At 71.0% G+C, this 56,514-nt stretch carries 51 protein-coding genes (1 of these 51 only partly in view); 35 read left to right on the top strand and 16 right to left on the bottom strand.

The features are described 5' to 3' along the window. Positions 1–687, top strand: the 3' portion of a protein-coding gene (locus AB0D74_RS44190; RefSeq protein WP_362600056.1) for a phosphatase PAP2 family protein. Its footprint begins 171 nt before the window's first position; only the last 687 of its 858 coding nucleotides appear in the window; its start codon lies off the left edge, out of view; its stop codon occupies positions 685–687. 308 nt (positions 688–995) lie between these two features. On the opposite strand, the gene AB0D74_RS44185 is transcribed toward AB0D74_RS44190, so the two are convergent. Then, on the bottom strand, positions 996–2,579 hold the full coding sequence (locus tag AB0D74_RS44185; protein ID WP_362600054.1) for an amidohydrolase family protein: 1,584 nt from the start codon (positions 2,577–2,579) through the stop codon (positions 996–998). 69 nt (positions 2,580–2,648) lie between these two features. Beyond that, the gene (locus tag AB0D74_RS44180) at positions 2,649–4,100 is read right to left on the bottom strand and encodes an APC family permease (protein ID WP_362600052.1); all 1,452 of its coding nucleotides are present in this window, start codon (positions 4,098–4,100) and stop codon (positions 2,649–2,651) included. 180 nt (positions 4,101–4,280) lie between these two features. Between AB0D74_RS44180 and AB0D74_RS44175 the strand changes: the two genes are divergently transcribed. The 3 genes from AB0D74_RS44175 (at position 4,281) to AB0D74_RS44165 (ending at position 6,853) form a co-directional block, all read left to right on the top strand. Further along, positions 4,281–4,886: a TetR/AcrR family transcriptional regulator C-terminal domain-containing protein gene (locus AB0D74_RS44175; protein WP_362600050.1), complete on the top strand. Its 606-nt coding sequence runs from the start codon at positions 4,281–4,283 to the stop codon at positions 4,884–4,886. 186 nt (positions 4,887–5,072) lie between these two features. Further along, positions 5,073–5,678, top strand: coding sequence for a VanZ family protein (locus tag AB0D74_RS44170; RefSeq protein WP_362600110.1), 606 nt, complete (start codon positions 5,073–5,075; stop codon positions 5,676–5,678). Between the two features lie 41 nt (positions 5,679–5,719). Beyond that, complete coding sequence (locus AB0D74_RS44165; RefSeq protein WP_362600048.1) at positions 5,720–6,853, top strand: HAMP domain-containing sensor histidine kinase; 1,134 nt, start codon at positions 5,720–5,722, stop codon at positions 6,851–6,853. Here the strand turns inward: AB0D74_RS44165 and AB0D74_RS44160 are convergent. Then, on the bottom strand, positions 6,841–9,837 hold the full coding sequence (locus tag AB0D74_RS44160; protein ID WP_362600047.1) for a bifunctional [glutamine synthetase] adenylyltransferase/[glutamine synthetase]-adenylyl-L-tyrosine phosphorylase: 2,997 nt from the start codon (positions 9,835–9,837) through the stop codon (positions 6,841–6,843). The genes AB0D74_RS44165 and AB0D74_RS44160 overlap by 13 nt on opposite strands. Positions 9,838–9,959: 122 nt before the next feature. On the opposite strand from AB0D74_RS44160, the gene AB0D74_RS44155 reads away from it, so the two are divergent. The 7 genes from AB0D74_RS44155 (at position 9,960) to AB0D74_RS44125 (ending at position 18,089) form a co-directional block, all read left to right on the top strand. Beyond that, entirely contained in the window at positions 9,960–10,460 is a 501-nt protein-coding gene (locus tag AB0D74_RS44155; protein WP_362600045.1) for a pyridoxamine 5'-phosphate oxidase family protein, read from the top strand. Positions 10,461–10,643: 183 nt separating this feature from the next. Continuing rightward, positions 10,644–11,516, top strand: coding sequence for an alkaline phosphatase family protein (locus AB0D74_RS44150; protein WP_362600108.1), 873 nt, complete (start codon positions 10,644–10,646; stop codon positions 11,514–11,516). 1 nt (position 11,517) lies between these two features. Next, complete coding sequence (locus tag AB0D74_RS44145; RefSeq protein ID WP_362600043.1) at positions 11,518–12,882, top strand: MFS transporter; 1,365 nt, start codon at positions 11,518–11,520, stop codon at positions 12,880–12,882. After that, positions 12,879–13,898 carry a TolB-like translocation protein gene (locus tag AB0D74_RS44140; protein WP_362600041.1) on the top strand — a complete coding sequence of 340 codons (1,020 nt, stop codon included), beginning with the start codon at positions 12,879–12,881 and terminating at the stop codon, positions 13,896–13,898. The genes AB0D74_RS44145 and AB0D74_RS44140 overlap by 4 nt, the downstream gene beginning before the upstream one ends. Positions 13,899–14,045: 147 nt before the next feature. After that, on the top strand, positions 14,046–15,212 hold the full coding sequence (locus AB0D74_RS44135; protein WP_362600040.1) for a PP2C family protein-serine/threonine phosphatase: 1,167 nt from the start codon (positions 14,046–14,048) through the stop codon (positions 15,210–15,212). A 939-nt stretch (positions 15,213–16,151) separates the two neighbouring features. Further along, entirely contained in the window at positions 16,152–17,201 is a 1,050-nt protein-coding gene (locus AB0D74_RS44130) for a Shedu anti-phage system protein SduA domain-containing protein (RefSeq protein WP_362600039.1), read from the top strand. Positions 17,202–17,300: 99 nt separating this feature from the next. Continuing rightward, the gene (locus AB0D74_RS44125) at positions 17,301–18,089 is read left to right on the top strand and encodes an NUDIX domain-containing protein (RefSeq protein ID WP_362600038.1); all 789 of its coding nucleotides are present in this window, start codon (positions 17,301–17,303) and stop codon (positions 18,087–18,089) included. On the opposite strand, the gene AB0D74_RS44120 is transcribed toward AB0D74_RS44125, so the two are convergent. Next, on the bottom strand, positions 18,073–19,080 hold the full coding sequence (locus AB0D74_RS44120; protein WP_362600106.1) for an XRE family transcriptional regulator: 1,008 nt from the start codon (positions 19,078–19,080) through the stop codon (positions 18,073–18,075). The genes AB0D74_RS44125 and AB0D74_RS44120 overlap by 17 nt on opposite strands. An 802-nt stretch (positions 19,081–19,882) precedes the next feature. Between AB0D74_RS44120 and AB0D74_RS44115 the strand changes: the two genes are divergently transcribed. From AB0D74_RS44115 to AB0D74_RS44045, 15 genes are all read left to right on the top strand, one after another. Then, positions 19,883–20,152, top strand: coding sequence for a DUF6284 family protein (locus AB0D74_RS44115; RefSeq protein WP_362600036.1), 270 nt, complete (start codon positions 19,883–19,885; stop codon positions 20,150–20,152). Then, a complete protein-coding gene (locus AB0D74_RS44110; protein ID WP_362600034.1) occupies positions 20,149–20,415 on the top strand; it encodes a hypothetical protein in 267 nt (88 codons plus the stop codon). The genes AB0D74_RS44115 and AB0D74_RS44110 overlap by 4 nt, the downstream gene beginning before the upstream one ends. A 68-nt stretch (positions 20,416–20,483) precedes the next feature. Then, complete coding sequence (locus AB0D74_RS44105; protein WP_362600032.1) at positions 20,484–21,077, top strand: GGDEF domain-containing protein; 594 nt, start codon at positions 20,484–20,486, stop codon at positions 21,075–21,077. Continuing rightward, positions 21,074–21,949, top strand: coding sequence for a protein spdB (locus tag AB0D74_RS44100; RefSeq protein WP_362600030.1), 876 nt, complete (start codon positions 21,074–21,076; stop codon positions 21,947–21,949). Before AB0D74_RS44105 ends, AB0D74_RS44100 begins: the two co-directional genes overlap by 4 nt. Then, positions 21,949–22,296: an RRQRL motif-containing zinc-binding protein gene (locus tag AB0D74_RS44095; RefSeq protein ID WP_362600028.1), complete on the top strand. Its 348-nt coding sequence runs from the start codon at positions 21,949–21,951 to the stop codon at positions 22,294–22,296. The genes AB0D74_RS44100 and AB0D74_RS44095 overlap by 1 nt, the downstream gene beginning before the upstream one ends. Beyond that, on the top strand, positions 22,280–22,660 hold the full coding sequence (locus AB0D74_RS44090) for a DUF6251 family protein (protein WP_362600026.1): 381 nt from the start codon (positions 22,280–22,282) through the stop codon (positions 22,658–22,660). The genes AB0D74_RS44095 and AB0D74_RS44090 overlap by 17 nt, the downstream gene beginning before the upstream one ends. Before the next feature lie 79 nt (positions 22,661–22,739). Next, entirely contained in the window at positions 22,740–22,946 is a 207-nt protein-coding gene (locus AB0D74_RS44085; protein ID WP_362600024.1) for a DUF6257 family protein, read from the top strand. A 90-nt stretch (positions 22,947–23,036) separates the two neighbouring features. After that, positions 23,037–25,112: a cell division protein FtsK gene (locus AB0D74_RS44080; protein ID WP_362600022.1), complete on the top strand. Its 2,076-nt coding sequence runs from the start codon at positions 23,037–23,039 to the stop codon at positions 25,110–25,112. 197 nt (positions 25,113–25,309) lie between these two features. Next, positions 25,310–25,534: a hypothetical protein gene (locus AB0D74_RS44075; RefSeq protein ID WP_362600020.1), complete on the top strand. Its 225-nt coding sequence runs from the start codon at positions 25,310–25,312 to the stop codon at positions 25,532–25,534. Further along, complete coding sequence (locus AB0D74_RS44070; RefSeq protein WP_362600018.1) at positions 25,525–25,713, top strand: hypothetical protein; 189 nt, start codon at positions 25,525–25,527, stop codon at positions 25,711–25,713. The genes AB0D74_RS44075 and AB0D74_RS44070 overlap by 10 nt, the downstream gene beginning before the upstream one ends. 86 nt (positions 25,714–25,799) lie before the next feature. Continuing rightward, a complete protein-coding gene (locus tag AB0D74_RS44065; protein ID WP_362600016.1) occupies positions 25,800–26,549 on the top strand; it encodes a DNA methylase in 750 nt (249 codons plus the stop codon). Continuing rightward, entirely contained in the window at positions 26,546–27,385 is an 840-nt protein-coding gene (locus tag AB0D74_RS44060; protein WP_362600014.1) for a bifunctional DNA primase/polymerase, read from the top strand. The genes AB0D74_RS44065 and AB0D74_RS44060 overlap by 4 nt, the downstream gene beginning before the upstream one ends. Before the next feature lie 2 nt (positions 27,386–27,387). Continuing rightward, a complete protein-coding gene (locus AB0D74_RS44055) occupies positions 27,388–28,863 on the top strand; it encodes an ATP-binding protein (RefSeq protein WP_362600104.1) in 1,476 nt (491 codons plus the stop codon). A 438-nt stretch (positions 28,864–29,301) separates the two neighbouring features. Then, positions 29,302–29,559 (top strand): helix-turn-helix domain-containing protein, encoded by a 258-nt coding sequence (locus tag AB0D74_RS44050; RefSeq protein ID WP_351935319.1) that lies wholly within the window; start codon positions 29,302–29,304, stop codon positions 29,557–29,559. 80 nt (positions 29,560–29,639) lie between these two features. After that, the gene (locus AB0D74_RS44045; protein ID WP_362600012.1) at positions 29,640–30,908 is read left to right on the top strand and encodes a site-specific integrase; all 1,269 of its coding nucleotides are present in this window, start codon (positions 29,640–29,642) and stop codon (positions 30,906–30,908) included. 74 nt (positions 30,909–30,982) lie between these two features. On the opposite strand, the gene AB0D74_RS44040 is transcribed toward AB0D74_RS44045, so the two are convergent. Continuing rightward, positions 30,983–32,344, bottom strand: a complete 1,362-nt coding sequence (locus AB0D74_RS44040) for a glutamine synthetase family protein (protein WP_189260572.1) — start codon at positions 32,342–32,344, stop codon at positions 30,983–30,985. Positions 32,345–32,669: 325 nt separating this feature from the next. Here AB0D74_RS44040 and AB0D74_RS44035 point away from each other — a divergent pair, with 325 nt between their 5' ends. After that, positions 32,670–33,869: a globin domain-containing protein gene (locus tag AB0D74_RS44035; protein WP_362600010.1), complete on the top strand. Its 1,200-nt coding sequence runs from the start codon at positions 32,670–32,672 to the stop codon at positions 33,867–33,869. Between the two features lie 39 nt (positions 33,870–33,908). On the opposite strand, the gene AB0D74_RS44030 is transcribed toward AB0D74_RS44035, so the two are convergent. Beyond that, positions 33,909–34,352 (bottom strand): Rrf2 family transcriptional regulator, encoded by a 444-nt coding sequence (locus tag AB0D74_RS44030; RefSeq protein WP_362600008.1) that lies wholly within the window; start codon positions 34,350–34,352, stop codon positions 33,909–33,911. A 169-nt stretch (positions 34,353–34,521) separates the two neighbouring features. Between AB0D74_RS44030 and AB0D74_RS44025 the strand changes: the two genes are divergently transcribed. From AB0D74_RS44025 to AB0D74_RS44015, 3 genes are all read left to right on the top strand, one after another. After that, positions 34,522–35,196 carry a DUF3105 domain-containing protein gene (locus tag AB0D74_RS44025; protein WP_362600006.1) on the top strand — a complete coding sequence of 225 codons (675 nt, stop codon included), beginning with the start codon at positions 34,522–34,524 and terminating at the stop codon, positions 35,194–35,196. Position 35,197: 1 nt separating this feature from the next. Further along, positions 35,198–35,833 (top strand): DUF305 domain-containing protein, encoded by a 636-nt coding sequence (locus tag AB0D74_RS44020; RefSeq protein WP_362600004.1) that lies wholly within the window; start codon positions 35,198–35,200, stop codon positions 35,831–35,833. Between the two features lie 336 nt (positions 35,834–36,169). Then, positions 36,170–38,095 carry a S53 family peptidase gene (locus AB0D74_RS44015; RefSeq protein WP_362600102.1) on the top strand — a complete coding sequence of 642 codons (1,926 nt, stop codon included), beginning with the start codon at positions 36,170–36,172 and terminating at the stop codon, positions 38,093–38,095. A 155-nt stretch (positions 38,096–38,250) separates the two neighbouring features. Here the strand turns inward: AB0D74_RS44015 and AB0D74_RS44010 are convergent, their stop codons facing one another. From AB0D74_RS44010 to AB0D74_RS43995, 4 genes are all read right to left on the bottom strand, one after another. Continuing rightward, on the bottom strand, positions 38,251–39,474 hold the full coding sequence (locus AB0D74_RS44010) for an MFS transporter (RefSeq protein WP_362600002.1): 1,224 nt from the start codon (positions 39,472–39,474) through the stop codon (positions 38,251–38,253). A 148-nt stretch (positions 39,475–39,622) separates the two neighbouring features. After that, a complete protein-coding gene (locus AB0D74_RS44005; protein ID WP_362600000.1) occupies positions 39,623–40,675 on the bottom strand; it encodes an endonuclease/exonuclease/phosphatase family protein in 1,053 nt (350 codons plus the stop codon). A 180-nt stretch (positions 40,676–40,855) separates the two neighbouring features. Then, positions 40,856–41,479 (bottom strand): TetR/AcrR family transcriptional regulator, encoded by a 624-nt coding sequence (locus AB0D74_RS44000; protein WP_362599998.1) that lies wholly within the window; start codon positions 41,477–41,479, stop codon positions 40,856–40,858. Positions 41,480–41,627: 148 nt separating this feature from the next. After that, positions 41,628–43,226, bottom strand: coding sequence for an MFS transporter (locus AB0D74_RS43995; RefSeq protein WP_362599996.1), 1,599 nt, complete (start codon positions 43,224–43,226; stop codon positions 41,628–41,630). A 220-nt stretch (positions 43,227–43,446) separates the two neighbouring features. Between AB0D74_RS43995 and panB the strand changes: the two genes are divergently transcribed. Then, the gene (gene panB, locus AB0D74_RS43990) at positions 43,447–44,322 is read left to right on the top strand and encodes a 3-methyl-2-oxobutanoate hydroxymethyltransferase (protein WP_362599994.1); all 876 of its coding nucleotides are present in this window, start codon (positions 43,447–43,449) and stop codon (positions 44,320–44,322) included. 108 nt (positions 44,323–44,430) lie between these two features. Here panB and AB0D74_RS43985 read toward each other — a convergent pair whose 3' ends face one another. Then, positions 44,431–44,991 (bottom strand): GNAT family N-acetyltransferase, encoded by a 561-nt coding sequence (locus AB0D74_RS43985; protein ID WP_362599992.1) that lies wholly within the window; start codon positions 44,989–44,991, stop codon positions 44,431–44,433. A gap of 215 nt (positions 44,992–45,206) precedes the next feature. Here AB0D74_RS43985 and AB0D74_RS43980 point away from each other — a divergent pair, with 215 nt between their 5' ends. Together AB0D74_RS43980 and AB0D74_RS43975 are read left to right on the top strand one after the other, a co-directional pair. After that, positions 45,207–46,214, top strand: a complete 1,008-nt coding sequence (locus AB0D74_RS43980) for an ATP-binding cassette domain-containing protein (protein WP_362599990.1) — start codon at positions 45,207–45,209, stop codon at positions 46,212–46,214. After that, on the top strand, positions 46,211–47,035 hold the full coding sequence (locus AB0D74_RS43975) for an ABC transporter permease (protein ID WP_362599988.1): 825 nt from the start codon (positions 46,211–46,213) through the stop codon (positions 47,033–47,035). The genes AB0D74_RS43980 and AB0D74_RS43975 overlap by 4 nt, the downstream gene beginning before the upstream one ends. Positions 47,036–47,118: 83 nt before the next feature. Here the strand turns inward: AB0D74_RS43975 and AB0D74_RS43970 are convergent, their stop codons facing one another. Next, positions 47,119–50,397, bottom strand: a complete 3,279-nt coding sequence (locus AB0D74_RS43970; protein WP_362599986.1) for a BTAD domain-containing putative transcriptional regulator — start codon at positions 50,395–50,397, stop codon at positions 47,119–47,121. Positions 50,398–50,692: 295 nt separating this feature from the next. Between AB0D74_RS43970 and AB0D74_RS43965 the strand changes: the two genes are divergently transcribed. Continuing rightward, complete coding sequence (locus AB0D74_RS43965) at positions 50,693–51,493, top strand: site-2 protease family protein (RefSeq protein WP_362599984.1); 801 nt, start codon at positions 50,693–50,695, stop codon at positions 51,491–51,493. Between the two features lie 3 nt (positions 51,494–51,496). Here the strand turns inward: AB0D74_RS43965 and AB0D74_RS43960 are convergent, their stop codons facing one another. From AB0D74_RS43960 to AB0D74_RS43950, 3 genes are all read right to left on the bottom strand, one after another. Further along, positions 51,497–52,147 (bottom strand): biliverdin-producing heme oxygenase, encoded by a 651-nt coding sequence (locus tag AB0D74_RS43960; protein ID WP_362599982.1) that lies wholly within the window; start codon positions 52,145–52,147, stop codon positions 51,497–51,499. Positions 52,148–52,299: 152 nt separating this feature from the next. Beyond that, on the bottom strand, positions 52,300–53,157 hold the full coding sequence (gene map, locus AB0D74_RS43955) for a type I methionyl aminopeptidase (protein WP_362599980.1): 858 nt from the start codon (positions 53,155–53,157) through the stop codon (positions 52,300–52,302). A gap of 57 nt (positions 53,158–53,214) precedes the next feature. Beyond that, positions 53,215–54,516 carry a transposase gene (locus AB0D74_RS43950; RefSeq protein WP_362599978.1) on the bottom strand — a complete coding sequence of 434 codons (1,302 nt, stop codon included), beginning with the start codon at positions 54,514–54,516 and terminating at the stop codon, positions 53,215–53,217. Between the two features lie 285 nt (positions 54,517–54,801). Here AB0D74_RS43950 and AB0D74_RS43945 point away from each other — a divergent pair, with 285 nt between their 5' ends. Further along, on the top strand, positions 54,802–55,035 hold the full coding sequence (locus AB0D74_RS43945; protein ID WP_362599976.1) for a hypothetical protein: 234 nt from the start codon (positions 54,802–54,804) through the stop codon (positions 55,033–55,035). Between the two features lie 13 nt (positions 55,036–55,048). Here the strand turns inward: AB0D74_RS43945 and AB0D74_RS43940 are convergent, their stop codons facing one another. Further along, positions 55,049–56,344: an MFS transporter gene (locus AB0D74_RS43940; protein ID WP_362599974.1), complete on the bottom strand. Its 1,296-nt coding sequence runs from the start codon at positions 56,342–56,344 to the stop codon at positions 55,049–55,051. Positions 56,345–56,514: the final 170 nt, after the last annotated feature.

Raw genomic sequence — 56,514 nt, 5'->3', positions numbered from 1 at the left:
ATCCGCAACGCGGTCCCGGAGCAGAGGGCGCAGGCGCTGCGCAACGCCGACCGGATCTGGCAGGCCGAGCGCGGGCTGGGGATCGCCGTCGAGGAGTCGGTCAACCACGCCGTGAACTCGGTGAATTGGCTGATCGTCGGCATGAACTACTACTACGCGACGCTGCACTTCGTGGTGACGCTGGGCGTCCTGGTCTGGCTCTACCGCAGCCATCCCGGCCGCTACGCGGCGGCCCGCCTCGCCCTCTTCGCCACCACCGGGGTGGCCCTCCTCGGCTACTACCTGTTCCCGCTCGCCCCGCCCCGCCTGATGAACGGCGGCCGTTTCGTCGACACGGTGATGGTCCACCACACCTGGGGCTCGATGGCCTCCGGCGATCTCAAGCACATGTCCAACCAGTACGCCGCGATGCCGTCCATGCACATCGGCTGGTCCCTGTGGTGCGGCCTGACGATCTTCGCCCTCGCGTCGATCCCCTGGGTACGGCTCCTGGGCCTCCTCTACCCGACCGCCACCCTCCTCGTCATCGTCGCCACCGCCAACCACTTCTGGCTCGACGCGGTCGGCGGCGCCCTCTGCCTCACCTTCGGCTTCACAGTGGTACGCCTCTGGTACGGCGCCCTCCCCTACACCCTGCCCCGCCAGCCGACGGGAACAACCCTGCTGCGCAGCCCTGCGGGCGGCTGAGCCGGGTGCCTGCGGCCGGCTGGGCGGACTTCGCGGCGGAAAAGGGGGCCGGCAGATGATCGCCCTCCTTCTCCCCGCCGCCACCGCGCTCAGCCACGGCGGTGGAACCCGGCGGTGCCGGACCGGCCTCAGCCCGCCGCCCGCTGGACCGAACCCGCGGTTCAAGAACGGCTGCGGCTCACAACATCTGTAGGCCGAGATCCTCTGCCGGCCCGGACCGTCCGCCGGCCCCCTGTCCCCGCCGCCGCGGTGGTCAGCCACGACGGTGGGACCCGGCGGTGCCGGATCCGCCTCAGCGCGCCGACGGCTCACTTCCCCCGGTGCACCACGTGGCCCCCGGTCACCGTCAGTCGTACCGGTGCCTCGGTCAGTTCGTCCGCCGGGGCCTGGACGGGGTCCAGGGCGAAGGCTGTGAGGTCGGCGCGGTGGCCGACCGTGATGCAGCCTGCTACGGCTGCCTCACCCGCCGCCCGCGCCGCATGGCTCGTGCAGCCCTCCAGGGCCTCCAGGCCGGTGAGGCCCGGGCCCGATGCGGCGCCGCGCGGGGTGCGGGCCGTGGCGAGGACGGAGCGTACGTCGTAGTGGGCGATCGGCCAGTCCGAGCCGAGGGCGACCGTCGCGCCCGCGTCGCGGAGGTCGCGGAGGCGCCAGGCACGGTCGGCGCGGTCGGCGCCCAGTCGGCGGGACCACTCGTCGGTGCGGTCGGCGCGCGTGTACGCGGTGTGCGGCGGCTGCATCGACGCGGCCACCCCCAGCTCCGCGAACCGCGGGAGCAGCGCGTCCGGCGCCGTCTCGATGTGCTCGATCCGGTGCCTGCCCGCCGCACCGGGCCCCAGCCCCGCCACCACGTCCAGGACGTGCCGCACCGCCGCGTCCCCGATCGCGTGCGTGGCCGTGCGCACCCCGGCCGCGTGCAGGTGCCGTACGGCCGCGGCGTAGGCGTCCGGGTCGGGCCAGAACGCCGCCGTCCCCTGCCCGTGGCAGTCCGCGTGCTCCAGCCAGGCGGTGCCCCCTTCCACCGTGCCGTCCATGAAGAACTTCACCCCGTCGACCGTCCAGTGCCGGCCGCCCCGCCCCTGGGCCTCGACCAGCTCCGCCAGCCCGGCCTCGTCGACCCCCGGCATGCACCAGGGCGCGAAGCGCAGCCGCAGCGGCAGCACGGTCTCCTCGGCCACCGCCCCGACCAGCTCCGCGTCCCCGGCGTCCATGACGTGCGCCCCGGTCAGCCCGGTGGCCGCCATCGCGGCGAGCAGCTCGACCAGGCGGGCCCGGCGGGCCGCGTACGACGGGCGGGGCATCACCCCCTCGACCAGCTGCATCGCCGCGTGCTCGACGAGGTGCCCGGTGGGGCGGCCCGAGGGATCGCAGACGACCTGCGACCGCTGGGCGAAGGGCCGGGGGCCGGCGACCCCCGCCGCGGCCAGCGCCGCACCACTGGCCAGGGCCGAGTGACCGTCGTAGAGGCGGAGGAAGGCGGGCGCGCCGCCGAGGACGTCCTCCACCAGCGCGCGGTCGACCGGCCTGCCCTCGAACGCGTTGTGGTCGAGGCCGAAGCCGATCACCCAGCCGTCGATCCGGTCGGCCCCCGACAGCGCCGCCCGCAGGGCCGCCAGGTCGCGGACGCCCGACAGGTCGGCGCCGGTCGCCATGTCCAGGCCCCACACCGGGTGGCTGTGCGCGTCCACCAGGCCGGGCACCAGGTGCGCGCCGTCCAGCGCCACGACCTCGGTGCCCGGCCCCCGCCAGTCCCGTACGTCCCGCTCGTCGCCGACGGCGGCGATCACCCCGGCGCGCACGGCGACGGCGGTGGCGTGCGGCCGGGCGGGGTCGAGGGTGCGGACCTCGGCGCCGGTCAGGATCAGGTCGGGGGCGGCGGTGGCGGTGGCGGTCATGGTGCGGTGAACTCCCTTGTTCGGTAGGGCTGTTCGACGATTCGACTGTTCGATGATTCGGCTGTTCGGCTATTCGGCCGGTTCGGACGCGAAGTCCTCGTACACCGCGGGGCGTTCGCGGCGCAGCCACCACGCGAGGCCGAGGCCCGCGACGAAGACGGCCGGGGCGATGACGATCAGCAGGGTGTTGACCGTGTCCGAGGCGCCGGTGAACAGGTCGATGTGGGTGATGACGAGCCCTATCGCGGTGGCGAGGAGGACCGCGGCGACGGTCGGGGCGACCACCGTGCGCAGGGTGCCCTCCTCGTGCCGTACCCGGCGGAAGTAGCAGGGCACCGCGATCGCGGCGAGCAGCTGGAGCGCGAACAGGCCGATCATTCCGGGGGTGTTGACCCACAGCAGCAGCTGGTTGTACGGGTCGGCGCCCGCCGCCCAGAAGGCGAGCACGACCAGGGAGCCGAGGACCGTCTGGGCGACACCGGCCAGGTACGGGGAGCGGTGGCGCGGGTGGATCCTGCCCAGGGACCCGGGCAGCACGCCCTCCTCGGCGAGGGCGAGGGCGTAGCGGTTGATCGCGTTGTGGAAGGCGAGGAGCGAGGCGATGATGCTGGTCACGATGAAGACGTGCATCAGGTCGGCCGCCCAGCCGCCCACGTAGGTGGTGATGGCGGTGAAGAAGAGGCCCCCGGGGTCCTTGGCGGCGGCAGCGATGACGTCCTGGTTCCCGAAGGCCTGGATGATGATCCACACCATGAAGGCGTAGAAGAGGCCGAGGAAGGCGACGGCCACGTAGGTGGCGCGCGGGACCGTGCGGTTCGGGTCGCGGGCCTCGCGGCGGTAGATGACGGTGGACTCGAAGCCGGTGAAGGCGGCGAACGCGAAGGCGAGGACGACCGCCGTACCGGAGACGAAGACGTGGCCGGGGGCGAACGAGGCGCCGGACAGGCCGTGCGCGCCGCCCTTCACCAGCACTCCGCCGGCGAGCAGCACGAGGATGCCGGTCTCGGCCACCAGCAGTACGCCGAGCAGCTTGGCGCCGAACTCGATGGAGCGGTAGCCGCCGTAGCCGATGAGGAGGAGTCCGGCGAGGGCGATCGGCAGCCAGGGGACGTCGACGTCGAAGAGGGCCTTCGCGGTGTCCCGGCCCGCGCTGCCGAGGAGGCCGTAGACGCCGATCTCCATGCCGTTGTAGCCGACGAGGGCGAGCAGTGCGGCGCCGATGCCGACGGGGCGGCCGAGGCCGCGGGTGATGTAGGCGTAGAAGGCGCCGCCGCTCCGGACGTGCCGGCTCATGGTGGTGAAGCCGACGGCGAAGACGGCGAGGGTGATGCCGGCGATGAGGTAGCCGGCCGGGGCGCCGATGCCGCCGAGCAGGACGGCGAGCGGGGCGACGCCGGCCATCACGGTGAGCGGGGCGGCGGCGGAGATGACGAAGAAGGCGATGTCGGCGGTGCCGAGCGAGCCGGAGCGGAGGGTCGCCACGGCGGGTGGCGTGCTCTCCTCGCGAGCGGTGACGGACATGGAGGGGGAGCCCTTCGAGCGCGACGGACGGGGAGGGTTCCGGGCGTGCGGGATGACCGGCGCTACCAGGGCAGGGACTGCCCCGGACCCGTAAATCTAAAGCCTTTCGGTTTTGGCAATGTAGCCTCCTCCTGGACATCCGGGAAGACCCGTTTCACACCTTCGGGGGAGAACACACGCATGGGACGGCCGCGCACCCCGCTCCTCGACCGGGAGCGGATCACCACGACCGCGCTGCAACTCGTTGACGAGCAGGGCGACTTCAGCGTCCCGCAGATCGCGAAGCGGCTCGGCACCCAGGCCGGTTCGCTGTATCACCATGTGGACGGCCGGGACGGCATCGTCGAGCTGCTGCGCGAACGGGTCGCGACGGCGATCGACCCCGCGACCCTGGACCTGGCCCCCTGGGACACCGCCGTGGAGTCCTGGGCCCGCTCCTACCGGGCCGCGTTCGCCGCCCATCCGCGCGCGATCCCGCTCCTGATGACCTCGCCGGTGCGGGCGCCCCGGGTCCTGGAGCAGTACGAGCGCGCGGTCACGGTGCTGCTGACGGCGGGCTTCGCCCCGGCGGACGTGATGCCCCTGCTGATCGCCCTGGAGAACCTGGTGCTCGGCTCGGCGCTGGACCTGGCGGCCCCGGAGGCGATGTGGGAGCTGACCGACCGGACCCCGACCCCGCACCTGGCACAGGCCCTGGCGGCGGTGGGGGACGGCAGGGCGGACCGCGCCTTCGAGGTGGGCCTGACGGGCCTCATGAACCACGCCCGGACCCTGCTCCCCGGCTGACCCCCCGCCCCGCCCGTTGGCAGACCCCGGGTATCGCGGGCATATCGAGAACCGCATACGCCGCGGCAACCGCCCGCCGTCTTCCATGGAGCCGTGAACCGAAACCCGTCCCTCCTCGGCCCGTCCCTCCTCGGCCCGTCCCTCCTCGGCCTGGCGGTCCTCGGTCTGTCCTGCGCCGCGTTCGCCATGCGCCGGCCGCTCATGATGTCCGCTCCGAACTGCGCGGCCGGGCGGTGGCACGGCTGCTTCGACACGTTCAACGGCGTGGTGCTGATGACGCTGGTCACGCTGCCGTTGGCCGGGCTCGCGGCGTGGGCGCTGACCCGCCTCCGGCGCGCCGCCGGGGTCGCGTCGGCGGGGCGGCTGTCGCTGGCCGAGGTGGGCATGGTGCACGGGACGGTGCCGTTCGTGTGGCTGACGATGATGCCGGGCGGGGCGGCCGGTACCGCCCCGGCCCGGGTGAGCCTCGTACCGCTGCGGGACCTGGCGACCATGGGGACGCTCGGGATCGTCGGCAACCTGCTGGTCTTCGCGTCGCTGGGGTTCTTCGCCCCGGTGCGGTTCGCGGCCCTGGCGTCGGCGCCGCGGATCCTGGCGCTCGGGGCGGGCTGCTCGGCCCTGGTGGAGACCGCGCAGTACGTCCTGCGCCTGGACCGGGTGTCCTCCGTGGACGACGTCCTGGTCAACGCCGTCGGCGCCCTGCTGGCCGGGCTGGCCTCGCGCCGCTGGTGGCGTACGACGGCACCGGCGCCGTCGGACCGGCCGCACCACGCGCCGACACCGACGGGCTGAGTCACGTGCCGGTGCGCACACCTCCCTACCCTGGGGGCATCGTGACCAGACGCCCGAACCTCAGCGCCCGGCTGAAGCTCACCCTCAGCTACGCCGGATTCCTCGTCGTCGCCGGCGTTCTCCTGCTGGCCGTGATGTGGGTGTTCGTGCTGCGCTGGCTGCCGAACGAGGACGCCAGGTCCATCCAGAGGCGGTTCGGCGCCGTGATCATCCTCGGGCCCAAGCGCTCCGACCTGCTGAACGGCTTCGCGCCCGCCGCGGCCACGGCCCTGGTCTTCCTCCTCGTCTTCGGCCTGCTGGGCGGCTGGATCCTGGCCGGCCGGATGCTCGCCCCGCTCACCCGGATCGCGTCCGCGGCCCGGCTGGCCTCGGACGGCTCGCTCTCCCACCGGATCCGCATGACGGGCCCCAGGGACGAGTTCCGCGAACTCGCCGACGCGTTCGACACCATGCTGGAACGACTCGAATCCCACGTCGGCGAACAGCAGCGGTTCGCCGCGAACGCCTCCCACGAACTGCGCACCCCGCTCGCCGTCACCCGGACGCTCCTCGACGCCGCCCGCAACGACCCCACGCGGGACCGGGGCGAACTCGTCGAACGCCTGCGCACCGTCAACACACGGGCGATCGACCTCACCGAGGCCCTGCTGCTGCTCAGCCGCGCCGACGGCAGGAGCTTCGCCCGTGAGTCCGTCGACCTCTCGCTCGTCGCCGAGGAAGCCGCCGAGACGCTGCTTCCCCTCGCCGAGAAGCGCCGGATCACGCTCGACGTCACCGGCGGGCCGGCGCATGCCGTCGGCTCCGCGGCGCTGCTTCTGCGGATGGTGACGAACCTCGTCCAGAACGCCGTCGTCCACAACCTCCCGGCGGACGGCACCGTGACGGTCCACACCGAACGGCGGCGCGACGCGAGCGTGCTGCGGGTCGAGAACACGGGCCGTCCGCTGCCGCCGGAGCTGGTGCCGACCCTCGCCGAGCCCTTCCAGCGGGGCACGGAACGGGTCCGCACCGACGAGCACGCCGGGGTCGGCCTCGGGCTGGCCATCGTGCGCAGCGTCGTCCGGGCGCACGACGGCACCCTCGAACTCGCGCCCCGCACCGGCGGCGGCCTCGTCGTCACCGTGCGGCTGCCCGCGCCCGCCGAGACGGGCGGCAAGCCCCGTCAGGCCCCGTAGAAGAGCTCCTCGACGACGGCCCGGGCCCTGCGCGTGGTACGCCGGTACGCGTCGAGCATGTCCCCGGCGTGCCCGTCCCCGTACCCCAGGTACCGCCCCACGGCGGCCAGCTCCCGGCTCTCGGTGGGGAAGGTGTCGCCGGCCCGGCCGCGCACCAGCATCACGGCGTTGCGCACCCGGGTGGCCAGCACCCAGGCCTCGTCCAGTGTCTCGGCCTCCTCGGCCCCCAGCAGTCCCGCCGCCGTCGCCGCGGCCAGCGCCTGCCGGGTCCGGGTGGTGCGCAGCCCCGGCTCGGCCCAGCCGTGCCGCAGTTGCAGCAGCTGCACGGTCCACTCCACGTCGGAGAGCCCGCCCGGCCCGAGCTTGGTGTGCAGCTTCGGGTCGGCGCCGCGCGGCAGCCGCTCGGACTCCATCCGGGCCTTCAGCCGCCGGATCTCGCGCACCGCGTCCTCGCCGAGCCCCTCCGCCGGGTACCGCAGCGGGTCGATCAGCCCGATGAAGCGGCGGCCCAGCTCCTCGTCGCCCGCGACGGGTTCGGCGCGCAGCAGGGCCTGCGACTCCCAGACCAGCGACCAGCGGCGGTAGTACGCCTCGTAGGACTTGAACGTGCGCACCAGCGGCCCGGACTTGCCCTCGGGACGCAGGTCCGCGTCGATGAGCAACGGCGGGTCGGCGCTGGGGATCTGGAGCAGCCGGCGCATCTCGGCGACGACCTTGTTGGCCGCGTCGGCCGCCTCGCGTTCGGCCACGCCCTCCTGCGGCTCGTGCACGAACAGGACGTCGGCGTCGGAGCCGTAGCCCAGCTCGTGGCCGCCGAACCGGCCCATGCCGATCATGACGAACCGGGTCGGCAGGGTGTCCCCCCAGCCGTCCCGGACCACGGCGCGCAGGGTCCCGGCCAGGGTCGCCGCCGTCAGGTCGGAGACCGCGCCGCCGACCCGGTCGACCAGGGCGCCCTGGTCCGGCTCGACGGGCTTGGTGTCGGTGCCGTAGGAGTCCACGATGTCGGCGGCGGCCGTCCGGAACAGCTCGCGGCGGCGCACCCCGCGGGCGGCCCGTACCCCGTCCTCGGCGTTGTCGGCGCGGCCGGCGGCGGCGAGGATCTCCTGCTCCAGCTGGGCCCGGCCGCGCGGTTCCAGGCCGCCGCCCCCGTCGCCGTCGCCCAGCAGGGCCACCGCCTCCGGGGCACGCATCAGCAGGTCGGGGGCGAGGCGGCCGGCGGACAGCACGCGGGCGAGGTTCTCGGCGGCGGCGCCCTCGTCCCTGAGCAGCCGCAGGTACCAGGGGGTCTTGCCGAGGGCGTCGGAGACCTTGCGGAAGTTCAGCAGGCCCGCGTCCGGGTCGGCGGAGTCGGCGAACCAGCCGAGCAGGACGGGCAGCAGGGTGCGCTGGATGGCGGCCTTGCGGGTGACGCCGGAGGCGAGGGCCTCCAGGTGGCGCAGGGCGGCGGCGGGGTCGGCGTAGCCGAGGGCCTCCAGCCGTTCCCGGGCCGCCTCGGCGCTCAGCCTGGTTTCACCGGAGGCGAGTTGGGCGACGGCGTCGAGCAGCGGGCGGTAGAAGAGCTTCTCGTGCAGGCGCCGTACGACCCCGGTGTGCTGCTTCCACTCGCGGATCAGCTCGGTCACCGGGTCGGTGCGCAGGCCCAGCGAGCGGCCGAGGCGGCGCAGGTCGGCCTCGTCCTCGGGGACCAGGTGGGTGCGGCGCAGCCGGTAGAGCTGGATGCGGTGCTCCATGGAGCGCAGGAAGCGGTAGGCGTCGTCGAGCTGGACGGCGTCGGCGCGGCCCACGTAGCCGCCGGCGGCGAGGGCTTGGAGGGCGTCCAGGGTGGTGCCGGAGCGCAGCGTGGCGTCGGTGCGGCCGTGCACCAACTGGAGGAGCTGGACGGCGAACTCGACGTCCCTGAGGCCGCCGGGGCCGAGCTTCAGCTCGCGGTCGATCTCGGCGGCCGGGATGTTCGCCACCACGCGCCGGCGCATCTTCTGCACGTCGGCGACGAAGTTGTCGCGCTCGGCGGCCTTCCAGACCATGGGTTCGAGCGCGGCGACGTACTCCTGCCCGAGGTCGAGGTCGCCGGCGACCGGGCGGGCCTTGAGCAGGGCCTGGAACTCCCAGGTCTTGGCCCAGCGCTGGTAGTAGGCGAGGTGGCTGCTGAGGGTGCGCACGAGGGGGCCGTTGCGGCCCTCGGGGCGGAGGTTGGCGTCGACCGGCCAGATCGAGCCCTCCACCGTGGTCTCGGAGCAGATCCGCATCATGTGCGAGGCGAGCTTGGTGGCGGACCGCAGCGCCTTGCTCTCGTCCGCGTCGTCGGCCGCCTCGCCGACGAAGATGACGTCGACGTCGGAGACGTAGTTCAGCTCGTGGCCGCCGCACTTGCCCATGGCGATCACCGCGAGCCGGCAGGCGGCGGCGTCCTCGGGCGCGGCGGCCTCGGCGAGGGCGAGGGCGGCGCGCAGGGTGGCGGTGGCCAGGTCGGCGAGTTCGGCGGCGGTCTGGGCGACGTCCGTCGTGCCGCACACGTCGCGGGCGGCGATGGACAGCAGGCAGCGCCGGTAGGCGACGCGCAGGGCGACCGGGTCGGCGGCCCCCGCGAGCCCGCGTTCGAACTCCGCGACGCCCGGGTGCAGGTCCCGGGGCTCGTAGGTGACCAGTTCGTCCCAGTCCCGCGGGTGCCGGGCGAGGTGGTCGGCGAGGGCGGCGGAGGCGCCGAGGACGCCCAGCAGGCGGTCCCGCAGCGGCTTGGCCGCTATCAGGGTGTCGAGCAGCTCCCGGCGGGCGGTGGGTCCCGGCTGGGCCTCCAGGAGCCGTACCAGGCCGTGCAGGGCGAGGTCGGGGTCGGCGGTGCCGCCCAGGGCTTCGAGGAGCACCGGGTCGTCGCGTACGGCGGCCAGCTCGGGGCCGTCCAGCAGCCGTTCGGCGGCCGAGGCATCGGTGAAGCCGTGCCGCAGCAGTCGCGTGAAGGTACTGCTCCTGCGCCCCGGCGCCATCCGCGGACTCCTTCCGGATCAAGGTCGTCTCCGCCCGAGCCTAACCGCAGACCGGGGCACGAGCGCCGATGAGTTCCGGGCGGGATCGTGGTCCGTACCGGCAACGAACCCAGGGAGGCATCATGCGCGACCCCGAGGGCGAGCTGGACGCCCGCTACAGCAGCGAGGGCGCCTCGGCGCGCGACTGGTCCGAGGCGGAGAAGGTGCTGACGGACTCCGAGCTGTTCTGGATCTCGACGGTACGCCCGGACGGGCGCCCCCATGTCACCCCGCTGCTCGCGGTGTGGCACGACGGCGCCCTGCACTTCGGCACCGGCCCCGGCGAGCGCAAGGCGGCCAACCTCGCCGGGAACCCGCACGTCGTCCTGACGACCGGCACCAACAGCTGGACCAGCGGGTACGACGTGACGGTCGAGGGCGAGGCGGTACGCGTGACCGACGACGGCCGGCTGCGCGAGCTGGCGGCGGCCTGGGAGGCGAAGTACGGCCCGTTCTGGCACTACGAGGTGGCGGACGGCTGCTTCCGCCACGGGCCGGGACGGGCCCTGGTCTTCGCCGTGCGGCCCCGCAGGGTCCTCGGCTTCGGCAAGGGCGAGCTCTTCAGCCAGACGAAGTGGGAGTAGCCCACCGGGTCACCGGGCACCGGGCACCGGGCCCAGCAGTTCATCCGGTCTTCACCTCTCTGGCCGGACGCGGTGGGAGCGGAGATTATTGGCGTGTGCATGCTCAGTCCGCACCGCCACCCGAACCCCTCCCTTCCCCCAGTACCGGAGGTTGATGTGTCCGGCAGTTCCGCACGTCCCGGGATGCTGCGCCGCGCCCGTACGGCGGTGGCGTCCGCCACCGCCTTCACCGCCGCCGCGGTCGGCCTGTGGACCGGGCTCGGCGGCGGCTCCGCGCACGCCGCGAGTGCCGTACCGACCCCCGACCACGTGATCGTCGTGGTCTTCGAGAACCACGCCTACAGCCAGGTCATCGGCTCCTCCAGCGCCCCGTACATCAACTCGCTGAAGTCCGGCGGCGCCAACCTGACCCAGATGTACGCCGAGACCCACCCGAGCCAGCCCAACTACTTCGCCCTGTTCTCCGGCTCCACCCAGGGCATCACCAGCGACAGCTGCTACACGGCCGGCTTCTCCTCGGCGGCGAACCTCGCCTCCGAGCAGCTCGCGGCCGGCCGCACCTGGGCCAGCTACAACGAGACCCTGCCCAGCCAGGGCTCGACCACGTGCAGCAGCGGCAACTACGCGCGCAAGCACAACCCGTGGTTCGGCTTCAGCAACGTGCCGACCTCGACCGCGAAGACGTTCGCCCAGTTCCCGACCGACTACTCCACCCTCCCCCAGCTGTCCTTCGTGACCCCCAACCTGTGCAGCGACATGCACGACTGCTCGGTGGCCACCGGTGACACCTGGCTGAAGAACAACCTGGGTGCGTACGCCACCTGGGCGCAGACCCACAACAGCCTCCTCGTCGTCACCATGGACGAGGACAACCTGCTCTCCGGCAACCGCATCCCGACCGTCCTGTACGGCCAGCCGGTCACCGCGGGCTCGACCTCGTCCACCACGTACGACCACTACGACCTGCTGCGCACCCTGGAGGACAGCCAGGGCCTGAGCACCCACGCGGGCAACGCGGCGTCCTCGTCCGACATCACCGGGATCTGGGCGTCCTGACGTGTACGTAGCGGACAGCCGCGCGAGCGCTCCGGCGACGGCGTCCGTGGAAGGTACCGCCCGGCCCTCGAAGGCCGGGCGGTACCGCTCCACGATCGCGCCCACCGTCCTCGCCCTCGGCACGGTCAGCCTGGTCACCGACGTCTCCTCCGAGATGGTCACGGCGGTCCTCCCGCTGTACCTGGTGGCGGGCCTCGGCCTGTCCCCGCTGGGCTTCGGCCTCCTCGACGGCGTCTACAACGGCTTCTCGGCGGTCGTACGCCTGGTCGGCGGCCACCTGGCCGACCGCGGCGGCGGGCGCCACAAGTGGGTGGCGGGCGCCGGTTACGCCCTGTCGGCGCTCTGCAAGCCCCTGCTGCTGGTGGCGCACTCGTTGACGCCCATCGGCCTGATCCTGGCCGCCGACCGCACCGGCAAGGGCCTGCGCACGGCTCCCCGGGACGCCCTGATCTCGCTCTCCAGCACCCCCGAGACCCGGGGCCGCGCCTTCGGCGTGCACCGGGCCATGGACACGGCGGGCGCGCTGCTCGGCCCGCTCGCCGCGTTCCTCATCCTGCGGGCGACCGTGGACGGCTACGACGCGGTCTTCACGGTCAGCTTCTGCGTGGCGGTCCTGGGCGTGCTGGTCCTGGTCCTGTTCGTCCCGGGCGGCGGCCGTACCGAGACGGCCGGCCCCACCGACGGCCGTGCCGTGGCGACCGATCCCACCGACGGCCGTGCCGTGACGACCGCTCCCACCGGTGGCCGTACCGCGCCGGCCGCGTCCACCGCGCGCCCCACGCTGCGGGCGGCACTCGGCCTCCTGGCCCACCGCGACCTGCGCCGCATCACCGTCTGCGCCCTGCTCCTCGGCCTCGCGACGGTGAGCGACTCGTTCGTCTACCTGCTGCTGCAACGCCGGCTCGGCGTCCCGGACCGCTGGTTCGCCCTGCTCCCCCTCGGCACCGCCGCCGCGTTCCTCCTGCTCGCCGTCCCGCTGGGCCGCCTGGCCGACCGCTGGGGCCGCTGGCGCGTCTTCCTGGCCGGCCACGGCGCCCTGCTCCTGGCCTACCTCCTGCTGCTCACGTCCTGGCACGGCACGGCCCTGCCGTACGCGGTGCTGGCCCTGCACGGCACGTTCTACGCGGCGACCGACGGCGTCCTGATGGCGGCGGCGTCCGACAGCGTCCCCGAGACGCTGCGCTCGTCGGGTCTCGCGCTGGTCCAGACGGGTCAGGCGGGGGCGCGTTTCGCCTGCTCACTGGGGTTCGGGGCGGCGTGGACGCTGTGGGGCGACCGTACGGCGCTGAGCGTGTCGGCGGTGGCCCTGGCGGTGTGCGCGGCCTACGCCCTCACCCTCCGCCCCCTCCGGAAGGCCGCCGCATGACCCTGCGCTCCCGGCTCCTGATCCTCCTCTCGGCGCTCGCGGTCCTGGCGGCCGTGGCCCTGGCCTCCGTCCTGCACGCCTCCGCCCGGGCGGAGCGCCGCGACCACACCCAGGCGGGCGGCCCGCAGGTCACCCCCGGGACGGTGACCCTCACCGCCCCCGGCCGCATGGTCTTCCGCAACATGGCCTGGGGTCCGCACCGCGACGAGCTGACCACGGTCCCCGCCGCCGCCCCGGCCGGCCCGCGCACCGCCTCCGGCGTGAAATGCCTCCGCTTCTACGCCGCCGCGGGCACCGGCGTCTGCCTCCAGGCGGTGCACGGCGCGGTCTCGGACACCTACCGGGCGCTGATCCTGGACGCGCACCTGAAGGAACGGGCCCACTACGACGTGCCGGGCATCCCGTCCCGCGCCCGTGTCTCCCCCACCGGGCACTACGCGGCCTGGACGGCGTTCGTGGGCGGCGACTCGTACGCGGGCACGGACTTCTCGACCCGCACGGCGATCGTCGACACCCGCACCGGCGCGCTGATCCCCACGCTGGAGGCGTTCCGCATCGTCAGGGACGGCCGCCCCTACCGGTCCGCGGACGTCAACTTCTGGGGCGTGACGTTCGCGTCCGACGACCACACCTTCTACGCGACCCTCGCGACGAAGGGCTCCACCTACCTGGTCCGGGGCGACCTGCGTACCCGTACGGTCACCACGCTCCACCCGAACGTGGAGTGCCCGTCCCTCTCCCCCGACGGCACCCGCATCGCCTACAAGAAGCGCGTGCAGGGCCTCCCGAAGGACGCGCCCTGGCACCTCTACGTCCTCGACCTGAGGACCCTGCGCGAAACCCCGCTCGCCGAGACCCGCAGCGTCGACGACCAGGCGGTGTGGAAGGACGCGCACACCGTCGTCTACGCCCTGCCGGGCGACTACGGGGCGGACCTCTACGAGATCCCGGCGGACGGCACGGGGAAGCCGCGGCGGATCAGCGTCTCGGCGGTGTCACCGGCATACGTGGACTGATACGTGGACTGATACGTGAACTGACCCCGTCCGGACATCCCGGGAGTAACGGTAATCACGCCGATAACCCACATAACGGGAATGGCGGACATGCAACCATGGGTTGGTGGTGGCAGGAAGACCAGCGGACGAGCACCGGAGCACGACGTGAGCGCTGCCACGATCACGACATCCGTGGTCGAGACCCTGCGGGCATGGCGCCGTTACGCGCCGGGGCCGCTGCGGCTGGCCGGACCCCTTCTGCTGGTCGTCGCGATCCCGGTGGCCGACTGGTTCCTGCCGCCGGACATCCATCTCGCCCATCTCCTCGTCGTCGCCGTGGCGGTCACCGCCGTCGGCAGCGGTCCGCGCGCCACCGGGCTGATCGGGGCGCTGGCGGTCCTCTCCCTGGTCTGCGCCGGCCTGGAACGGCGGACCCTGACCACCGAGAGCGTCCTCGTCGAGCTCGCCGCCCTCGCCGCCGTCTGCGTCTTCCTGGTCCTCTTCACCCGGCTGCGGGACCGCGGGGAGCGGGAACTGGTCCGGGTGCGCTCGGTGTCCGACGCGGCACAGCGGGTCGTACTGAGACCGCTGCCGAAGCAGGCGGGACCCGTCACGCTCGCCTCGCACTACCGCAGCGCCGAGGCGGACACGGCCGTCGGCGGGGACCTGTACGCCGCCGCCCGCGTCCCCGGCTGCACGCGGCTGCTCATCGGGGACGTGCGGGGCAAGGGGCTCCCCTCGATCAGCGACACCGCGATCGTGCTGGGCGCCTTCCGCGCCGCCGCACACCGCCGGATCCCGCTGCCGGAGCTGGTCGCCTACATCGAGGACGCCGTCCGCTGGGGCCTCTCCGAGTTCTCGGAGCCGGACGAGGACGCGGCCGAGCGCTTCGTGACCGCCGCGGTCATGGACATCCCCGACGACGAGCCCGTGGTGCACCTGATCAGCTGCGGGCACCCGCCGCCCCTCCTGCTGCGCGGGCGCACCCGGTCGGCACTCGCGCTGACGGTCCCCGAGCCGTCGCCCCCGCTGGGCCTCGGCGTCCGGCCCGCCGGCCTGGACTGCGCGGAGAGCGCCGGCGGCTGCTACGTACGGGCGACCTTCCCCTTCGACCACGGCCACCGGCTCGTCCTGTACACGGACGGCGTCAGCGAGGCCCGCAACGCGGACGGCGACTTCTACCCGCTCGCCGAACGCGCCACGGCCTGGGCGGACCAGGCCCCCGCCCCCCTCGTCGAACAACTCGCCGCCGACGTCCGCGCCTACACCGGCGGCCACCTGACCGACGACATGGCCATGATCGTCCTCCAGCGCGACCGGACGACGGCCTGACAGCCAGCCCGACGGCGACCTGCGGACCGGGAACGCCCAGGCCCGCGCCCACCCGCCCCTACAGCACCGGCAGATTCTTCCGCAGCTCGAACGCGGTGACCTCGCTGCGGTACTCCTCCCACTCCTGGCGCTTGTTGCGGAGGAAGTGACGCCGCCAGCGGGCGACTTGACTCGTTCGACGTCAACGTAGAGCTGACCTGCCGCCAAGCGGTGGTCGTTGGTCGTCGTTGGTTGCCTCTGGCCGCCCTTTGACGGCCCAGAGACGGCCCCACAGGTATGAAGGCTGAGCAGTCAGAACGCCGTTGCGCCCTATCGCGCAGAGGGCTCTCAGGTCACGATGGACCGTGACCGGACCCGGGTCCGTCGGCAGCAGTCACTCGGAGGGGGCAGAGTGCGAAACCCGAACACTATCCAGTACGAGTGCGCTGATTGCGGCGCAAAAACCAAGGTCAACACCCAGACTGGCCGTCTCTACTCCCACCAACCGCCAGGGAAGCTCGTCGCTTGCGCCGCCTCCGGAGACGTCGTGACCCCACCGACAGGCGGTACGCCGCTCTTGCTTCCACCACTGAGAGCTGCCCAACAGCCCCCGGCACCCGAGCCATCACGACGCATCGCCGACGGACCTTCAAGCAGCGTTCGGGCCGTGCCCGGAGGGCTGCCTGGTCTTGGCAAGCGGCGCTGACCCGCCGGTCAAACCTCACCCGAGACCAGTCGACCACTGGCGAGACAGGCCGCGGGTGCGTCCGAACCACGTGAGAACCGCAATCGGAATCCCCTGCAAGAGACTCGACGGTAAACCACTTCCACGCGACTCGAAACAGTCACCCAATTCACTCACCTGTTCGAATAATTCTGCCACTCGGGCATCTGGCGCCCCCCAACCGTGCGTGCCAACATACCGACAGGCGATCACGCACCTCCGGGGGGAGATTCGAGATGTCAGAAGAAATCAGAGCGTGGAACCTGGCCCCAAACGAAGAGGAAGGGCACTTCGGCACCAAAAGCGCCACCATTAAAAACGGGCCCCGCGTATTCAAGCGGGCAACCATCGCAAAGTATGGAAACCCTAGCACCGGCGAGATCAGACAAGAGCGACTGAGCCTTGAATCATTTAACCGCATAGCCGGTTCGACCGAATTTGACTTTGAGAAGCCTAAAGATCGATGGTCTTGCGAAAATTCGGAGATTGAAGCACTGACCGCCTTCCTTTCCGGAGCATTCAGCATCGCCGGTCGATACCGGCTCATTGACGCAGCATCCGCATCCGCCACCATCCTCGAACTACTTGACAGTGGAGACCTGGATCCGGCAACACTCGGTCAAGGCCTAGCGGAACACGAAGACCTGGCATCGGTCGTGAGCGCACTGACAGCATCAGCATCCGGCCTGAACGCGGTGGAAGCGGCCGTCATCTCTCGGCGCAGGGGGATCTTGGCGAACCTTAAGGTGAAATCCTCCTCTCAGGAAACCACAGAGCGTGACATGCAAAGCGCTCTGGAAGGTCACACTTGGATCTTTGGCGGCCAATACGTCGGCATCGCCCACCGTCGGAATCTCACAATGCTCGATGAGTACGACATTCCCTTGGTCGAGGCTAGTGGCGCCCTCCACATCGTGGAACTTAAAGGCCCCAATATCAAGGACCTGATCAAGAGGCACAGAAATCATGCTGTAGTCGGAAATGACGTTCACTTGGCAGTCGGGCAACTGATGAACTACATCAAGCAGCTCGATCAACAAGGCGCCGCGATGGAACAAGCTTTTCGGAACGAACACGGAGTCGAGTACGACATGAGCCGACTGTGCGGCACTGTCGTGATCGGGCACTCGCACCACGTTCCCGAATACAACCGAAAGCAGATTGATCAAACAATTCGCACTTTCAACTCCCACCTTAGTCGGGTTCAAGTGCTCACCTACGAGGATCTGTTGGATCGCGCAGAAATGACCCTCAGATTCGAGGAAGAGTCCTTGATTCAGGAATAGGCGGTGCGCAGGGGTTGTACGCGATCGGGCGTGTGCGGCCACCAACATGGCCCGCCGCTACCCTTGGACACATCACAGGCTAAGGAGAGCGTTCCACGCATGGGACCGAAAACGACCAAGGTCTACGAAACGCTTCGCGAACGACTCGCCTCGGGGCAGTACGCGCCGGGCGACAAGTTTCCGTCCGAGCGTTCCTTGACGGAAGAACTCGGCATCGGCCGCACCGCCCTCCGGCAGGTGCTGGCCCGCCTGGTCGCCGAAGGCGCGCTGGAAGTGCGGGGCCGTAGTTCGTACCGCGTGCCGGGTGCGGTGAGCGTGAGCACTCCCGAAGGGCTCAAACCCTGGCAGATCCACGGTGAGCGCGACGTCTACGACAACCGATGGGTCAAGCTCCAGCTCTGGGACGTGGAGCCCCCCGGCGTAGAACGCTTCGAACACCATGTGGTCAAGCTCCAGCACGTGGCGATCACGGCCGTCGTTGACGAACAAGACCGTGTCCTCATGATGTGGCGCTACCGGTTCGTCCCCGGCCGGTTCGGGTGGGAGCTTCCCGGAGGCATCGTTGACGGGGGGGAGGCGCCGGCTGACGCCGCACTTCGGGAAGTCGTTGAAGAGACGGGGTGGCGACCGTCCTCAGTGGAACACGTCGTCACCTATCAACCCATGGTCGGCATGGTCGACTCTCCTCACGAGATCTTCGTAGCCCATGGAGCGGTGAAGGTGGGCGAGCCGACGGACCTGGAAGAGGCCGGGCACATCGAGTGGGTACCGCTGTCCGACATCCCCGGGCTCATGGCGCGGGGCGAGCTGCTCGGCTCCGGGACCTTGGTCGCGCTGCTGCATATCCTGGCGACCCGAAGCCGACAGGGCACTACAGCCGATCACTGAGCAGATCCACACGCCGGCGCTGCCGCACCGATCCGGTGCGGCTCGCCAGCAAGCGTGCCTGCCTGAGGTGGGTCTGCGCATCGTCGTACTCGGCTCGGGCGAGGTGGGCATGGGCCAAGTCCGTGTGCAGCCCGGCGCGCGCTCGCACAAACGTGGGGTCCATCCCCTCCAGCGCGTCATAGAGGCTGCCCACCGCTTCCGCATCTCCCAGCAGACCGAGCACGTTGCCGCGCCAGCGCGCCAGGTGCGAGCTGTTCAGAAAGATGCTCAGCATGTCCGGGTCACGGTCGCTGGAGCCGTCCGGGATGCAGCCTGACGCCCTGTCCAGCGCGAGCCGGCAGTCATCGACCATGCCCGCGTGAGCGCACAGTTCCGCCTCGGTGGCGTGGAGCCAGGCCCGGAGTCGCGGTGAGCCTGACTGCCCGAGGGACCGCTGAGCGTCCCGAACCAGTTCGACCCCGAGAACAGGCCGACCAGCCTCACAGAGCACGAACGCCTGCTCTCCCATGGCGTGCGCCAGATACATGGGCGCCTCAGCATCGCGAGCGGCGCTCTTCGCTGTCTCGTAGTGGCGCCAGGCCCGTTCGACCGCCCCTGAGTCGATGGCCTGCCACGCCGCGAGGGTCGAAGCCCCCGCGAGCGCGAGCGCGACCGGCTGGCGCGCGCTCGGCAATACCGCGAAGTTCAGAGCGTCTTCGAGAGCCGCGAGGTGCCCAGTCATCTGGTCGATGAGTCCGGCTGCGCCCATCTGGCGATCCATAGACCTCAGAAGCTCGGTCTGAGCGTTGAACGCTTCGACCATCGACGTGCCCACGCTACTGGCGGCATCGATCCTGCTCAACAGGTCGTCGTAGCCGTCGGCTGTGGTCACCGCGGGAAGCGTTGGTACACCCTTCAGTTCCGCGTCGGTCATCCCGAGAAGCTGTCGCAGCATGCCGGCGTACCGATCTGAGATCGTCCGCTTGCCGTTCTCCCACTCGGACACGTACACCCGCAAACTCGCGGTCGACGCGACGTCCGTGAGGTGCTGCCGGGCGTGCCGCTCGATCTCGCGAACCAATCGCTCCTGTGACCAGCCGCGCGCGACGCGCGCCTTCCGAAGTCCTGCACTCACAGGCCACCGCCCGGTGTCGGTCCCGATCTATACCTCTCCAGGGTGCCGCATATCGGCGCAGGTCAACAGGGGTTAACAGGCCGAATGTTAAGGGCTGTTGGCTACCGGCATCCCCACCCCGAGCGGTCTCCTGAAGTGGCACCGCGATGCGGGATCAACCCCGAAGTCGGCGAACCAGTTGACATCTGGTGCGCACCAGATGCAACCTACTGGTGCGCACCAGTAATCGGGATTGCGCCCGACCCACGGTGTGCAAGCGACAACTCCAAAGCGTGATCCGCCACGAGAACGACGGCCGTGACAGCACCAGCCGAGGTGAGCGGAGACCAGTCGGTCATCTCCCGTCAGGGACACGTGCCGACTCAAAAGACCGGATCTGCCCAAGGGCACTGACGCCGCGCGAAGAGACCGAGACGCGATTCCTCGGGAGAGCGGGACTGAGGCACAGATCCATATCGCGAAGTACGGGCCGTCACCTCCCGCAAAAGGTGTCCGCGCGGCTCAGGCCCGCGCATCCGACCTTCGCCGCACCGAGCGGCGGCCGGTTGCCTCCGCTGCACGTCTCGTACGTGCAGCGCTGAGGGGAGCCGGATCACCCGACTTCAACGGCGCGCGCCCCCGGAGGTGCAACTCCGGGGGCGCTGTTCGGGCCGTTCCTGACTGGAAGGAACCAGACCCAATGAACCACATCGTGACTGTTCAGGACGCTGTTACCGCGTTCGCCGATTTCATGGAGCCGACGAACGCGGAACTGAACGCGATCGAGCTGGAGATGCCGCTGATCCTGGCGGACGTTGACCTGTTGGACGCGTACATCACCACCCTGGACCGCGCCCCGTCCGAGCTGGACGAGCGGCGCATCCGCCGGGCCCGCCGCCGCGCGGTAGCGGCCCGGCTGGAGCTGGCCAACCGCACCGTCACCGCGAGCCGGCCCGGCGGTGTGGCGTGAACGACGACACCCGCGAGTTCCTGGCTGCCGTCCTGGACGCCCTCAACATCCCCTCCCCGGCCACCTACGGCGACCACGAAGCGTTCCAGCGCCTGCTGGAAGACCGCGCGCTGGACGCGGTGGTTGCCCTGAGCGGTGTTCTGGGTGAGCCCGCGAACGCGGACTGGGGGCTTGGCTGGCACACCTCCTACCTGCGTAAGCAGCTCGCGAAGAAGCCGCCGACCACCTACCGCCACTACGACGCGGCCGGTGGTGCGGTGTGAACGGCCTGGTGAACATGGCTTCGGCCGCTGGTCCGTTAGTGGCCGGCTGGGGTGTCCACAGTGTGTGGATGCGTCGCCGCCTCGCGTCGGCCCGGCACGACCCGCTGTCGGGGCTGTGGACGCGGGACGCGTTCGAGCACCGCGCCGGCCGGCTGCTGGCCCGGCACCCGCACGTCGCCGTGATCCTGGTCGACCTGGACGGGTTCAAGGCGCTCAACGACACCCGCGGCCACGCGGCCGGTGACGCCGCGATCCGCGCCACGGCCGCAAGCCTGAACGACGCGCTCACCGATCACCGGCGGGCGGTCGCGGGCCGGCTGGGAGGCGACGAGTTCGCCGCCGCCGTGGTCCTGCCGGACCCGGTGGCGTTGCCGTGGCTGCTGCGCGCTCTGCACGACGAGATCACCGCGCCGCTCTGGCACGACGGTCGTGAGCTGCGGGTGGGTGCCTCGATCGGTGGCGCGCTCTCCGGCGACGCCCCGGCCGGCACCGGCCGTGAGCTACCGGCGCTGCTGCGGTGGGCGGATGAGGCCATGTACACGGCCAAGCGGGGCGGTGGCGGCTGGCAGAACGCCGCGTTCGCGCCCCGCCGCACCACGACCGCCGGGAGGCGCACCGGACGCCCCGGCACCCACACCACACCGCGAAAGGAGGCGTCATGACGCGCCTGAACGCAAAGTCCCTACTGACGGTGCTTCCCGCCGTCGCGATGACCGCCGTGTCCATGGTCCTCACGCTGGCCGTGGTCGTGATGTGGCTGGGTGAGTCGGTACCCAAGGGCGTCGCGCTGGTCGTCGGGTTGGGCATCGACGGCGGATGGCTGGCCACCCTCGCCTATGAGCGCCGGCTGGCCGCGCAGGGCGACCACAGCAACGCCGTGACCGGCGTCGGCTGGGGCTTCGGCGCCGTTGCCTCCGGGGTCCTGGTCACTCACGCCCTACTCGCCGACGCGACGTCCCGGGGTGCGTGGCTGGCGGTGGCGTGGCTGCCGATCGCCGCCAAGGCTCTGTGGCTGGTCCACGGGCTGTGGGAGCGGACCGCGCTCACGTCGGCGGCGCTGGACATGATTCGGGGCATTCAGCAGGACGCCCGCGACGACGCGGCCGTAGCCCGCGCCCGGCTCCGGGCGGAAGCATCCACGGAGGAGACGCGGCTGACGGCCGTGACCGAGGCGGGGGCGCGCGTCGCCCGCGTTCAAGCCAAGACCGCCGACACGCTCGCCGACGCGTGGTCGAAGCTGGAGACGGCCCGCAAGGGCGAGAGCACCGGACGGGCCCTGACCAGCGTGACGGGCCGCGTCACACCCGACGTCGCACCCTCGTGGGAGCTCCCGATGTGGGGGCCGTTCGAGCCGGTCGCGGCGCTGGAGTCCGGTCCCGCGCTCACCGATGACGCCCTGGACGTCGTGGTCGACGCGATCCGGCTGAGTGAGCAGCCGCCGCTGTCGTACCGGGAGATGGCCACCCGCTTCCGCGCCGCCGGCCACTCCGCATCCGAGGTCCGTCTTCGGGCCGCTTGGAAGCGCGTCGCCTGATGGCCGCGCTGCCGGTCTACCGGTGGCACCTCGCACCGGACGGCTACGCCACCCGCCGCCAACTTCGGACGCGCGGTCTGCGTCCCGGCGGTCAGGACGTCGCAGCGCAGCTCGAACGCCCGCGCCGCCGACGCGGTCCGCTGGTCGCCTACCTGTACCGGGTCGACCTGGCCAAGCCGGTCCGGCCCATGACTCCGGCCCGGTGGGCGGCACTCGCCAAGGCGAACGCCGCCCGCCGCACATGCCCCGCCTGCCGGCGTGATGCCGGCTACGTCATCCCTACTTCGCTCGGCACCTGCACGCCGTGCGCCTTCCCCGAAGGGTCCCGCGATGGAATCGCTGCCTGACGTGCCCCGGGTCGTGCAACTCCCGGACGGCACCTACACCTACGCCAGCAACCTGCCCGCCCCGCCGCAGCAGCCCTACAGCGGGCCGCAGGTCATCCACCAGCACGTTCACCAGGCGCCGCCGGACCGCACGGTGCAGCGCATCGCGCTCGGCTCCGGTATCGGTGCCGGGACGGTGGCGGCCGGCGTCTACTTCGGCCCGCTGCTGGTCGGCGTGCTCACCGCGATCGCCGCCAACCTCGCGCTCCTCGCCCTGATCGCGGCGGTGTGTGCGTGGGGTGTGGTCACCGTCGTCCGCTCGGTCGGCGGCGCGGACGGCAAGCGCGCCGCCGACTCCGTCCGCCGTTCGCGCGGCCGGCGCTGACGACTGCCCGCGGTTCCGGGACTTCGCCGTCCCGGGGCCGTGGGGAGCCGGACAGTCCGGCCCGGAACGGGAGACAGACGTGAGCAGCGAACAGCTCCGCCTCACCACCGGCGAGAAGGCCCGCATCGCCCTGCTGGTCGCCCGGATGGCCAAGCGCGGACTCGCCGACGACCGCCAGTCCGGCGGCCGGGTCGACCAGAGCGACCTCCAGCGCAGGGTCGAGCGGATCGAGAACCAGGCCCGCAAGCGCGCCGCACAGCCCCGCACCAGCAAGAACGGCAAGTAGCTACACCCCGGGGGCGGTCGTCCCGGCCAAGGAAACCGGCCGCCCCCGGGTCACCCACCACCCATTTCTGTGCAGCAGGGAGTTCCCAGAATGACGGACAGCACCATGGGCCCGCACCTGCGCCCCGTGCCCGCCACCGACGACGACATGCCGGCCGCCCCCGTGCCGGTCGACAACCCGGCCCTGCCGGACCCGAAAGTCCGCATCGAGAAGCGCAAGCCGGTGCTCGCGGGCTGGCTCACCAACCGGCGCGACTTCGCGGCGACCACCCGCCACGCCGGCGCGAACGTCGGCTACGCCGCGCTCTACCACGGCGTTCGCATCCCCGTGTATGCCGGACGCCTCGCCCTCATGTCCCCGCGCGGGGCGTGCCGGTTCATCGCGTCCACCAACCGGTGGATGTGGGACCGCGAAGCCGCACCCCTGCGGGACTTCGCGGTGCGGACCGAGGACGTCGAGGAGTACATGCGCCTGGCGCGGCTGCGCGCCGGCCGCATCAGGCTGCGCGGCCTGGTCACCCTGGTCGCCGCCGTGTTCGGTCTCGGCTTCGCCCTGTACCTGTACGTCCTCGCACCCGCCTACCTGTACGCGTTCGCCGCGGGCGGGGTGCTGCTGCTCGGTATCGGCGGACAGCAGCCCGATTCCCCCGTGGTCGGTCCGGCGGTGCTGAAGACCGAGGTACAGAAGCTGACCGGCTCCATCGTGCTGCGCGGCCTGGACTCGATCGGGAACGCGAAGGTGACCGCCGCGATCAAGAAGGGCGGGGACATGAACGGGCTGCGGTTCGTCTCGGAGATCGTCCGGGACGGGCCCGGCTACCGCGCCGACCTGGACCTTCCCTACGGCGTCACACCCGAGGACATCATGGAGGCCCGCAAGCCCCTCGCCTCCGGCCTGCGCCGCAAGACCGGCTGCGTCTGGCCCTCCCCGGACCCCGACCAGCATGAGGGCCGGCTGGTGCTGTGGGTGGGCGACAAGCCGATGAACGAGACGACGAAGCCGGCGTGGCCGCTGGCGAAGTCGGGCACGGTCGACCTGTTCCGGCCGGTCGTGTTCGGCAACGACCAGCGCATGCGCGACGTGTCCGTGACGCTCATGTTCGCGTCCGTCGTGGTCGGCTCCATCCCGCGTATGGGAAAGACGTTCTTGATGCGGCTGCTGCTGCTCATCGCCGCCCTGGACCCGCGTGCGGAGATCCATGCGTTCGACTTCAAGGGCACCGGTGACTTCGGCGCCCTGGAGCCGGTGTGCCACCGCTACCGCGCCGGCGAGGAGGACGACGACATCCTCTACGTCGTCCAAGCCCTGCGGGAGTTGAAGGAGGAACTGCGCCGTCGGGCAAAGGTCATCAAGTCCCTGCCCCGCTCGCGCTGCCCGGAGTCCAAGGTCACGCCCGAACTGGCCAGTGACAAGCGGCTGGGGCTGCACCCGATCGTCGTCGGGTTCGACGAGTGCCAAGTGCCGTTCGAGCACGAGGAGTACGGCAAGGAGATCGAGTCGATCTGCACCGACCTGACCAAGCGCGGCCCCGCCCTCGGGATCGTGGCCATGTTCGGCACCCAGCGGCCCGACGCGAAGTCCCTGCCCACCGGCATCAGCGCGAACGCCGTGCTCCGGTTCTGCCTGAAGGTCATGGGCCAGCCGGCCAACGACATGGTGCTGGGGACGTCGATGTACAAGTCGGGGTACCGGGCCACGATGTTCTCCCGCTCCGACCGGGGCATCTGCTGGATGGCCGGCGAGGGCGACGACCCCCGCATCGTCGCGTCCGCGTTCGTGGACGCGGTCGCCGCCGAACGCATCGTCGCCCGCGCCCGCACCGCGCGCGAGCAGTACGGCAACGTCACCGGCCACGCCATCGGCAACGGCCCGGAGAACACCGGCAACGGCTCTGACATCCTCGCCGACACCCTGAACGTCATCGCCGACGACGAGAAGGCCGTGTGGTGCGAGCGGATCGCGCTCCGTCTCGCCGCCACCGACCCCGACACCTACGCCGGATGGCAGGGCGAGAACGTCACCGCCGCGCTCAAACCGTGGGGCATCAAGCCGGGGCAGGTCTGGGGCACCACCGACGACGGCGAGGGCGCCAACCGGCGCGGCATCAAGCGCGCCGACATCACCGCCGCGATTACTCGCCGTAACGCCGATCGAGCGGTCGCCTGACCGAGCACCACTGCTAGACCTAGCAGCCCAGACCGCTAGGTCTAGCAGCCGTACTAGCGCCTCGCAGGGCCGTTGATCTGCTGCCTAGCGTCTAGCGGCCCACCTGCGAAAACACCCCGAAACCGCCCTGAGAAGGGATGTGAGCCCTGGTGGCTCTCGCTAGCTGTGCCCTGCTGCTCACCCTCGCCGGTTACGCAGTGTTATGTGCGGTCAAGCCGTTCGCGCCGTGCCGGAAGTGCTCCGGGACCGGCGTCCGCCAGGCCCGCCGCAAGGTCAAGCTCTGCCGGCGCTGCCACGGCCGCCGCTACCGGCTGCGCGCCGGCCGCCGGCTGCTCAACACCGGCCGCGCCGTCCACCGCGACGGCACCCGCAGTGTCCGCCCTCGCCGCCTCACCGACCGGGAGTTCTCCCAATGGCCGTGACCGTCTCCCTCGTCCTGCTCTTCGGGCTGGTCCTGTTCTTCCTGCTGCGGAGCAACAGCCTCAGCGCCGGCGCCGCGTTCGTCGCCGTCATGTTCGGGTTCTTCCTCGCCTCCACCGGCGCCGCCGGACCCATCACCAACATGACCACCGCCGTCGTCCAAGCCATCCCCAACCCGTAACAGCACCAAGGGCGACCCCCTCTCGCCAAAGACCGGGGTCGCCCTTGCCCAACCAGGACCCAACCAAGGAACTGGAGAACTCCAGAATGACGCAACCGACCGCCATCCGGCGAGTGTCCGCCTTACTCGCCCCGAACCGGCCCTTCCGGATCCTGGACGGCTGCTGCTGCATCGGCGGCGCAACCGCAGGCCTGCGCCGCGCGTTCGGCCCGAACGTCCACATCACCGGCGTCGACACCGAACCGCAGCCGGACTACTGCGGTGACGCGTTCCACCAGGGCGACGTCATCGACTTCATCCGCGAGCACGGTCACGAGTTCCACTTCATCCACGTGTCCCCGCCCTGCCAGGGTGAAGGCGCCCCGACCAAGGGCACCAACCGGGCCCGCAACGAGCGGATCGGCCGCACCTACCCCCGGCTCATCCGACCCGTGCGGGCCGCACTGGAAGCGACCGGCCGCCCGTATTCGATCGAGAACGTGCCGGGCTCCGAGGTCCGCAAGGACGTCCGCCTGTGCGGTGAACAGTTCGGCCTCGCCGTGCTCATGCACCGCTACTTCGAACTCGGAGGCTGGACCACCGCCCAACCGGTCCACCCCCGCCACCGCGGGAGGGTGCGCGGCTGGCGCCACGGCGAGTACCACGACGGCCCGTACGTGGCCGCGTACGGCAAGGGCGGTGGGAAGGCCACCGTGGACGAGATCAGGGCCGCGAAGGGCATCGACTGGTCCACCGACCACTTCCGCCTGCGCGAGGCGCTGCCCCCGGCCTACATGGAGTGGATCGGCCGGGCCTACCTCGCCACCGTCGCACCCGCGTTGGAGGTGGCGGCATGAGCGAGCACCTGCGCACCGCCCTGCGCCTCGCGGCCGACGGCCTGCCGGTGCTGCCGCTGCGGCGGGGGAAGCTGCCGTTCGGGAACTGCCCCGCCTGCGCGCGGAATGTGTGCGGCGGCCGGCCGACCATGAAGGCGGCGGGGTCCTGCGGGTGCGCGGCGCCGTGCCACGCGTGGGCCGCCGCGACCACCGACCCCGACGTCATCGCTTCGCCCGCATGGGCGCTGGCGTGGCGGAACGCTGCGGCCGTGGCCTACAACCCTGGCGGCGCCGGCCTCACCGTGGTCGACCTGGACGACCCCGCCGCCATCGCATGGGCCCGCGAAACTCTGCCCGCCACCCGCACCGTCGCGACGACGCGCGGAGAGCACTGGATCTACCGGGGCACCATGCCGTCCGCCAACGCGGTCCGACCCGGCGTCGACCTCAAGTCCCTTGCGGCGTACGCCCGTTGGCTCGGAAACGGCACGGGCGTCACGGCCCCTCTGCCGGACTCTGTGCGCGCTCTGGCAGTGAAGGAACCGCCCGCGCCCCGCAGGGCGCCACAGAGCCTCACAGAGCCTCTGGGGGCCCGTGGGGGCGCGTGCCCTCACCGCACACCCACCTATTTGGACCGTGGCGTGTCCATGGCTGTGCAGCGGATCACGGAGGCGCGCAGCGCGGTCCACGCGACCGTGTACCGCACGTTCCTCGCGGTGCTGTCGACGCACGGCCGGTGCGGCTGCCTCACGGACGCTCATGTCGGCCGGCTGTTCACCGCCGCGCAGGCCAAGGGCGAAACGGCCCGGCACTGCACCGACGCGTGGACCAACGCCCTGACCACGTTGGGACTGTGACCGTGTCCGACGACGAGAAGGACCCCGCCCGCAAGGTCATCACCGACTACGCACAGTCCCACTTCCGGTACTTCCGCACCGTGGACGGGACCGTGTACGCGCAGCGCACCGGCCACCCCGTGGCCCGCCCGATCCGCTCCCAGGGAACGACCGGCAGCCACCGGCAGGAACTCATGGTCGGCCTCTTCCGTGACGGGGTCGGCGTCTTCAACGGAACCGCCCTCAAGGAGGCGTTGGACTTGATCGAGGCACTCGCCCTCACCGAACAGGTACAGCCCACCCATATCCGCGTGGCCCCCGGTTTCGACGGGGCCACCTGGCTCGACCTCGGTCGCGACGACGGGCAGTCCGTCCGTATCCACCCCACCGGCTGGGACATCCGCATCCCCGACCCCGAAGAGGTGTGCTGGCGGCGCACCCAGCTCACCGGGGAACTCCCCCTGCCCGTCACGGACACCAACGGCAAGGGCATCGACCTGCTGATGCGGCTGTGCAACTTCGCCGACGCCCAGACCGAGGCTCTCGCCATTGCGTGGCTCATCGGCTGCCTGGAGCCGTCCGCCCCCGTCCCGGCCCCGTTCCTCACCGGCCCGCAGGGCGCCGGCAAGTCCACCGGCGGCCGGATGCTCGTGCGGATCATCGAAGGCATGACCGGCGACCTGCGCAGGGCGCCCAAGGACGAAGAGAACATGATCACGGCGGTCGCGGCCGGATGGATCACCGCCCTGGACAACCTCTCCCACCTGCCCCCGGACCTGTCCGACCTCATGTGCTGCATCATCACCGGGGCCGAGAGCATCAAGCGCGCGCTGTTCACCGACGGCGACGTCGTCCGTTCCCGCTACCGCCGGCCCATGCTGCTGACCGGCATCGACGTCGGGGTCATCCGCCCCGACCTCGCCGAACGACTCCTCACCCTGCGCCTGGAACGCCCCCGGGTACGGCGCACCGAAGCGGAGCTGTGGGCGGAGTACGCCGAGATCCTGCCCGTCGTCCTCGGCTCCCTGCTGGACCTGACCGTCAAGGTCCGCGCCGTCCAGGCCGAGACCCCGACCGATCTGCGCATGGCCGACTTCGCCCACCTGTGCGCCCAGCTCGACACCGCAACCGGCTTCGGAACGCTGGAGGCATACCGGGCCAGCCTGGACGACCTCAACGACGACGTGATCGAGGGCGATCTACTGGCCCAGACGGTCCTCAAGCACGCCGCCGAACTCGCCCCGGGCGAAGAGGTCCGCATGACATCGGCCGAGTGGCTGCACGCCCTGACCGGCCTCTACAGCGGCGAGGAATGCCGCCCCCTGCCCAAGGGCTGGCCCACCACCGGCAAGGTGCTCTCCGACCGGCTGAGGCGCATCCAACCCACCCTGGCCGCACGGGGCGTCCTCGTTGACTGGGGGCGCACCCGCGCCGCCCGCTACATCGAACTCAGCCGCCAGGCCCCGCCCCCGCCGCCCGAGCAGCAGACCGCGTTCTGACCCGCCGCACAGGCGGACAAGCAAGAGGAGCACGCCGCGCCCGGGGTGCTCCTCTTGCTGTTCGGCGGCGGCAGCCGCCCTGCACAGGTCGCGCCGCGAGCGGCCCGTTCTTCAAGCCCTGAGCGGGACGTACTGACCACAGACACCCCCTCCTTTTTCCTAAGTAGGGAAGATCTGCGTCACCCCGTCACCGCGGGCCTGACAGACGGCCGCTGACCTGCGGCGACAGCGGGTGACGCAGACGGCGAATCCTGCGTCACCCCGCGTCACCAGCGTCACCCCGTGACAAGCGCACGTGTCATCGGTGACGCACCACCCGCCGCGCTGCGTCACCAGAACCCGCAGGTCAGAAGCCTGATTGACGCAGGTGACGCGATGACGCAGAAATCCCAGCTTCGGACAGGCGCCGCCACCCCAGCCAAGCGCACTTCCAACTCGATGGAGGACCCCGTGAGCGCGTCCGCCCCCGCCAGAGACGACCCCCGCGCCATCCTCCGGGGCGGTCTCCCAGACCGGTACCTCACCGCCGACGACATCGCCGAGATCTTCGAGGTGCCCAAGGAAACCGTCTACCAGTGGCGTAAGAAGCGCATCGGTCCGCCCGGCTTCCGCATAGGCAAGTACATCCGTTACGACCCCGCCGACGTGCACGCGTACGTCACCAGCCGCAAAGACGCCGACCGCAACGCCGCCTAACCGAATAGCCACGCCAGACAGCAGGGAGAGCCGCTATCAGCAGCTCTCCCTGCTGCTTGCCGAGAAGGGACCGCCGCCGCATGGCAGGCCACATCCAGGACCGCTGGTTCAAAACTGAGACCGGCGCCAATGGCAAGGACGTTCGTATCAAGACCAGCCGCTACGGCGCAGGCATGCGCTACCGAGCCCGCTACGTCGGGCCGGACGGCACCGAGAAGTCCAAGAGCTTCCCCGACGGCAAAAAGCGGCTCGCCGAGCAGTGGCTCTCCGCCATTGAGGCAGACATGTCCCGCGGTCAGTACATCGATCCTGCCGCGGGCCGCGTGACGTTCGGCCAGTACGCCGACAAGTGGCTGAAGACGCAGACCACGGGCATGACGACACGAGCGTCGGTGGAGTCGGCGATTCGCGGCCACGCAATTCCGTACATCGGGCCCCGGCCGCTCGGTTCGTTCAAGCCGGAGCACATCAGGGACTGGCTGAGTGAACTGGAGCGGGCCGTACCCGCAACGTCGTATCGGCGCGTGATCTACAACAGTGTCTCGACCATCCTGAACGCGGCCGTTGACGACGGCCACCTCTCGAAGAACCCCTGCCACGCGCAATCCGTGCGACCGCCGGCCGCGGGAACCGGTCGTGTCATGCCATGGAGCACGGAACGGGTTTTCGCCGTTCGCGGCGCACTGCCTGAGCGCTATCACGCGACCGTGGATCTCGGAGGCGGATGCGGACTCCGGCAAGGGGAGATCTTCGGATTGTCTGCCGACGCGATCGATTTCGACTCCGGGTGGCTGCACGTGGTGAATCAGGTACAGGCGACAAAACAGGGCATGGTGTTCGCCCCGCCGAAGCGCGAGAAGCTGCGGGACGTTCCCTTGCCGGACCGTGTGGCGCAGGTCCTCAAGCTCCATATGGAGGCCTTCCCGCCGGTGGAGATCACCTTGCCGTGGCTTCGGGTAGGTGGAGCCCCCGTCACGCGACGGCTGCTGTTCACTCGACTCGACGGCGCGGGGGCCGTTCGTCGCACGGACTTCAACGATCGCGCGTGGAAGCCCGCTCTGGCCGCTGCCGGCGTGATTCCACAGCCGAAGCCGCGCGAGCGCTACCAGGCCGCTCGCGAGCACGGCATGCACGCACTCAGGCACTTCTACGCCTCGGTTCTGCTGGACGCCGGCGAGAACATCAAGGCACTCAGCAACTACCTCGGACACAACGACCCGGGGTTCACCCTTCGGGTCTACACGCACCTGATGCCGAGCAGCGACGCGCGGGCCCGGAAGGCGGTGGACGGCCTGTACGCGGGGGCCGATCCTGCGTCGGACGGCCCACAGACGGCCCAGGAAGGCTGAGACGCCGTGGGGCCGACGGTTCGCAACCGTCGGCCCCACGGGCGAGCGAGCTAGGGAACTGCTCTGACCCGCGGCTACAGCACCGGCAGGTTCTTCCGCAGCTCGAAGGCGGTGACCTCGGAGCGGTACTCCTCCCACTCCTGGCGCTTGTTGCGGAGGAAGAAGTCGAAGACGTGTTCGCCGAGGGTGTCGGCGACCAGGTCGCTGTTCTCCATGAGGGTGAGGGCCTCGCCGAGGTTCTGCGGGAGGGGTTCGATGCCCATGGCGCGGCGCTCGGCGTTGGAGAGGGCCCAGACGTCGTCCTCGGCGCCCGGGGGAAGCTCGTAGCCCTCCTCGATGCCCTTGAGGCCGGCGGCGAGGAGGACGGCGTAGGCCAGGTACGGGTTGGCGCCGGAGTCGATGGAGCGGACCTCGACGCGCGCGGAGCCGGTCTTGCCGGGCTTGTACATCGGGACGCGGACGAGGGCGCTGCGGTTGTTGTGGCCCCAGCAGATGTAGGAGGGGGCCTCGCCGCCGGCGCCGGCGGTGCGCTCGGAGCCGCCCCAGATGCGCTTGTAGGAGTTCACCCACTGGTTGGTGACCGCCGCGGTCTCGGCGGCGTGCTTCAGCAGGCCCGCGATGAAGGAGCGGCCGACCTTGGAGAGCTGGAACTCCGCGCCCGACTCGTAGAACGCGTTGCGGTCGCCCTCGAAGAGGGAGAGGTGGGTGTGCATGCCGGAGCCGGGGTGCTCGGAGAACGGCTTCGGCATGAAGGTCGCCTGCACCCCCTGCTCCAGCGCCACCTGCTTCATGACCAGCCGGAACGTCATGATGTTGTCGGCCGTGGAGAGCGCGTCGGCGTAGCGCAGGTCGATCTCCTGCTGGCCGGGGGCGCCCTCGTGGTGGGAGAACTCGACCGAGATGCCCATCGACTCCAGCATGGTGATCGCCTGGCGGCGGAAGTCCATGCCGACGTTGGTGGGGGTGTGGTCGAAGTAGCCCGAGTTGTCGGCCGGGGTGGGGCGGGAGCCGTCCATCGGACGGTCCTTCAGGAGGAAGAACTCGATCTCGGGGTGGGTGTAGAAGGTGAAGCCGAGGTCGGAGGTGCGGGCGAGGGCACGCTTCAGCACGTACCGCGGGTCCGCGAAGGACGGGGAGCCGTCCGGCATGAGGATGTCGCAGAACATGCGGGCGGTGCCGGGGGCCTCGGCGCGCCACGGGAGGACCTGGAAGGTGGACGGGTCCGGCTTGGCGATCATGTCGGACTCGTAGACGCGGGCGAAGCCCTCGATGGCGGAGCCGTCGAAGCCGATGCCCTCGTCGAAGGCCTGTTCAAGCTCGGCCGGGGCCACGGCGACGGACTTGAGGAAGCCCAGCACGTCCGTGAACCACAGGCGTACGAACCGGATGTCGCGCTCCTCCAAGGTCCGGAGCACGAACTCCTGCTGCTTGTCCATCTTCCGCTTCCCCATCCTTGCTGGTCAGGCCGCCTGTCTTCCTGTCCCGCAGGAGGCGGTCGGGCACCCGAGCATCACACCACAACAGCATTTCACGCGCGTTGCGCACCTTGATCGCCCGAGCGACCCCGGCCTGAACGGCTCCCGTACGGCAGATGTCCTGCCCTGTCGCCCATCTTGCCTGCTCGCACCGACATCCGTAATGGCCGATCCGGTTTCCCGGGTGACCGACACCACGGTCCTTAAATTTGAATCTGAGATGCAAGTTTTACTAGCGTGACGGGTGCAAGAGCCGAGCCGCTGGGTCGAGCCACAAGGAGTCCCGATGCTGTCCGAGTCGTCCGCAACCACCGTCCGCGCCACCCTCCCCGCCGTCGGCGCCGCCATCGGCGAGATCACCGAGCGGTTCTACGCCCGCCTCTTCGCCGCCCACCCCGCGCTGCTGAGGAACCTCTTCAACCGCGGCAACCAGGCCGCCGGCACCCAGCGGCAGGCCCTCGCCGGTTCCGTCGCCGCGTTCGCCACGCACCTGCTGGACCACCCGGACCAGCGGCCCGACGCCCTGCTGGGCCGCATCGCCCACAAGCACGCCTCGCTGGGCGTCACGCCCGAGCAGTACGCCGTCGTCCACGAGCACCTCTTCGCCGCCATCGCCGAGGTGCTCGGCGAGGCCGTCACCCCGGAGGTCGCGGTCGCCTGGGACGAGGTCTACTGGCTGATGGCGAACGCGCTCGTGGCGATCGAGAAGCGGCTGTACGAGGAGAGCGGCGGCCACCGGGGGCTGCGGCCCTGGGAGGTCGTCGAGCGGGTGGCGGAGACCGCCGACGTCGTGACGTTCCGGGTGCGGCCGGTGGACGGCGGCACGGCGGTGCGCGGCTTCCGGGCCGGGCAGTACGTCTCCGTGGGCGTCGCCCTCCCCGACGGCGCCCGCCAGATACGCCAGTACAGCCTGTCCGGCGCGCCGGGCGATTCGGTGCGCCAGTTCAGCGTCAAGCGCGTGCAGGGCGCGGCGGACGGTACGACGCCCGACGGCGAGGTCTCGCACCACCTGCACGCACGCGTGCGCGCGGGGGACGTCCTTGAGCTGTCGGAGCCCTACGGCGACCTCGTGCTGGGCGACGACGGCGACCGGCCGCTCCTCCTCGCCTCCGCGGGCATCGGCGTCACCCCGATGGTGGCGATGCTCGCCGCGCTCGCGGCCGACGGTCACCGCGCCCCGGTGACCGTCGTGCACGGCGACCGCTCCCCCGCCGACCACGCGCTGCGCGCCGACCACACGGCCTACGCGGCCAAGCTCCCGGACGCCGCCGTCCACTTCTTCTACGAGCGGGACGCCGAGCCGGACGCCCGCACCGGCCTGGTCGACCTCGCCGACGTCGACGTCGCGCCCGGCACGCGCGCGTACCTGTGCGGCCCGCTCCCCTTCATGCGCGCGGTGCGCGGCCAGCTCCTCGCCAAGGGCGTGGCCCCGGCCGACATCCACTACGAGGTCTTCGGCCCGGACCTGTGGCTGGCGGCGGCCTGAGCGCCCCCTTGGGGACGCTCGGGGACGCTCGGGGACGCGCTATTCCGCTCCCGGCCCCCGGGAGATACCGAGCAGCAGCGGCCCCGTCGGCTCCGCCACCATGTCCGCGACCGTCAGCGGGTCGAGGGCTGCGAAGAACGCCTCCTGGGCCCGGCGCAGGGCGCCCCGCAGGCGGCAGGCGGAGTTGAGGGGGCACGGGGTGGCGCCCTCGCAGTCCACGACGTCGCCGTCGCCCTCGAAGGTCCGCACCAGCGCCCCCACCGAGGCGGTACGGCCCTTCGCGGTCAGCGTCAGCCCGCCGCCCCGGCCGCGCCGGGCGTCGACGAGTCCCATGTGCTGCAGTTCGGCGACCACCTTCGCGGCGTGCGTGTACGGCACGTCCATGTCACCGGCGACCTCGCGGGTGGTGGGGCTGGCGTCGCCCGCGACGGCCAGCCGCATCAGGAGGCGTAGAGCCAGGTCGGTGGAGCGCAGCAGCCGCATACCGGCCAGGGTAGGTAATACGCATCCGTCATTCAAATTATCGGTTTCCTGTCGGATCCCGGGTCTTTACAGGACTTTCCTGCGCCCTGCCTACGGCTGCCCCCATCTCCCCCATTACGATCAGCGAGCCCCACCGTCCACGTCTCTTTCCCCCAGAAGGACACATCCCATGGGTTCCGCGAAGAAGAGCAGCAACGCCGAGCGCAAGGCGCGCATAGAGGAGATGCGGCGGGCGGAGCGTGCCCGTGAGCGCCGCAACCGGATCCTCACCGTCGCCGCGAGCACGGTGGTCGTGGCGGGTCTCGTGGTCGGCGGCGTGGTGCTCGTCAACTCGCAGTCGGACAAGAGCGACAGCGCGAGCGACGCGAAGGGCGGCTCGTCCGGGGACTCCGGGCACTTCGTCACCGGCAGCGACGGCGTGCGGACCTGGACGGGCAAGCTGTCCCGCACCCACGTCACGGGGACCGTGAAGTACCCGATGCACCCGCCCGTCGGCGGCAACCACAACCCGGTGTGGCTCAACTGCAACGGCAACGTCTACACCAAGGCCGTGCAGGACGAGAACGCCGTGCACGCCCTGGAGCACGGCGCGGTCTGGGTGACGTACACCGACAAGGCGAGCAAGTCCGACGTGGACAAGCTGGCGGCGAAGGTGAAGCAGACGCCGTACTCGCTGATGAGCCCGTACACGGACCAGACCTCGCCGATCGAGCTGTCGGCGTGGGGGCACCAGCTGAGCGTGACGAGCGCGGACGACCCGAAGGTCGGCAAGTTCTTCGAGACGTACGTGCAGGGCAAGCAGACCCCCGAGCCGGGTGCCTCCTGCACGGGCGGGACGATGTGACGTGAAGAAGCACATCGGCTGGGTCGCCGGCACCGCGGCGGCGGTGCTCGTCGCGGCCGGCGCGATCACCTACGCGGTCGCCGAGGACGGCGACGGCGGTGGCGGCGGCCTGAAGGTCCCGAGCGCGGACGGGGCGGACGCCGGGTTCGCCCGGGACATGGCGGTCCACCACCAGCAGGCCGTGGAGATGTCGTACATCGTCCGCGACCGCACGAAGGACACGGAGGTGCGGCGGCTCGCCTACGACATCGCGCAGACGCAGGCCAACCAGCGCGGCATGCTGCTGGGCTGGCTGGACCTGTGGGACCTGCCGAAGGTGTCGGCGAAGCCGCCGATGTCCTGGATGGGCATGGGCGACATGCCCGAGCGCGGGGACGGTTCGCTGATGCCGGGCATGGCGACCGACACCGAGCTGAAGAAGCTGGGGACGCTGAACGGCAAGCAGGCGGAGATCTTCTACCTCCAGCTGATGACGGACCACCACAAGGGCGGCATCCACATGGCCGAGGGGTGCGTGGCCAAGTGCACCGTCCCGGTGGAGAAGAGCCTCGCCCAGGGCATGGTGGACGCGCAGCAGTCGGAGCTGACGACGATGAAGCAGATGCTGAAGGAGCGGGGCGCGACACCGCGCGACTGAACGGCTTCCCACAACAGCCGTACAAAATGGGGGACTTGTCGACTTAACGGCACCGCAAGCGTTCAACAACAATCGCAACCGATCTGTAATGTTCTGCGTACCGCCGAAAGCCCACCAAAAGCCCCTAATCAACGCCCACTTGGGACTTCCTTGGGTTTCCCATTCCCCTGGCATGAACAGTTCACCGAAAGAGTGACGTCCACGCGTGATCCATTCACGGGCCGTTCCGCCGCAGGCCTCCTGGTGATCACGGACGACCGACCACTCGATGCGTCGAACCGCATAGCAGGGGGCAGTATGAGATCCAACCGTGCCAAGGTGCGGGCCAGCGTGAGCATGGCAGCGACACTGCCGATGATCGCCGGCGCGCTCGCGCTCGGCATACCCGCGGCGCACGCCGCGGACAGCCCGGCCCGTGACACCCTGAAGGGCACCAAGCCCACCTGGGCCACGGCCAAGGCGGACAAGGGCGCCACCTCGAACAGCGCGCAGGTCAAGGCCCGGGTCTACCTGGCCGGCCAGGACGCCAAGGGCCTCGCGGCCTACGCGAAGGCGGTGTCCGACCCCAGCTCGCCGCTCTACGGCAAGTACCTCAGCGCCAAGCAGGTGCAGGCCCGCTACGGCGCCACCAAGGCCCAGGTGAAGGCCGTCAGGTCCTGGCTGACCGCGGCCGGCCTGAAGGTCACCGAGGTCACCCAGCACTACATCGCCGTCTCCGGCGACGTGTCCGCCGCCGAGAAGGCGTTCGGCACCCAGCTGCACAACTTCGCCAAGGGCTCCAAGACCTACCGCGCCCCGGCGACCACGGCGACCGTGCCGACGTCCGTGAGCGACGCCGTCCTGACCGTCACCGGCCTGGACAACGCGCCGCACAAGGCCACCCACGACGACACGCTGCCGCCCCCGGCCGGCGTGTTCAAGAACGCCGGGCCGTTCTCGTCGTACTACGGCTCGAACACCGCGAGCACGCTGCCGGACGCGTACGGCTCGAAGATCCCGTACGCCGTCCAGGGCTACACCGGCAAGCAGCTGCGGGCCGCCTACGGCGCCGGCAAGTACACCGGCAAGCACGTGCGCGTCGCGATCACCGACGCGTTCGCCTCGCCGACCATCGCCTTCGACGCCGGCACCTACGCCAAGGCGCACGGCGACGCGGCCTGGAAGACCAGCCAGCTGCACCAGGTCCTCCCCGCGAACTACACCAACACCGGGGCCGACGAGTGCGACGCCTCCGGCTGGTACGGCGAGGAGACCCTCGACGTCGAGGCCGTGCACGCGGTCGCGCCGGACGCCGACGTCACCTACGTGGGCGCCGCGTCCTGCATGGACAACGACCTCCTCGACGCCCTCAGCAAGGTGGTCGACAACCACCTGGCCGACATCGTCTCCAACTCCTGGGGCGACATCGAGGCCAACGAGACCCCGGACGTCGCAGCCGCCTACGACCAGGTCTTCCAGCTGGGCGCGGTGCAGGGCATCGGCTTCTACTTCTCCTCCGGCGACAACGGCGACGAGGTCGCCAACACCGGTACGAAGCAGGTCGACACCCCGGCCAACTCCGCCTGGGTGACGGCGGTCGGCGGTACGTCCCTCGCCGTCGGCAAGGGCGACACGTACCTGTGGGAGACCGGCTGGGGCACCGAGAAGGCCGCCCTGTCCACCGACGGCAAGAGCTGGACCGGCTTCCCGGGCGCGTTCACCTCGGGCGCGGGCGGCGGCACCAGCAAGACGGTCGGTGAGCCGTACTACCAGAAGAACGTGGTCCCGAAGGCGCTGGCCACGGCCAACAGCGCCGGCGGCAACCGAGTGGTGCCGGACATCTCGGCGATCGCCGACCCCAACACGGGCTTCAAGGTCGGCCAGACCCAGACCCAGGCGGACGGCACCGAGGCGTACAGCGAGTACCGCATCGGCGGCACGTCGCTGGCCGCGCCGGTCATCGCCGCGGTCCAGGCCCTCGCCCAGGAGGCGCGCGGCGGCCAGGCGATCGGCTTCGCCAACCCGCTGATCTACTCCAAGTACGGCACGAAGGTCTACCACGACGTCACGGACAACCCGACCGGCAAGGGCCTCGCGGTCGCCCGCGTCGACTTCGCCAACGGCTACGACGCCACCGACGGCCTGCTGACCTCGGTCCGCAGCCTCGGCAAGGACAGCTCCCTGTCCGCGGTCAAGGGCTACGACGACGTCACCGGCGTCGGCACCCCGGCCAACGGCTACGTCGACTCGTACAAGCCGGCAAAGGCCCACCGCAAGCACTGACCCGCTGCGCGGCCAGGCCGACAGAGGGGCGTGCGGTCCGAACGGACCTCACGCCCCTCTGTGCTGGGACTGCTTGCGGCGTGACGGTCTCACCGGGCGGTGCTGCCGGGATGTCACCGCCGCCGGCTCCGTCGGCCCGGCCGGGGCAGGGGCGGTCAGGAGGAGTGCGCCGGTTCCGCCGGCTCCGGGACGTGCGAGGCGACGATCCGTACGTGAGCCGGGGCCGGGACCTCCCGGCGGCGGTCCACCGCGTATGCCACGCTCGCGACGCCCAGTCCGAGGACGGCGAGGGCCGCGCCTGCCAGGGACGGGGAGGTGACGCCGAAGCCCGCGGCGAGGGCGACGCCGCCGATCCAGGCGCCGCCGGCGTTGGCGAGGTTGAAGGCCGCCTGGTTGGCGGAGGAGGCGAGGGAGGGGCCCGCGGCGGCGCGTTCCATGACCATCAGCTGGAGCGGCGAGCCGGTGATGAAGGCCGCGACGCCCAGCAGGACGACGGCGAGGGCCGCGCTCCACTCCGCGCGCATCAGGAGCGGGAAGAGGAGCAGTACCGCGACCATCGACGCCAGGCCGCCGAAGAGCGTGCCGCGCATCGCGTGGTCGGCGAGACGGCCGCCGACGAGGTTGCCGATGGTGGCGCCGACGCCGAAGAGGGCGAGGAGCAGGGTGACGCTGCCCTCCGCGTAGCCGGCGGAGTGCGTCAGCATCGGGGTGATGTAGCTGTAGGCGGAGAAGAGGGCGCCGAAGCCGACCACCGTGGTGGCGAGGGCCAGCCAGACCGGGAGGGAGCGCAGGGCGGTGAGTTCGCCGCGCAGGCCGGTGGTCGGGGCCGGGGTGTGCGTGGGGTGGATCAGGAAGAACACCGCGGCCATCGCGGCGACGCCGATCAGGCTCACGCCCAGGAAGGTCGCCCGCCAGCCGAGGTGCTGGCCCATGAGGGTGGCGACGGGGACGCCCGCGATGTTGGCGACGGTCAGGCCCATGAACATCAGGGAGACCGAGCGGGCCTTGCGCTCCGGTGCCACCAGGCCGGTGGCGACGACCGCGCCGACGCCGAAGAAGGCGCCGTGCGGGAGGCCGCTGAGGAAGCGGGCGGCGAGCAGGGAGTCGTAGCCGGGGGCCAGGGCCGAGAGCGCGTTGCCCGCGACGAAGAGGGCCATCAGGGAGATGAGGACCCTGCGGCGGGGCAGGCGCGCGGTGAGCGCGGCCAGCAGCGGGGCGCCGATGACGACGCCGAGGGCGTACGCCGAGACCAGGTGGCCGGCGGTGGGGATCGAGATGTGCAGGTCGTCGGCGACGTCGGGCAGCAGCCCCATCATGACGAATTCGGTGGTGCCGAGACCAAAAGCGCCGACGGCCAGGGCGAGCAGGGCCAGAGGCATGAAGGGCTTTGCCTTTCGGGGAGCAGGGTTCCGTGCGTTCTAAGTTCAGCTACGGAACAAAGTGTCCCAGCCCAAGTATTCCGCCAGGTTACGGCGCAGTGTCCGATTGTCCTTACAAGACCAGTGAGACTGCGCTGACCAGGGGGTTCTATGAACCCGTTGTGGTCAGGTTCACACGTGCCGCGATCGGAAGGTGGTCGCTGCCGGTCCTCGGGAGCGTCCAAGAGCTCTCCGGCTCCACGCCCTTGACCATGATCTGGTCGATGCGGGCCATCGGGAACGCGGCCGGCCAGCTGAACCCGAAGCCGCTGCCCGCCGCGCCCTGCGTGGAGCGCAGCTGCGAGGTGACGCCGTTGAGGGAGCGGTCGTTCATCGTGCCGTTGAGGTCGCCGAGGAGGATCACCCGGGGCAGGGTCTCGTCGGCGATGGCCTCGCCCAGCGCGTCCGCACTCGTGTCGCGCTGCCGGGCGGTGAAGCCGGCGTTCAGCTTGACGCGCACGGAGGGGAGATGGGCGACGTAGACGGCGAGGGGGCCGTGCGGGGTGGCGACCGTGGCACGCATCGCGCGCGTCCAGCCGAGCTTGATGTCGACGGACTTCACGCCGGTGAGCCGGTACTTGCTCCACAGCCCGACGGTGCCCTCGACCGCGTGGTACTTGTACGTCGCCGCCAGCGCCTTCTCGTACGTCGGTACGGCCGTCGCCGTCAGCTCCTCCAGGGCCAGCACGTCGGCGCCCGAGGAGGCGAGCCGGGTGGCCGTACCCGTCGGGTCGGGGTTGTCGGCGTTGACGTTGTGCGTGGCCACCATGAAGTCGCCGCCGGTGCCCTGCTTGTCGGTGAGCAGTCCGCCGAACATGTTCAGCCAGACGATCGCCGGGAGGAGGACGGCGATCAGCGCGGTCGCCGACCTGCGCAGGAAGCCGACCAGGACCAGCACCGGGATCAGCAGGCCCAGCCACGGCAGGAAGGTCTCGGTGAGACTGCCGAGGTTGCCGACGGCGTTGGGGATGCGGGAGTGCAGCAGCATCACACCGGCGAGGAGCAGCGCCACCGCCGCGGTGACGATGCCCCGGCGCCAGATGCGCGGATCGTTCCGCCAGCCCTTCAGCAGCCGTTCCACCAGGCGTCGGAACCGGTCTCCCCGACGCTCGGGTCCCGAGCCGCCGCTGTCCGTCTCCGTCATGTACGCCTGCTGCGCCATACCGTCTGCCTCACAACCTGCCGTGCACACCGTCGTCCCCCGGTTACGACCCTAGGGGATGATCGGCTCCTCTCCCGCCGTCACATGACGGCCGTACGGAAGAGGATGACGAACAGGGCGAGGGAAGGGGTTCCGGTTACCGGCGGATCGGCGGGGTCTGTGACGAAACGCGAACACTCGCTACGGCGAGGTGACGGGGCCCAGCCCCGCCAGCACCTCGTCGACGAGTTGTTCGGCCAGGCCCTCGGGGAGTTCCGCGTCCGGACGCAGTATGGCCCTGAGCAGCATCGGCCCCGTGAACATGTCGTTGGCCAGCTCGATGTCGACGTCGGCGCGGAGTTCGCCGTTGCGCTGGCCCCGGCGCAGCACTTCCTTGCCGAGTTCGCGCCGGGGGTTGACGACGTTGGTGTGGTACGCGTTCCAGATGCGGGGGCTGCTCTTCATCTGGGCGTAGACGTTGTGCAGGATCGCCGACGAACGGTTCATCAGACCGCGCTGCCGCAGCGATTCCAGCAGCACGACGAGGTCGTCGCGCATGGAGGTGCCGGGGAGTTCGGGGTCCGGGGGCTCGGCGGCTCGCATGACGTCGACGAAGAGCTCCTCCTTGCCGTTCCAGCGGCGGTAGATGGTGGCCTTGCCGACGCCGGCGGTGCGGGCGATTCTCTCGATGGAGAGCTCGGCGAGCGGAACGCCGTCCTCCAGGAGCTTCATCACGCCTTCCAGGATGGCGTTCTCCACCGCCTCGCTGCGGGGGCGGCCACGGGCCGGGGTGATGGACCGCGGTCCGCTGTCGGCAAGCGTCACGTCGTACCGTCCTCTCGGTGCACTGGCTGCGGGAATTCTCCCGCAGCCGAAGCGTCCCCCCGTGGTTCCTGCCGGTACCGGCCGGTCGTTCAGCCGTTCCGGTCGTGCCGGTCGTGCCGGTTGTTCCGGTCGTTCCGGTTGTTCTTGTTCACTCCGCCGCCACGACCAGCTCCTGCTCCCGGTCGCCCTGCTGACCGGCCGGCGGCTTGCCCGGCAGGAACAGGGCCACGACCACGGCGCCGATCAGTGCGACGCCCGCGCCGCACAGGGCGGTGGTGTGCATGGCGTGCAGGAAGGCGTCGTTGGCCGGGGTGACCAGGGCCTTGCCCTGCGCGCCGAGCTTCGAGGCGACGCCGAGGGTGGCCTCGATGGACTCGCCCGCGGTCTCGCGCAGCCCGGGCGGCAGCGCGCCGAGCTTGCCCTCGATGCCGTTGCGGTACGACGTCGACAGCACCGAGCCGAGCACGGCGATGCCGAGGGCGCCGCCGACCTGGCGGAAGGTGTTGCTGAGCGCGGAGGCGGAACCGGCCTTCTCGCGGGGCAGGGCCTGCATGATGACGACCGAGGTCGGCGTCATGATGTGCGCCATGCCCGTGCCCATCAGGAAGAAGACGACCTCCAGGATCCAGATCGGCGTGTCGGCCTCGAAGGTGGCGAAGGTGCCCAGGGTGGCGGCGATCAGCACCAGGCCGCCCGCGGTGGTGGCCTTGTTGCCGAACCGGTCCACCACCAGCCGGGCCCGCGGCGCGAAGATCATCTGTGCGGCGGCCAGCGGGAGCAGCAGCAGACCGGACTGGAGCGGCGAGTAGCCGCGCACGCTCTGGGTGTAGAAGACGGAGAAGAAGGTCACGCCCATCAGCGCGAAGAAGACCAGCGCGATGGCGGCCATGGCGGCCGAGAAGACCTTGTTCTTGAAGTAGCTGACGTCCAGGGACGGGTGGTCGCTGCGCTTCTCGTAGATCACGAAGCCGGCGAGGACCGCGATGCCGGCGAAGGTGGTCGCGAGCACCTTGGCGTCGGTGAAGTCGGCGAGTTCGCCGCCCTTGATGATGCCGTAGACCAGCAGGACGAGGCCGACGACGGAGAGCACCACGCCGACGGGGTCGAGGCGGCCCGGGCGCGGGTCGCGCGAGTCGGGCACCAGCCAGAACATCAGGGCGAGCGCGATGATCACGATCGGCACGTTGATCAGGAAGACCGAGCCCCACCAGAAGTGGTCGAGCAGCACGCCGCCGGTGATCGGGCCGATGGCGATGGCGAGGCCGACGCCGCCGGCCCAGATGCCGATCGCCTTCGGCTGCTCCTGCCGCTCGAAGACGTTCATCAGGACGGCGAGGGTGGCCGGCATCACGAAGGCGGCGCCGAGGGCCATCAGGGCGCGGAAGGCGATCAGCTGGTCCGCGGAACCGGACTCGGCGGCGAGGGCCGAGCCGATACCGAAGATCACGAGGCCGCCGATGAGCACCTTCTTGCGGCCGAGGCGGTCACCGACGAGCCCGGCGGTGAAGAGCAGGCCGGCGAAGACGAGGGTGTAGGCGTTGATCGCCCACTCCAGCTGGCTCTGGGTGGCGCCGAGGCCCACCGGGGCCGGGGTGGAGATGGTCTTGACGGCGACGTTCAGGATCGAGTTGTCGAGCACCACGATCAGCAGGCTCAGCATGAGCACGCCGAGGATCGCCCAGCGGCGCCGGTGCACCGCCTCGGGTATGCGCGGGCCGGGCGGAGCGTGGTCGGCAGGAGTTGTCATGCGGATGAGCCTATGACCATTTCAATACGGCACCGTCTCGTATCTGAATTCCTTTACCCAGGCCTTACACAACGCGACAGGACGGGCTCCCCCGGAGCCGCGGGCGGTGACCGATGGATCACACGGGGGTCCTCTGGCCGTCGGCGGCACGAAGTGCCACCATGAGAGGGATCCGGGGACGCCGTCAGGGTGCCTCGAGATGACTGAAGGAGCCGTTGTCATGACGCAGCTTTCGGCTGCCCAGACTGTGCAGAACAGCCCCTCCGACGGCAGCAAGGCGCTGTACGGGGGGAAGGGCACCCGCCGCATCACGGTTCGCGACATCGCCCTCGCCAAGGAACGCGGCGAGAAGTGGCCCATGCTCACCGCGTACGACGCGATGACCGCCTCCGTCTTCGACGAGTCCGGCATCCCGGTGCTGCTGGTCGGCGACTCGGCCGGCAACTGTCACCTCGGCTACGAGTCGACGGTCCCGGTGACCCTCGACGAGATGACGATGCTGTCGGCGGCCGTGGTCCGCGGCACCCAGCGCGCCCTGATCGTCGGCGACCTCCCCTTCGGCTCCTACCAGGAGGGCCCGGTGCAGGCGCTGCGCTCGGCGACCCGGCTGGTGAAGGAGGCGGGCGTCGGCGCGGTCAAGCTGGAGGGCGGCGAGCGGTCGTACGAACAGATCCGGCTGCTCGTCGAGTCCGGCATCCCGGTGATGGCGCACATCGGCCTGACCCCGCAGTCCGTCAACGCGATGGGCTACCGCGTACAGGGCCGCGGCGAGGAGGCGGCCCAGCAGCTGCTGCGCGACGCCAAGTCGATCCAGGACGCGGGCGCGTTCGCGGTCGTGCTCGAACTGGTCCCGGCGGAGCTCGCGGCCGAGGTGACCCGGGTGCTGCACATCCCGACCGTCGGCATCGGCGCCGGTCCCGAGACCGACGCGCAGGTCCTGGTCTGGACGGACATGATGGGCCTGACGTCGGGCCGGGTGCCGAAGTTCGTGAAGAAGTACGCCGACCTGCGCGAGGTCATGGGCAACGCGGCGAAGGCGTACGCCGAGGATGTCGTCGGCGGGAACTTCCCGCTGGAGGAGCACTCCGTGCACTGAGCGCTCCGCTGGGCCGGCCGCGATACGCCGTCGTTCGTCTGCGGCGTGCGTCGTGGCCGGTCGCGCAGTTCCCCGCGCCCCTTGCGGGGCGCGGCCTTCGGGGCGCTGTCAAGAGCCACTGCGGAAACACCGAGGCCGGCCCGCCGATCTTCCCCCGTCGGCGGGCCGGCTGCCGTTTGTCCAGCGGATCTCGTCGTCCTGCCGGAGGTCCGTGGGGCGGAGGCCGACGGCCGTGGCGACCGCGGCCGACGCGTGGTGGTCGGGGTGGACATGGGCGATGACCGTATGGACCGGCTGCCGCCCCAGCCAGTCGACGAGGGTGCGCGCCGCCTCCGTCGCGATGCCCCTGCCCTGCCACGGCGCGCCCACCACCCAGGCGACTTCCGCGACGGCACCGGTGACCGTCGCCTGGACGTAACCCGTCAGGCAGGACTCGGCACGGAGCCGGATCACCCAGTTCAGCCAGGAGACGGCCGGGTCGGGCGAGCCCGCGGTGACGCGGCGGTAGCGCGAGCGCAGGGCCTCGACGGTGTCCGGTGTGCCGCCGGTGAAGGTGTGCAGGGCCGGGTCCGACAGCACCACGGCCATCTCCTCGGCATGCTCGACACGCAGCGGGAGCAGGTCGAGCCGCTCGGACCTGAGGGTGGCCTGGGCCGCGGATGGGGTCACGCGCCGCACGTTACGCCCCGCGCGCCGCAGAGCCGCCGCCGAGCCGCCGCAGAGCCGCCGCCGAGCCACCGGCCTTCATGTGGCGCACCGTCGGCGAACCGTCGCTGAGCTATCGGCGGACTATCGGTGGGCTATCGGTGGGCTATCGGCGACGTGTAGGCCGGTGTCGGCGGTCTGTCGGTGGTTTGTCGGTGGGGCCTGGCACCGTACTTCCCATGACGCGAATCGACAACAACGCCGTGTCCGTACGGGGGCTGGTGAAGCACTACGGCGACACCAAGGCACTCGACGGAGTTGATCTGGACGTCCGCCAGGGCACCGTGATGGGTGTGCTCGGACCGAACGGGGCCGGCAAGACCACCCTGGTGCGGATCCTGTCCACGCTGCTCCAGCCCGACGCGGGGGAGGCGACCGTCGCCGGGTACGACGTGCTGCGCCAGCCCCGCCAGCTGCGCCGGGTGATCGGGCTGACCGGGCAGTACGCCTCCGTGGACGAGAAGCTGCCGGGCTGGGAGAACCTGTACATGATCGGGCGCCTCCTCGACCTGCCGAGGAAGGACGCGCGGTCCCGGGCCGACGAACTGCTGGAGCGGTTCTCGCTGACCGAGGCCGCCAAGCGCCCGGCGAGCACCTACTCCGGTGGCATGCGCCGCCGGCTGGACCTCGCCGCCTCGATGATCGGGCACCCCCAGGTGCTGTTCCTGGACGAGCCCACCACCGGACTCGACCCGCGCACCCGCAACGAGGTGTGGCAGGAGGTCAAGGCCATGGTCGGCGACGGGGTGACCGTGCTGCTGACCACCCAGTACATGGAGGAGGCCGAGTACCTCGCCTCCGAGCTGACCGTCGTGGACCGCGGGAAGGTCATCGCCGGCGGCAGGGTGGAGGAACTGAAGGCGAAGGTCGGCGGGCGGACCCTGCGGGTGCGGCCCGTGGACCCGCTCCAGGTCCGGCCGCTCGCCGCCATGATCGACGAGCTGGGCATCACCGGGCTCGCCGGTACCACCGTGGACGGCGAGAACGGCACGCTGCTGGTGCCGATCCTCAGCGACGAGCAGCTGACCGCCGTGGTCGGCGCCGTCACCGCGCGCGGTATCACCATCAGCTCCATCGTCACCGAACTGCCCAGCCTGGACGAGGTGTTCCTGTCCCTCACCGGCCACCGCGCCAGTGCCCCGCAGGACGCCAAGACCGCCGACGACCGTCAGGAGGTCGCCGTATGAGCGCCACGACCGCCACCGCCACCACCGCCACCGCCTCCGATGTCCGGATCCCGCTGCGCGGGCACCTGCGGCACACCGGGGCCCTGATCCGCCGCAACCTGCTGTGGATCCGGCAGGACCCGGAGTCGATGTTCGACGCCCTGCTGATGCCGGTCGTCTTCACGCTGCTGTTCGTGTACGTCTTCGGCGGCTCGATCGGGCAGGCGCTCGGCGGCGGTCAGGACGGCTACGTCCAGTACGTCATCCCCGGCATGATCGCCATGATGAGCATGACGCTCTCGCAGGGCGTCGGCACCGGGTTCAGCCAGGACTTCAACTCCGGTGTGATGGACCGGTTCCGGTCGCTGCCGATCGGGCGCGGTTCGGTGCTGTTCGCGAAGATCTCGGTGGAACTGGTGCGGATGCTGTTCGCCACCGCCGTACTGATGATCGTCGCCGTGCTGGTCGGGTTCCACATCAACCACTGGGCGGGGCTGTTCGCCGCCGTGGGTCTTTCCGCGGTGTTCGCCTCCTCGATCATGTGGGTGTTCCTCACCCTCGGCGTGATCCTGAAGAACGCCCAGTCCGTGCAGGCCATGGGGTTCCTGGTGCTGTTCCCGCTGCAGTTCGGCTCGTCGATCTTCGCGCCGACGCAGTCGATGCCGGGCTGGCTGCAGGCCTTCACCGACTACAACCCGCTGTCCACGCTCGCCGACGCGGCGCGCGGACTGATGGTCGGCGGCCCGGTCGCCCACGACCTGTGGATCACGCTGGGCTGGTCGGTGGGGATCACGGCGATCGCGGCACCGTACGCGATCTACAAGTTCCGGACGAAGAGCTGACGTCCACCCGGACACGTCGGGCCGGACACCTCGGACCGGACACCTCGGACCGGCACATCAGATCGGCACATCAGATCGGCACGTCAGAGCAGGGCGGTGGCCTCCGCGCGGGAGAGGCCACCGCCCTCGGCGTACGCGGACTCGTAGGCGGCGTCGTCGGCGAGGGCGGCCCGGACGCGGGCCTCGGAGCGGTCGCGGGCCGTGCGCTCCAGGCCGACCTGGAGATGGCCGGGCGGCAGCAGGGCGTCGGCGGCGCCCAGGCAGCGCGCCGCGTCCAGGGCGCGCCCGCCCCCGTCGACACCGGCCAGCGCGACCGCGGCGACGGTCAGGCAGACGGACGGCAGGTGGGGGGTGATCGCCTCGCTCAGCGGGTCGGCGGCGAGCCGCAGCGCGTCCCGCACCTTGACCAGGGCCTGCGCGTACAGGTCGTCGAGGGCGTCCACCCAGGCCTCCTGGGTGAGGATCAGGGCGTCGAAGACGACGAAGCGGGAGATCTTGAACTCGGCGCGCAGCAGCCGGAGTTGTTCGCGGGCCTCGGCGATACGGCCGCTCAGCAGGAGCCAGGTGGTGAGGAAGAGCCGGGCGGCGGGCATCGACTCGTTGTTCAGGCCCTCGTTGTCGGCGATGACCCGGCGCAGCAGCTCCTCCCCGCGCTCGGTGTCGCCCGACTCGATCAGCACGCTGCCGAGGCGGGCCCGCAGGACGGCGATCTGGGCGCGGGCGCCGAGCCGGCCGACGCGCTCGATGGCGGCCTCGTAGTCGGTGGCCGCCGCCTGGTAGTCGCCGCGGCGCTCCCGGGACTCGGCGCGCCCGGAGAGCGCCTCGGCGGTGCCCCAGTCGTCCTCGATCCGCCGGAAGATCTCCAGCGCCTCGTCGGCGTCCCGGGTGGCGTCGCCGGCCCAGGCGGCCCGGTTGGCGAGCAGGTTGGCACGCATGGCGAGGCTTCCGGCCAGCTCCCACTCGTAGCCGGGCGTCTCGCGGCAGGTGCGGACGGCGGCGTCGAGGATCTCGCGCAGCCGGTCCATGCCGCCGGTGAGCATCACGGCGAAGAACCAGAACATGCCCGGTGCCCGGCAGGTCTGCGGCATGCCGGGTTCGTAGACCTCGGTGACGGCGCGCAGTTTCGCCTGGGCCTCGGGTGTCTGCCAGACGTCCAACTCGGTGTCCATGCAGGCCAGATGGGCCAGGTGCAGGCCGCGCCGGGCCTCGGCGAGGGTCTCCCCGGCGTACGGCGGCGGGGTGTCGGTGCAGCGCTGCCACACCGGTTCGGCCCGGCGCAGGGGTGCGGCGAACGGGTCGGGGCCGAGGGCTATGACGTCGGCGCACCAGGTGCGGGTCTCGATCCGCTGGTCGTGCATCTGCCAGTACCAGAACAGCGAGTGGAGCAGGCAGAGCGCCTCGTCCTCGTCCCGTTCGGCGATGGCGTGCCGCAGCGCGGTGCGCAGGTTCTCGTACTCCAACTGGAGCCGGGCGATGGCGGCCCGCTGGCCGGGGCCGCGCAGCAACGGTTCGTTGGTGCGGGCGAGTTCGCGGTAGTACGTCAGGTGGGCGCGCTCGGCGGCGGTGCGCTCGCCGCTCTCGTCGAGGCGGGCGGCGGCGTACTCGGCGACGGTCTCCAGGAGCCGGTAGCGCATCCCGCCGCCCGCGGCCTCGCCCGAAGGGGCGGCCACGACCAGGGACTTGTCCACCAGGGTGCCGAGCGCGTCGAGGGCGGCGGGGCCACAGACGGCCTCGGCGGCGGCCAGGTCGCAGCCGCCCGCGAAGAGGGAGAGGCGGCCGAGGACGGCGCGTTCGCCGGCGTCGAGCAGGTCCCAGGACCAGTCGACGACCGCGCGCAGGGTCTGCTGGCGGGGCAGCACGGTGCGGCTGCCGGAGGTGAGGAGCCGGAAGCGGTCGTCGAGCCGGTCGGCTATCTGGCGCGGGGTCAGCATCCGCAGCCGGGCGGCGGCCAGTTCGATGGCGAGGGGCAGCCCGTCCAGACGGCGGCAGATCTCGGCGCAGGCCGCCGCGGTCTCGCCGTCGGCGTCGACCGTGAAGCCGGGGCGGGCCGCGGCGCCCCGCTCGGCGAGCAGCCGCAGCGCCACCGGTTCGGGCAGCGGCTCCACCGGGCGCAGCAACTCCCCCGGTACGCCGAGGGGTTCGCGGCTGGTGGCGAGGATCGTCAGGTCCGGGCAGCGCTCCAGGAGCCGGGCCGCCAGGTCGGCCGCCGCGTCCACGACGTGCTCGCAGTTGTCGAGGACGAGCACCATCCGGCGCCGGGCGCAGTGGTCGACGAGGCGCTCGACGGGGTCGTCGTGCCGGTCGGCGGCGGCCCGCATGGTCTCGGCGCCGCCGCCGTACAGCACGGCCTCGCGGGCGCCGAGCGCGCTGAGCACGGCCTCGGGGACGTCGGCCGGGTCGTCGACGGGGGCCAGCTCGGCCAGCCAGACGCCGTCCCGGGCGGCGTACCGGACGGTCTCGGCGGCCTCCTGCGAGAGCCGGGTCTTGCCGGCGCCGCCGGGCCCGAGCAGGGTGACCAGCCGGGCGGCGGCGAGGTCGCCCCGGATGGCCTCGATGTCGCCCTCGCGCCCGACGAAGGAGGTGAGCCGGGCGCGCAGGTTGCCTGGCCGGGCGGACGGCGCGTCCACCGCGGGCGCCGGGTCGAGGAGCTCACCGTGCAGGGCGCGCAGTTCGGGTCCCGGGTCGGAGCCCAGGCGGTCCGCGAGGAGGCGGCGTACGTCGTCGTAGGCGGCGAGCGCCTCGGCGGTGCGGCCGGTGCTGTGCAGGGTGCGCAGGCGCAGGGCCTGGAGGGGTTCGTCGAGGGGGTGGGCGTCGCACAGGGCGGTCAGCTCGGGCAGGGCCTGCTCGGCCTGGCCGAGGGCGAGGGCGGCGGTGTGCCGGGCGCGCAGGGCGTCCAGGCGGCGGACGTCGACGCGGGCCGCCTCGGCGGTGCGGTCGGGCAGGTCGGCGAGGGCCGGGCCGTGCCACAGGGCGAGGGCGTCGTCGAGGACGGTGGCCGCCTTGGCGGGGTCGCCGTCGGCGAGGGCGCGCAGCCCCTCGCCGGTGAGCCGCTCGAAGCGGTGCAGGTCGACGTCGTCGGCAGCGGCGGCGAGCCGGTAGCCGCCGTCGGTGGAGTCGATCGCGTCCGCGCCGAGCGCCCTGCGCAGCCGGCCGACCAGCGCCTGGAGCGCGCCACCGGCGTCGGCCGGTGGTTCGTCGCCCCAGACCTCGTCGACGAGGAGCCCTGCGGGCACGGCGCGGCCGGGCCGCAGCGCCAGCACGGTCAGCAGGGCACGCAGCCGTGCCCCGCCCACGGGGACGGCGGTGCCGTCGGGGCGGAGTGCCTGGGTGGTGCCGAGGATCGCGTAGCGCACGGGGTCCATTGTCCCTGGGGACGCCCGGACGCCGCCTGTGGGTTTCAGATGCGCATGAACTGCGAGGAGTCGAGGGTGAGGCTCTGGTCGGCCACGGGGATCTCGATCTTCTTGCCGAAGGAGGCCGAAGGAGGCCGAAAGGGCCGGACCCATGGGCACCGCCCTGTTCGAATCGGCATCGGCATCGGCATCGGCGTGACGACTGGCAGGAACCTCCGGCCGCCCGCAGGACGTTCTTCACCTGTCACCTGTACGGTCTACCCCGCACGCCACCTCCACCGACGCGCCCCGGGAGCCCCCCGCCATGACCGCCACCACCACCCGCCCCAGTGACCGGCGGATCAGTCCCGTGTTCGTCGGGATCCTCGCCGTCACCGCGGTCACCGGGTGGGCCACCTGGTCCGGGTTCGCCGAGCAGCCCGGGGTCGCCGTGTTCCTGTTCGTGACGGCGGCCTGGATCGTCTCGCTCTGCCTGCACGAGTACGCGCACGCGCGCACCGCCCTGCACGGCGGGGACATCACGGTGGGCGCGAAGGGCTACCTGACCCTGAACCCCCTGAAGTACACGCACGCCCTGCTGAGCATCGTGCTCCCGGTGCTGTTCGTGATCATGGGCGGGATCGGTCTGCCGGGCGGCGCGGTCTTCATCGAGCGCAGCCGGATCCGGGGCCGCTGGCGGCACAGCCTCATCTCCGCCGCGGGTCCGCTGACGAACGTCCTGTTCGCCGCCGTCTGCACCGCCCCCTTCTGGCTGGACGCCCTGGACGGCGTCCCGCTCGACTTCCGTTTCGCGCTCGCCTTCCTCGCCCTGCTCCAGGTCACGGCCGCGATCCTGAACTTCCTGCCGGTGCCGGGCCTGGACGGCTACGGCGTGATCGAGCCCTGGCTGTCGTACGGCATCAAGCGCCAGGTGGAGCCGTTCGCCCCGTTCGGCCTGCTCTTCGTGTTCGCGCTGCTGTGGGTGCCGTCGATCAACAGCGCGTTCTTCGACGTGATCGACGCGCTGCTGCGCCACCTGGGCGTCGGAGACCTGGACGAGTACTGCGGGCAGCAGCTCTACCGCTTCTGGCAGGGGACGGACCAGTTCTGCTCCGCCGCCGGCTGACGCTCACGCCGACAGCGGGAACTCCTCGCCCAGCTCCCGGAACACCGCCGTGTTGAGGGCGAACGCCCGCTTGCACTCGGCGACGACGCGCTGCTTCTCCAGGTCGTCGGCGTCCACCGCGTCCAGCAGTTCGCGGTAGCCCCGCTTGAAGGCGGCCGGGTTGGCGATGCCCTCGAAGACGTAGAACCGGACGCCGTCGCCCTTGCGCTCGAACCCCCAGGTCCGCTCGGCCCGGTCGCGGATGATCTGGCCGCCGGAGAGGTCGCCGAGGTAGCGGGTGTAGTGGTGGGCGATGTACCCGGCGGGCCACCGCTCGGCGCACTCCCGCACCCGCGCCGCGTACTCCTCGGTCGCCGGCAGCGCGGTGAGCCCCGTCCGCCAGCCGGTCCCGCGCAGATGCGCCAGGTCGCGCTCCAGCGCCGCCAGCCGGTACAGCTCCGGCCGCACGAACGGCCCGGCCACCGGGTGCGCGGCCAGCCGCCCGGCCGCGCCGTCCTCCAGCGCGTCGTACACGAACCACAGCTGCTCGGTGTAGCGGGCGTACGCCTCCACGCCGAGCCTGCCGCCCAGCAGGTCACTCATGAACGACGAGGTCTCCGCCTCCACGTGCTGCTCGTGGGACGCGGTGCGGATGAGTGTCGAGAAGGAGTCCATGGGCAACATCCTCTAAGGTAAGGCTTACCTAAGTCAATGCTCTTGCCGACGCTTCGTCGGTAAAGTTACCGACACCCTGTCGGCAAAAGCGTACCGGAAAAAGGCCCGCCCTCCGCGGGGAGGACGGGCCGGACGGCCGAGGGGACCTGGGGCTACGGCAGGGTCAGGATCTCCGCGCCGGTGTCGGTCACCACCAGCGTGTGCTCGAACTGCGCGGTACGCCTGCGGTCCTTGGTGACGACGGTCCAGCCGTCGTCCCACATGTCGTACTCGTGCGTCCCGAGCGTCAGCATCGGCTCGATCGTGAAGGTCATCCCGGGATGCATGACGGTCGTCGCCTGCGGGCTGTCGTAGTGCGGGATGATCAGCCCGGAGTGGAACGACGAGTTGATGCCGTGACCGGTGAAGTCACGGACGACCCCGTAGCCGAAGCGCTTGGCGTACGACTCGATGACCCGGCCGATGATGTTGATCTGCCGGCCCGGCCGGACCGCCTTGATCGCCCGGTTCAGGGACTCCCGGGTCCGCTCCACCAGGAGCCGGCTCTCCTCGTCGACGTCCCCGACCAGGTAGGTGGCGTTGTTGTCGCCGTGCACCCCGCCGATGTACGCGGTCACGTCCAGGTTGACGATGTCACCGTCCTGGAGCACCGTCGAGTCCGGGATGCCGTGGCAGATGACCTCGTTGACGCTGGTGCACAGGGACTTGGGGAACCCGCGGTAGCCGAGCGTGGACGGGTAGGCCCCGTGGTCGCACATGTACGCGTGCGCCACCCGGTCGAGTTCGTCCGTCGTGACACCCGGCGCGATGATCTTCGCGGCCTCCTCCATCGCCTGCGCGGCGATACGGCCGGCGATCCGCATCGCCTCGATGGTCTCCGGGGTCTGCACCTCGGGCCCGGTGTACGGGGTCGGCGCGGGTTTGCCGACGTACTCGGGGCGGCGGATGTTTCCGGGTACCGAACGGGTGGGAGAGAGCTCCCCTGGTACGAGCAGCGACTGGCCAGACATGCCAGCGAGTCTATCCAGCGGGCATGGGGGAACATTTGACATCCTCCCCCTCTTCTTCTAGAAGAGGGGGATTCCAACCCAGGCGGGTTGAGGTTCACGGGCACTCGAACGGCCGACGGCCGCTGTCACCCCTCCGGCACCGACTGTCCGCCGGGGGCGGGAGATCCCGCCCTGTCCTGCCGCGACATTGAGTGCAGCATTCTCGTCCGCGTTGCAGGTGAACCCGCAGGACACACAGACGAAGTCGGCTTGGCTCTTGCGCGACTTCTTCTCGATCCAACCACAGGCACTGCACCGCAGACTCGTGTACGGCGCGGGCACATCCTCGACGCGGCCCGGAGCCTTCTGCTCCGTACGCCGACGCAGCAGGCCCCACCCCTGAGCGAGGATGCCCCGATTCAACCCAGTCTTCTGCCGCACGTTCTTGCCCGGCTTCGCGACGCTTCCCTTCGCCGAGCGGGTCATGTTCTTGATGTTCAGCTTCTCGAACCGGATCACGTCGTATGTGCGGGCAAGCATGGTGCTGGTCTTCTCACACCAGTCCTTGCGCCGGTTCACTCCACGGGCCTTGAGCCCGGCGGCCTTCGCGTACGCGGCGGCCTTGAGTGCGCTGCCCTTGGGGGCCCGAGCCGCACGGCGCTCGTGCTTGCGGATCCGTGCTCGCTCCCTGACCGTGAGCTGCGGGCAGTTCAGCTTGCACCCGTCCGACAGGGCCGCCGTGATGGTCACGCCCCGGTCGACACCGATGACCCCGCCCGTGCCGGGCGCGGGAGTCGGCTCGGGGATGACCGCGAATGCCGCGTGCCACTGACCGCTACGGTAAGTGACCCGGAACGTCTTCGCAGCAGGAGGCCGCGCACCCACGCCTGTGACACTGAGACGGAAACGAACCCATCCACAGCCGGGCACCTTCACCTGCGCCCACCGCCGGTTCAGCCTCTGCACGACCGCAGAGCGGCCCAAGACCTGCCTACCGGTCTTCGGGTTCAGCTTCGGGCTGCCGTCCGGACCGAACTCGGGGACCCGATCGGTACCGATGACCCGGAAGCCTTCATGCACATGCTTCCTGCGCCAGGTCGGCTCACCGAACCCTGAGGTGAAGCGGGCATTCCTGGCCTTGGTGAAATCCTGGAGAGCCTGCTGCTGCACGTCCGCGTTCCCGGCCGCCAGCCACTCGTTCTCAGCACGTGCCTCGGTGAGCTGGCGGCATTGCTCCGCAAAACCGGGCGCGGACCTACGGCCCGGCTTCCATTGCGCATGTTGCTCCACCGCGAGATTCCACACGTACCGGGCGTGCGTGCAGTGCAGGAGCATCTGCTCCGCCTGCGCAGGCGTCGGATACATCCGGAAACGCGACATGCCACGAAACTAGCCACCCCGTTCCCCACCGCGCGCACAATCGACCAACATCACCCGCGAGAGTGACCCACACACCCTGCCACCAGGGAATTCCCCGACCACCGAGCTCCTGTCCCGCCACCGACCATTCGAGACCGCCCCCAGGCCCGTGCGCTTAAACAAGGAATCGTCCTGGGGACAACTCCTTTATCCTTGTCCCGCTCCGCGGGAGCGGGTATTCACCCCGGCCCTGAAGGACCGGGCACCCTGCGCGATAGACAGGGTGGAAGGCGAAAGGAGCCGGTCATGGCCCTGTTCAAGAAGCGGACCGTCGCGAAGGCGGGCGAGTGGTACTACTGCCTGGAGCACAAGAAGGTCGAGGAGGGGCCCGAGTGCCCCGCCAAGGACCGGTTCGGCCCCTACGCCACCCGTGAGGAGGCCGAGCACGCCATGGAGATCGCGCGGGAGCGCAACCTCCAGTGGGAGAACGACCCGAAGTGGCACGACGCGCCGACGGGGGACTCCTCGGAGGAGAGCTGATCAGGAGGACTGATCAGGCGGGCTGGGCGCGGCCGTCCGCGGCCCCGGTCGTGGCTTCGGCGGTGCGCCGGGCGCGGAGTCGTACGGCGTGTTCGTTCGTCCGCGCGTCGTACGACATCAGGGCGGGCAGGCACAGGGCCAGCAGGCCGACCGCACCGGTGCAGAGCAGGCCGCCCGCGCCGACGGACGCCCGAACGCCGAGCCATCCGGCCATGCCGCCGGAGCGGACCTGGCCGAGGGTGGGACCCACGGAGTACGACAGCAGTTCGATCCCGGCGAGACGGCCGCGCAGTTCGTCGGGGATGGTCTGGTTCCACATCGCGCCCCGGAAGATCCCGCTGACCATGTCGCAGCCGCCGGCGACGGCGAGGAGGAGCAGGACCAGCCATACGTTGGTCACGGCGCCGGCGGCGGCGATCGCGAGGCCCCACAGCGCGGCCGACAGCACCACCATCCGCCCGTGCCTGCGCACGCGCGAGGTCCAGCCGCTGACCAGGCTCACGAGGAGCGAACCGGCCGGGATGCTCGCGTACATCAGACCGAGCGACCAGTCCGCGTCCAACTCGTCGGCGAGGAACGGCAGTACGGCGAGCGGCATCGCCAGGAACATCGCCGCGAGGTCGACGGCGTAGGTGCCGAGGAGTTCCTTGCGGCTCCAGGCGTAGCGGGCGCCCTCGGCGACGGAGCGGAGGCTGGGGGCGGCGGCCTCGTGGGAGGCGGGCGACGGGGCGATGGGGAGGACGAGGACGACCGAGACGAGGAACGTGACGAGGTCGGCGCCGTACGCCCAGCCGAGGCCCGCGTATGCCACGACCAGGCCGGCGACGGCGGGGCCCGCGACGCCGCCGACCGTCCAGCGGAAGGAGTTGAGGGCCGCGGCGGCCGGGAGGTCGTCGTGGGCGACGATCCTCGGCAGCAGGGAGTCCAGGGCCGGGCGCTGGACCGAGACGAGCGCGGAGGACAGGGCCGCGACCGCGTACAGCGGCCATACCGCCGGGTGCGGCAGCAGGGCGTTGACCAGCAGACCCGCGCTGAGCAGCCCCTGAGCGGCCTCGGTCCGGACGATCAGCTTGCGCTTGTCGAGGGCGTCGGCGAGGGCGCCGCCGTACAGGCCGCACACGATGAGCGGGAGCAGTTCGACGGCACCGACGGCACCGACGGCGGCGGCGGAACCGGTGAGGTCCTTGATCTGCACCGGGAGCGCGACGAACGTCAGGAAGCTCCCGAAGTTGCTGATCAGACCGGAGACCCACAGCCGCCGGAAGTCGACGGAGGCCTTCCAGGGGGCTAGGTCGGGGAGGAGGCTCACGGTGGGACATGTTGAACGGCCGAGCGCCTCGCCTCAACCGCTTTTCCGCCGGGTGCGGGCCGGTGGGGGCTGGTCGCGCAGTTCCCCGCGCCCCTTCAGGGCGCGTCGGTGCAGCGCCCCTTCAGGGGCGGGGGGGGGGCGGGGGGGCCCACCAACCGGGCCGCCGCCCC

The sequence above is a fragment of the Streptomyces sp. NPDC048278 genome, assembly GCF_040652195.1.
Taxonomy (GTDB): domain Bacteria; phylum Actinomycetota; class Actinomycetes; order Streptomycetales; family Streptomycetaceae; genus Streptomyces.
The sequence above is the reverse complement of the archived record's forward strand: the minus strand, read 5'-3'. Positions and strand labels throughout refer to the sequence as shown.

What these genes read in the sequence shown, in the direction of transcription:
- AB0D74_RS44170 (WP_362600110.1), top strand. Translation starts at nt 5,073, where the DNA reads ATGCGCCGGCCGCTCATGATGTCCGCTCCGAACTGCGCGGCCGGGCGG.
- AB0D74_RS44030 (WP_362600008.1), bottom strand. Translation starts at nt 34,352, where the DNA reads ATGCGGCTGCTGCGCTCCACCGACCTGGCTCTACGCCTCCTGATGCGG.
- AB0D74_RS44010 (WP_362600002.1), bottom strand. Translation starts at nt 39,474, where the DNA reads ATGCCTCTGGCCCTGCTCGCCCTGGCCGTCGGCGCTTTTGGTCTCGGC.
- AB0D74_RS44040 (WP_189260572.1), bottom strand. Translation starts at nt 32,344, where the DNA reads ATGGACAAGCAGCAGGAGTTCGTGCTCCGGACCTTGGAGGAGCGCGAC.
- AB0D74_RS43980 (WP_362599990.1), top strand. Translation starts at nt 45,207, where the DNA reads ATGACGCGAATCGACAACAACGCCGTGTCCGTACGGGGGCTGGTGAAG.
- AB0D74_RS44105 (WP_362600032.1), top strand. Translation starts at nt 20,484, where the DNA reads ATGCGTCGCCGCCTCGCGTCGGCCCGGCACGACCCGCTGTCGGGGCTG.
- AB0D74_RS43960 (WP_362599982.1), bottom strand. Translation starts at nt 52,147, where the DNA reads ATGGACTCCTTCTCGACACTCATCCGCACCGCGTCCCACGAGCAGCAC.
- AB0D74_RS44100 (WP_362600030.1), top strand. Translation starts at nt 21,074, where the DNA reads ATGACGCGCCTGAACGCAAAGTCCCTACTGACGGTGCTTCCCGCCGTC.
- AB0D74_RS44155 (WP_362600045.1), top strand. Translation starts at nt 9,960, where the DNA reads ATGCGCGACCCCGAGGGCGAGCTGGACGCCCGCTACAGCAGCGAGGGC.
- AB0D74_RS44125 (WP_362600038.1), top strand. Translation starts at nt 17,301, where the DNA reads ATGGGACCGAAAACGACCAAGGTCTACGAAACGCTTCGCGAACGACTC.
- AB0D74_RS44070 (WP_362600018.1), top strand. Translation starts at nt 25,525, where the DNA reads ATGGCCGTGACCGTCTCCCTCGTCCTGCTCTTCGGGCTGGTCCTGTTC.
- AB0D74_RS44185 (WP_362600054.1), bottom strand. Translation starts at nt 2,579, where the DNA reads ATGACCGCCACCGCCACCGCCGCCCCCGACCTGATCCTGACCGGCGCC.
- AB0D74_RS43975 (WP_362599988.1), top strand. Translation starts at nt 46,211, where the DNA reads ATGAGCGCCACGACCGCCACCGCCACCACCGCCACCGCCTCCGATGTC.
- AB0D74_RS44035 (WP_362600010.1), top strand. Translation starts at nt 32,670, where the DNA reads ATGCTGTCCGAGTCGTCCGCAACCACCGTCCGCGCCACCCTCCCCGCC.
- AB0D74_RS44065 (WP_362600016.1), top strand. Translation starts at nt 25,800, where the DNA reads ATGACGCAACCGACCGCCATCCGGCGAGTGTCCGCCTTACTCGCCCCG.
- AB0D74_RS44015 (WP_362600102.1), top strand. Translation starts at nt 36,170, where the DNA reads ATGGCAGCGACACTGCCGATGATCGCCGGCGCGCTCGCGCTCGGCATA.
- AB0D74_RS44095 (WP_362600028.1), top strand. Translation starts at nt 21,949, where the DNA reads ATGGCCGCGCTGCCGGTCTACCGGTGGCACCTCGCACCGGACGGCTAC.
- AB0D74_RS44050 (WP_351935319.1), top strand. Translation starts at nt 29,302, where the DNA reads ATGGAGGACCCCGTGAGCGCGTCCGCCCCCGCCAGAGACGACCCCCGC.
- AB0D74_RS44045 (WP_362600012.1), top strand. Translation starts at nt 29,640, where the DNA reads ATGGCAGGCCACATCCAGGACCGCTGGTTCAAAACTGAGACCGGCGCC.
- AB0D74_RS44180 (WP_362600052.1), bottom strand. Translation starts at nt 4,100, where the DNA reads ATGTCCGTCACCGCTCGCGAGGAGAGCACGCCACCCGCCGTGGCGACC.
- AB0D74_RS43950 (WP_362599978.1), bottom strand. Translation starts at nt 54,516, where the DNA reads ATGTCGCGTTTCCGGATGTATCCGACGCCTGCGCAGGCGGAGCAGATG.
- AB0D74_RS44060 (WP_362600014.1), top strand. Translation starts at nt 26,546, where the DNA reads ATGAGCGAGCACCTGCGCACCGCCCTGCGCCTCGCGGCCGACGGCCTG.
- AB0D74_RS44160 (WP_362600047.1), bottom strand. Translation starts at nt 9,837, where the DNA reads ATGGCGCCGGGGCGCAGGAGCAGTACCTTCACGCGACTGCTGCGGCAC.
- AB0D74_RS44175 (WP_362600050.1), top strand. Translation starts at nt 4,281, where the DNA reads ATGGGACGGCCGCGCACCCCGCTCCTCGACCGGGAGCGGATCACCACG.
- AB0D74_RS43945 (WP_362599976.1), top strand. Translation starts at nt 54,802, where the DNA reads ATGGCCCTGTTCAAGAAGCGGACCGTCGCGAAGGCGGGCGAGTGGTAC.
- AB0D74_RS44140 (WP_362600041.1), top strand. Translation starts at nt 12,879, where the DNA reads ATGACCCTGCGCTCCCGGCTCCTGATCCTCCTCTCGGCGCTCGCGGTC.
- AB0D74_RS43965 (WP_362599984.1), top strand. Translation starts at nt 50,693, where the DNA reads ATGACCGCCACCACCACCCGCCCCAGTGACCGGCGGATCAGTCCCGTG.
- AB0D74_RS44090 (WP_362600026.1), top strand. Translation starts at nt 22,280, where the DNA reads ATGGAATCGCTGCCTGACGTGCCCCGGGTCGTGCAACTCCCGGACGGC.
- map (WP_362599980.1), bottom strand. Translation starts at nt 53,157, where the DNA reads ATGTCTGGCCAGTCGCTGCTCGTACCAGGGGAGCTCTCTCCCACCCGT.
- AB0D74_RS44130 (WP_362600039.1), top strand. Translation starts at nt 16,152, where the DNA reads ATGTCAGAAGAAATCAGAGCGTGGAACCTGGCCCCAAACGAAGAGGAA.
- AB0D74_RS43995 (WP_362599996.1), bottom strand. Translation starts at nt 43,226, where the DNA reads ATGACAACTCCTGCCGACCACGCTCCGCCCGGCCCGCGCATACCCGAG.
- AB0D74_RS43970 (WP_362599986.1), bottom strand. Translation starts at nt 50,397, where the DNA reads ATGGACCCCGTGCGCTACGCGATCCTCGGCACCACCCAGGCACTCCGC.
- AB0D74_RS44150 (WP_362600108.1), top strand. Translation starts at nt 10,644, where the DNA reads ATGCTGCGCCGCGCCCGTACGGCGGTGGCGTCCGCCACCGCCTTCACC.
- AB0D74_RS44025 (WP_362600006.1), top strand. Translation starts at nt 34,522, where the DNA reads ATGGGTTCCGCGAAGAAGAGCAGCAACGCCGAGCGCAAGGCGCGCATA.
- AB0D74_RS44115 (WP_362600036.1), top strand. Translation starts at nt 19,883, where the DNA reads ATGAACCACATCGTGACTGTTCAGGACGCTGTTACCGCGTTCGCCGAT.
- AB0D74_RS44080 (WP_362600022.1), top strand. Translation starts at nt 23,037, where the DNA reads ATGACGGACAGCACCATGGGCCCGCACCTGCGCCCCGTGCCCGCCACC.
- panB (WP_362599994.1), top strand. Translation starts at nt 43,447, where the DNA reads ATGACGCAGCTTTCGGCTGCCCAGACTGTGCAGAACAGCCCCTCCGAC.
- AB0D74_RS44005 (WP_362600000.1), bottom strand. Translation starts at nt 40,675, where the DNA reads ATGGCGCAGCAGGCGTACATGACGGAGACGGACAGCGGCGGCTCGGGA.